Raw genomic sequence first — 57,455 nt, 5'->3', positions numbered from 1 at the left:
CGCCGGGTTTGCGGTGCTCCCCCGGCCAGGAGCCGGTCGCGGCGCCCGCCGCGAGGACCGTCACGAAGATCAATGTCAGGGTCGCCCCGCGGCCGATGCGACGGGGCCTGGAGTACAGCTCCGGACCTGACATGTCGGTGAGTCTAGGACAACAAGGGGCGTCGTACGGGCCGTTGACCCGCACGACGCCCCATGGCGCGAAGGACTCTCGTCACACCTTCAGGTACTTGCGCAACGCGACGAACGCGGCAAGCGCGGGCATCAGCACGCTCACGGCGAGGATCAGCGGCAGCTTCGTCAACACCGAGTCCCAGCCGATGAAGTTGATGAGCTGGAGTTTGTCGGAGAGGGCCACGCCGTTGTCGATCACGAAGTACTGGCCGGCCGCGAGGAACACACAGGCGATGCCGCCGCCGATGAGCCCGGCGACCGCGGCCTCCATGATGAACGGCGCCTGGATGTAGAAGCCGGACGCGCCGACGAGCCGCATGATCCCGGTCTCGCGCCGTCGGCTGAACGCGGACACCCGCACCGTGTTCACGATGAGCAGCAGCGCCACGACGAGCATCACCGCCATCACCGCGCTCGCCGCGTAGTTCAGGTAGCCGAGCAGCCGGAAGAGGTTGTCGAGCACGCCCTTTTGGTCCTGTACGGACTGGACACCGGGCCGCCCGTTGAACGCCGTCGCGATGACGTTGTACTTCTCCGGGTCCTTCAGCTTGATCCGGTACGACTCCTGGAGCTGGTCGGGCGTCAGCGAGCTGGCCAGCGGGGACTCGCCGAACTGCTCCTTGTAGTGCTTGTACGCCTGGTCCTGCGACTCGTGCGCCACGTTGTCGACGACGGGCAGCTTCTTGAGGTCGCCGAGGATGTCCTTCTTCTGCTCGGTCGTGACCGGGCCCTTGGCGCAGTTCGGGTCGGAGTCGGCGTCCCCCTTGTTGCACAGGAAGATCGAGACGTTGACCTTGTCGTACCAGTAGCCCTTCATCTGGTTGACCTGGTCGCTCATGAGCAGCGAGCCGCCGAACAGGGCGAGCGAGAGGGCAACCGAGATGATCACGGCGAAGGTCATCGTGAGATTGCGGCGGAGTCCTACGCCGATCTCCGACAGAACGAATTGGGCACGCATAGCGTCACTAACGCCTTTCGCAGCTTTCTTTGCTCGGTACTTCTCGCGGTTCCGTGGTTCTCAGTGCTGGTAGCCGTACACGCCGCGCGACTGGTCGCGCACGAGGCGGCCGTGCTCCAGCTCGATGACGCGCTTGCGCATCTGGTCCACGATGTTCTGGTCGTGGGTGGCCATGATCACGGTGGTGCCCGTCCGGTTGATCCGGTCGAGCAGCTTCATGATGCCGACGGAGGTCTGCGGGTCGAGGTTGCCGGTCGGCTCGTCCGCGATCAGCAGCTTCGGCCTGTTGACGAAGGCCCGCGCGATGGCCACACGCTGCTGCTCACCACCGGAGAGCTCGCCGGGCATGCGGTCGTCCTTGCCGCCGAGGCCGACGAGGTCGAGGACCTGCGGCACGGACTTGCGGATCTCGCCGCGGGACTTGCCGATGACCTCCTGCGCGAAGGCGACGTTTTCGCCGACCGTCTTGTTGGGCAGGAGCCGGAAGTCCTGGAAGACCGTGCCGAGCTGGCGGCGGATCTGCGGGACCTTCCAGTTGGATACGCGGCCGAGGTCCTTGCCCAGGACGTGCACCTGGCCGTGGCTGGCCCGCTCCTCGCGCAGCACGAGGCGCAGGAACGTCGACTTTCCGGAGCCGGACGAGCCGACCAGGAAGACGAATTCACCACGCTCGACCTCCAGGGAGACATCCCTGAGGGCGGGCCGGGTCTGCTTGGGATAGACCTTGGAGACGTTGTCGAATCGGATCACTGGTGCGCCTCGGAGCATCGGGGGGCGACGGAGGTAGGTGTGCGTGACCATACGCGAAGCCGCGCACGGAGCGCAGGCGCCGCCCCTCGTTGAGCGTTTTGTCCCGCTGTGATGCCGGATACGGCGCCGGAATTGTCCGCCCCTTACCTGGTCAGGGGCGGCACTTCCGCCGGGACGCGCCGAATTTTCGGGAAGCTGGCACAGTGGTAGGGGGAACGGTTGCGTTTCCCGGAGCGTTGAGCGGAGAGAACCCAGGGGTACCCGGTGGCAGGCTCCGCCGCGCGGGAGGAGGAGAAGCGCATGGCCTACGACCGATTGGTGTGCGCGAACTGCGCGGCCCCCGTGAATGAGGGCCGCTGCCCGGTGTGCCGGGCGAATCGCGAGCGGCTTCAGCAGCAGAACCCGCTGTCCGCGCTGAGCCCCATGGCGCTGGTCGCCCTGGTGGCGGTGCTCGTGGCGGCGATGGCGCTCCTCGCCCATCAGACGGTGTAGCCGCCCGTACACAGACATGCGAAAGGGCCCGGAGCCGATCGGCTCCGGGCCCTTTCGCGTGTGCGTGGTGTTACGCGGCGGCGCTGCCGCCGCGGTTGCCCGCGAGGCGCGGCAGGAGTCGGAAGCCGACACCGCCCGCGATCATCGTGGCCGCACCGATCACCAGGAACGTGGTGCCGGAGGAACCGGTCTCGGCGAGCTCACCGGTGGCCTTGGCGTTGCCGGAGCCCGTGCCGGTCTGCTCGGCGGGAGCGGAGCCGGTGTCCTGGAGGCTGTCCTTGCCCTGACCCTGCTCGACGGGGTTGTTGTTGCCGTCGGGGTTGGTGTTGTCGCCACCACCGGTGGACGAACCGCCGGTCGAGGAGCCGCCACCCGTGGAGTCGTCGCCGCCGGTCGAGGAACCGCCGGTGGAGGAGCCACCGGTGGAGTCGTCTCCGCCGTTGCCGTTGCCACCGGAGTTGCCGTTGCCGCCGGTGGAGTCGTCACCGCCGATGGTGCCGCCGGTGGAGTCGTCGCCGCCGTTGCCGCCACCGGTGGAGTCGTCGCCACCGTTACCGCCGGAGGAGTCGTCACCACCGATGGTGCCGCCGATCGAGATGGCGCCACCGTCTACACCGGCGTCGGTGTTACCAGTCGCGCCGCCATCGGCACCGCCGTCGGTCCCACCGTCGGTGCCGCCGTCAGTCCCACCGTCGGTGCCGCCGTTGTCTCCCTCGCCGTCCCCAGTGGGGAAGCAAATGAAGCCGAGCGGACCACACTTCTGGTTGGGCTCATCGCTCACGCCCGCGGCGGATGCCGCACCCGCGGCGGTCAGCGAGGCGCCGGCCGCGATCACCGCACCGGCCGCTATCCGCGCAACGCGGATCCGCGTCTTCTTGGTCATCTGTCTGCTACCCCCAGTAGCCAATCGTCAATGGAGCAGCGCCAGGGACCGCGTTCAACCGGAGGCAGCAGAGGCCTCGTGCACCCCTCCCCCGTTCACACGCGTCCCACTAATACGCATGCCGCGCGCCAGCCTTTCCACTTTTGGGATCAACGTCAAGGGCGTTGCGCACGCTATGTCCACACTTAGGCGAGTTGACCGCCTTACGAACATGTGACTGTGACGTAAATGGCTGGCCAGTCTTCACAAGTGCGCCACATCTGAAAGGGGGGTCGGGGCAAAACTAAAGGCAACTGCCGCTCGGTCAACGGCAGTTGCCTTCAATTCGTTGAATCCTGGAGTTACTTCTCCTGCTGCTTGCGCCAGCGAATTCCGGCCTCGATGAAGCCGTCGATCTCGCCGTCGAGCACGGCCTGCGGGTTGCCGACCTCGAACTCGGTGCGCAGGTCCTTGACCATCTGGTACGGGTGCAGGACGTACGAACGCATCTGGTTGCCCCAGGAGCTGCCGCCGTCGCCCTTGAGGGCGTCCATCTTGGCGCGCTCCTCCTGGCGCTGGCGCTCGAGGAGCTTGGCCTGCAGCACGTTCATGGCCGTGGCCTTGTTCTGGATCTGCGAGCGCTCGTTCTGGCAGGAGACCACGATGCCGGTGGGGATGTGCGTCAGACGGACCGCGGAGTCCGTCGTGTTCACGCCCTGGCCGCCGGGGCCCGAGGAGCGGTAGACGTCCACGCGCAGGTCCGACTCGTCGATCTCGACGTGGTCGGTCTGCTCGACCACCGGGAGCACCTCGACGCCCGCGAAGGAGGTCTGGCGGCGGCCCTGGTTGTCGAACGGCGAGATGCGCACCAGGCGGTGCGTGCCCTGCTCGACGGAGAGCGTCCCGTACGCGTACGGCACCTGGACGGAGAAGGACGTCGACTTGATGCCGGCCTCTTCCGCGTACGAGGTCTCGTAGACCTCGGTCTTGTAGCCGTGGCGCTCGGCCCAGCGCAGGTACATGCGCTGCAACTGCTCGGCGAAGTCCGCCGCGTCGACGCCGCCGGCCTCCGCGCGGATGTTGACGATCGCCTCGCGGGAGTCGTACTCGCCGGACAGGAGGGTGCGGACCTCCATCTCGTCCAGCGCCTTCTTCACGGCCGTGAGCTCGGACTCGGCCTCGGCACGGGTGTCCGGGTCGTCCTCCTCCTCGGCCATCTCGAACAGCACGCCGAGGTCGTCGAGACGGCCGCGCAGCGCCTCGGCCTTGCGGACCTCCGCCTGGAGGTGGCTCAGCTTGCTGGTGATCTTCTGCGCCGCCTCCGGGTCGTCCCACAGGGACGGCGCGGCCGCCTGCTCCTCGAGCACGGCGATATCTGCCCTCATCTTGTCGAGGTCCAGGACGGCCTCGATCGACTCCATGGTCGAGGAGAGGGACTTCAGCTCTTCGGATACATCGACGACTGCCACAGGACCAGCCTAACGGCTGGTGCAAGTGATCCGCCCCGGCCGCCCCCGGGGCCCGCTCTACGGCTGTTCGGGCGCGGAATTGTTGCTGTCCGCGGGGGGTGTCTCGTTCGAGCCGGAGGAGCCGGCGGCCCAGACGCCACCGCCGACCGCGGCCACCAGGACGAGCCCGGCCACGCCGAGCGTGATGCGTCTGCGGCGCGCGGAGTGCCGGTTGCGGGCCGATCCGGGGCGCGGCGAGCCGTGGGCGCGGGGCGCGCGCGCCGTGCCGCGGGCGCCGCCCGCCAGTTCGTCCGGTGCCGGGACCCGCATCGACGTATGGGTGTCGCGGTTGGAGTCCTTGGGCGCGGAGCCGGGGATCAGGGAGACGGCGCCGCGGCGGGGCCGCTCCGGGGGGTCCTCCGGCGTCTCGTTCCGCGGCTCCGGTTCGTCGGGGGCGGGCTCGGTCTCCGGCTCGTCCACATCGAGCGGGGGCAGGCCGGTGAGCATCGGCTGGAGTTCGCGCAGGCGCGCGGCCAGCTCGGAGGCGCGCAGGCGGGAGGCCGGGGCCTTGGCGAGGCACTGGATGAGCAGCTGCCACAGCTCGTCGGGGATGCCGGGGAGCGGGACCACCGTCTCCGTGACGTGCCGGCGCAGGATGGCCCCGGGGTGGCCGCCGCCGAACGGCGTGAAACCGGCGAGGAGTTCGTACAGGACCGTCGCGAGCGCGTAGATGTCGACGGCCGCGCGCGCGGGCAGGCCCTCGATGACCTCGGGGGCGAGGTAGTCGGGCGTACCGATGATCTTCGTCGCGCGCGAGCGGCGCGGGGTGTCGATCAGCTTGGCGATGCCGAAGTCGGTGAGCAGCGCGGGGTGCGAGCCGCCGGGGCCGAGCTCGCCCTGCATGTCAAGGAGCACGTTCTCCGGCTTGACGTCGCGGTGCACGATGCCCGCGGCGTGCGCGGCGGCGAGGCCCTCGGCGATGTCCGCGACGACGGCGACGGCGGCCTCGGGGGGCATCCGGCGCTCGCGGTCGAGCCGGGTGCGCAGGTCGGTGCCGCGGACGAGGTCCATGACGAGCGCCAGGTCGTTGCCGTCCACCACCAGGTCGCGCACGCCCACCACGCGCGCGTGGTCGAGGCTCAGCAGGGCGGTGCGCTCCTGGACGAAGCGGCCGACCAGCTCCTGGTCCGCGGCGAGGTCCTCGCGCAGCAGTTTGATGGCGACCGGACCCTCGGGTCCCTCGCCCAGCCACACCGTGCCCGCACTGCCGCGCCCCAGGATCTGGTGTGCGGTGTACCGGCTGCCGATCTTCCGTGCCAAGGCTGCTCCTACAGACGCGTGTTGGCGCCCAAGCTACGCGGCTCGGGCGCCAACCTACGCATCAGAGGGGGAATTCACCCGCTGGATGTCGACAAATCTCCAACGTCACGCACCAGTTCGGCCCGCGGCGCGTCCGGTTCCCGGTCACGTTGCCGCTCTAGTTGCCGGTTTTGCTTCCCAAGTCGCCGATCCAGTCGGAGACCGTGGAGAACCAGTCGGAGAGCTGGGCCCAGTAGCCCTTGCCGGTGCCGATCCAGTCCTGGAGCGGCGTGAACTCCCAGACCAGCCAGCTGACCACGAAGAGCATCACGATCATGAACAGGCAGCCCTTGAGGCAGCCGAGGCCCGGGATCCGCATCCGGTTGGGGCTGCGGCGGCGCGGCTCGCGGGGCTCAGGCGCCGGGCGCGGGGCCTGGCGGGGCGGCGGCTGCTGCGGCGGCGCGTACTGCTGGGGCTGGTGCTGCGGGGGCCGCTGCGCGTACTGCTGCGGCTGCTGCTGCGGCTGCTGCGGGCGCGCGACCTGGCGCTGCGGGCGGCGGCGCAGCGGGTCCTCGTTCGGGTCGAGGTACTGCACCTGCGTCTGCTCGTTGCGGTCGCGGGCCGCGCGCAGCTGGTCGCCCCAGGCGTCCGGCATCTGCTCCGGCGGGCCCTGCGGCATCGGCGGCATGACGGCGGTCGGGTCGGCCGCGTCGCCGCCCTGGTTGTTGCCCTGCTGCTGCATGACGCTCGTGGCCGCGTTCGGGTCGTACGCCCCCGCGGCCGCGGCACCGGCCGCCGCGCCCGCCGCCCCCGCGAGGCCGGCGGCCGCCGCGTTGTTCGGCAGCACCTGCGTCGGGTCCGCGTCCGAGGCGCCGGGGGTGTCCGGGACCTGGGCCGGGGTGGGGTCCGGCATCAGGAGCGCGCCGACGCCCTCGGCGGCGGCGATCCGCGCGCTGCTCGCGTGCACGCCGATGCCCTCGGCGACGGTGCGCAGGCCGCGCGCGAGGTTCTCCGCGCTCGGCCGTTCGTCCGGGTTCTTGCGCAGGCAGCGCTCGATGACCGTCCACAGCGGGTCCGGGACCGTCGAGGGGCGGCGCGGTTCGGCGCTGAGGTGCTGGTGCAGGACTTCGAGCGCCGAGCCGCCGGAGAACGGCGGCCGGCCCGTGACCAGCTCGTACAGCAGGATGCCCGCGCCGTAGACGTCGACGGCGCTGGTCTGCGGACGGCCCTCGGCGGACTCGGGAGCCACGTACGCGGGCGTGCCGACGAACTCGTGGGTGCGGGTCAGGCCCGGGGAGTCGGCGAGACGGGCGATGCCGAAGTCGGTGAGCATCGGGTACATCTCGCCGGTGTCCTGCTTGAGCAGGACGTTCGCCGGCTTGAGGTCGCGGTGCACGACCCCGTCCGCGTGCGAGGCGGCGAGGGCGTCGGCGACCTGGGCCGTCAGGAGTGCGGCGCCGACCGGCGAGAACGGTCCGTTCTCGCGCAGGTAGCGGTGCAGGTCCGGGCCCTCGACGAGGTCCATGACGAGGGCGAGCAGATCGCCCTCCACCACCAGGTCGCGCACCCGCACGATGTTCGGGTGGGTGAGCCGCAGCAGGACGGAGCGCTCCCTGAGGAAGCGCATCACCACGTCCGCGTCGTTGGCGAGCTCTTCCTTGAGGACCTTGATCGCGACGGTCTCGCCGGGCTGGCCGGCGACGGCCGCCTCCGCGCCCGCCGTCTCGCGCTGGCGGGCTCGCCAGACGGTGCCCGTGGCGCCGCGTCCGAGCGGCTCCTCGAGCAGGTACTTGCTGCCTACCGGCCGCACGTCATGCGCTCCCTGCATCGGTACTTGCTTGGGTCACCTGGTTCCGGGTGTTCCGACCCACTCTAGTGGCGGATTACCCGGTACCGACTGTCGATCTTCTGTGGCTTTCGGCTCGGGCCATTACCCGTCCGTACCCACCGGTGTACGGCCCCGGGCCTACCCGTGTTCGACGGAAAGACGCACGGCTGGGGCCATTGGTTGCCGAGGGGTGACGTGACCGATCTCAACCGGGCAACGAGCAGGCACTTTTACGGGCAGAGCCGACCAATCAAGATCACTTACGGGTGGCTGGCGGGCGTGTTGTCAGCGGCAAGTGCAAGGATGCCTTCAGCACTGGCTGACGTGCCCGTGGCGGTGGGGGGAATCTGCGGTGGGGGACCGCGGGGCAGCCCCTCTGTTTCCGGGCGCCCGCGCAGAAGGGACCGCAGGCGGCGATGCAGATCCGGCTTACCGTCGTAGACCCCCTGGGCACGCGCCCCGACATGCTCGCACGTGGTGACGACGCACTCGCGCGCGGTGTCGACGTACTGGTCACGGCCCCCGCGGGCACGGCACTCGCCGCGGTCGCCTCCGGCCTGGCCACCGCCGTCGCGGGCGGCGAGGCGGGCTCGACGACCCTGTACGCGGGCACGCAGCGGCTCGACGCACAGCGCTGCGTCATAGGTGAGCCCCCGCTGATCGACGGCGCGGTGATCGCGCTCGGCGCCCCCGTGGCCCCGGGCCCCGAGCCGGACGACGCGGCGGCCCAGCTCCATGTGGTGGCGGGCCCCGACGCGGGCGGCGTCCATCTGCTGCACGGCGGGCAGATCCGCGTCGGCCGCTCCGCCGACGCGGACGTCTCCCTCGACGACCCGGACGTGTCACGCCTGCACTGCGCGGTGACGCTCGGCGCCGACGGCCGGATCTCGGTGGAGGACCTGGAGTCCACGAACGGGACGTCGGTGGACGGCCGCCCCCTCGACGCCCGCCCCGTCCGCCTGTCCCCCGGTTCGCTGGTGCGCGTCGGCGAATCGGCGCTGCGGGTCTCCGTCGCCGGTGACGCCGCCCGCCCCAGGCCGCTGCGGACGGCGCCGGACGGTGAGGGGCACGTCCGGGTGCTGTTCGCCGAGCAGCCGGTGGACGCGCCCGCGCAGGCCCCCGCCACCGACCCCGACCAGGAGACGCGGCACGCGTACGGGGACTCCGCCTGGGGCGCGGCGAGCGACGCCGCGCAAGGCGGCGCGCGCCCCCTCGTGTCCGAGCCCGAGCCGGCCGAGGAGACGGAGGGCACGCGCGTGAGCACCCCCGCGCGCGGCACCACGCTGCCGCGCGCCCCGCGCAAGCGCGGCGGGCTCTCCCGGCTGCTGCGCCGCGGCAAACGCGACGAGCACGACGGCTTCGCCATGGACGACGACCAGCAGCACGAGATCCACGAGCCGCACGTGCTGCGCACCCCGCAGCACTCGGAACCCGTCGCCGATCCCGAGACGCCGCCCGAGGCCCCCTCGTACGAGGAGGAGCCCAGGCCCGTCACCGCCGAGACCTGGCCCGACGCGGCCGCCCTGCTGCTCACCGCGCTCGGCCCGGGGCCGCGGCTGTGGGAGCGCGGTCCCGGCCACGCGGAGGCGCTCGCGGTGCGGCTCGGCAGCGTCGACCGGCCGGGCCCCGGTGGCGTGGGGCTGCTGCCCGCGGTGCCGGTGACCGTGGGGCTCGCCGAGGCCGGGGCCCTGGGGCTCGCGGGGCCGCGCGCGCGGCTCGCGGGCCTGGCGCGCTGCGCCGTCGCCCAGCTCACGACGCTGCACGCGCCGGAGCACCTGGAACTCGTCCTGATCTCGGCCGACCGGGCGCGCTCCCTGGAGGAGCGGGTCGCCGACTGGTCCTGGCTCGGCTGGCTGCCCCAGGTGCGGCCCGCCCACGGCCAGGACTGCCGGCTGCTTCTCGCGTACGACCGGGAGCAGGCGGCGGCCCGTACGAACGAGCTGTTGCGCCGGCTCGACGACCACGCGGCGGGGTTCAGGCCCTCCGCGCAGGCGCCCGACGAGCCCGTCGCCGCCACGGTCGTCGTGATCGACGGCGACCCCGGGAGCGCATCGCTGCGTGAGGCCACGGTGCGGCTCGCCGCCGAAGGGGCCGCGGCTGGGATCCACGTGGTGTGCCTGGCCGAGGCGCCCGCCGCCTCGCCCGCCTCTCCGGCCACGCAGAGCTACGAGGCCGCCTGCGCCGAGAGCCCGGCGTTCCGCGCGTGCGGGGCGGTGGCGCTGCTCAGTGGCGATGTGGCGACGACGCTGCGGCTGCACCGGGCGGCGCAGGGACAGCTCGTCGGGCACGGGACGGTCGGTACGGCCGACGCGGTGTCGCTCGCCTGGGCGGAGCGGTTCGCGCGGGCGCTCGCGCCGTTGCGCCCGGACGCGGTGGGCGGTTCCGGCGACCGGCCGGTCTCGCGCGTGTCGGCGCCGCTGCCGCAAACCTCCAGGCTTCTCGACGAGTTGGGGCTCGCCCGTGCCACACCGGCGTCCCTCATGGCGCGCTGGGCGGCGGCCGGGGACGATCCGGACTCGCTCGGTGGGCGCGTCTGGGCGGTGCTCGGGGCGGGGCCGCGCGGCCCGCTGACCGTGGACCTGGCCGCCGAGGGCCCACACCTGTTGATCGAGGGGCCCGCGGGCAGTGGCCGCACGGAGCTGTTGCGCTCGGTCGCCGCTTCGCTCGCCGCGGCGGAGCGTCCCGACCGGCTCGGCATGGTGCTGGTCGACGGTACGTCGGGCGGTGAGCGCGCGGAAGGACTACGTGTCTGCACGGACCTGCCCCACGTCACGACGCACCTGGCCGCCAACGACCCGGTACGGATGCGGGAGTTCGCCCAGGCGCTGAGCACCGAGCTGAAGCGCCGTGCCGAGCTCATAGGGCGTACGCACTTCTCGGAGTGGCACACGCAGCGGGCCGTTTCGGGCCGGGTCGTGGCCCAGCGCGGGGCGCCGTCCTCCGAGAGTTCCGGGGACGTGGACGTGCCGCCCAGTTCGACGATGCGGCTGCGGCCCGGGGCCACGCGGGAGCGGGCGGATGCCGGTCCGCCGTTGCCGCGGCTCGTGGTCGTCGTGGACGACCTGGACGCGTTGCTCTCGCCGCCGCTCGGTTCGATGGGGCGGCCGGCCGCGGGTTCGGTGGTCCGGGCCCTGGAGGCCGTCGTACGGGACGGGGAGCGGCTCGGGGTGCATCTCGTCGCGGCGTTCGCCTCCGGCGGGGCCGGGGGGTGGACGGCCCGGCCACGGGTCGTGCTGGACCCGCCGGGGACCGGGAGCGAGGATCCGGCGCCGGGGCGCGGGGTGCTGCACGGGGCGGACGGGCGTGACGTCGAGGTGCAGGCGGGCCGGGTGACCGGGCGCATTCCCCGGACGGCCACGCAGCGGCCCACGGTCGTGGCGCTCGAATGGGCCCGCATGGGCGACCCGCCGGACCGCCGCCCGGTCCGCGAACTGGGCAACGGTCCCACGGACCTGGCCCTCCTCGCCAGCGCCCTCGAACGGGCCGCCCGCTCCGTCTCGGCAACCGAGGTCCCGTCCCTCCTGTAGCCGCACGTCGCGGCGGCCAGGACCCGGGTGGCCCCGCGGCACCGCGGCCGGGGCCGGGTGGCCCGCGACACCGTGGCCGGGTCCCGTGGTCCTGTTGCGCGGCACCGGGCGCCGCCTTGCCCACCCGCCGCCCAAGGCGGCGATTGCCCAAGTCGGTGCGGCCGACCGCATGCGAGGCGGCACCCCCGTGGGGCCGAAGCCCCCCCGGAGGGGGCGGGTGGTGGGAGAGGGGCGGCGGCACGGACCCGTAACGCCGGTGCCGGTACATCAAGCCCCTGCGGCGCTTGAGCAGCGGGGCACGGGGCAGAGCCCCGAATCTTTTCCAGCCCCGCCGGCGCTTGAGGCGCGGGGGCCGGGGCGGAGCCCCGAGGCGTAGGACCGGTCGAGTGCGACATATGGCGCGGCAGGACCAACTCCCCCCGCCCCGCACCCCCTTGACGCATCACGACCCCGTCACGATCACCCGGTTTACAGCCCTGGCACCCTTGCCCGTCCTCCCTGGCCGGGCGTAGACCAGTGCGCACGGGACAGCGCTCAGTACGTACGTTCAGCGTTCAGGACGAGAACGGGGCAGTGATGGGCAGCACTCGCAGCACTCTTCGTACACGCACACCCAGCACCCGCAGGAGCACCTTCCGCACGGCCCTCGCGGGCCTCGCCATCGGTTCCCTCGCGCTCACGCTCACCGCCTGCGGAGGCGATGACGACAACGGCAAGGACGGCGGGGACGGCGGCAAGACACCCGCGTCCTCGGTCAAGCTGCCGAAGCTGAACGGCAAGTCGCTGGAGATCGCCGCCGTATGGACCGGCGACGAGCAGAAGAACTTCAAGCAGGTGCTCTCGGAGTTCGAGAAGCGGACGGGCGCGAAGGTCACCTTCGTCCCCGCCCAGGACCCGATCATCAACTTCCTCGGCTCGAAGGTGGCCGGCGGCGCCCCGCCGGACGTCGCGATGCTGCCGCAGCCCGGCGCCATCAAGCAGGCCGTCGACAAGAAGTGGGCCAAGCCGCTGGGCGCGGAGGCCCAGGCGCAGCTCACGAAGAACTACGCCCAGGGCTGGCAGGACCTCGGCAAGGTCGGCGACAAGCAGTACGGCGCGTACTACAAGGCCGCCAACAAGTCCCTGATCTGGTACAACACCAAGGTTTTCGAGAACGCCGCGGCCAAGGAGCCGAACACCTGGAAGGACCTGCTGAGCACCTCGCAGGCGATCTACGACTCGGGTGTCACGCCGTTCTCCGTCGGCGGCGCCGACGGCTGGCCGCTCACCGACTGGTTCGAGAACATCTACCTCTCCCAGGCGGGCCCTGAGAAGTACGACCAGCTCGCCAAGCACAACATCAAGTGGACCGACCCGTCCGTGAAGGACGCGCTCACCACGCTCGCCGAGCTGTGGGGCAAGAAGGACTTCCTCGCGGGCGGCAACAAGGGCGCCGTGCAGACCGAGTTCACGAAGTCGGTCGAGCAGACCTTCACCGGCGGCGAGCAGCCCAAGGGCGCCATGGTCTACGAGGGCGACTTCGTGCAGGTCAACATCCAGCAGACGAAGGCGAAGGTGGGGACGGACGCGAAGGTGTTCCCGTTCCCGGCCGTCGGCTCCGGGGACCGGCCGGTGGTCAGTGGCGGTGACGCCGCGGTGATCCTGAAGGACTCGAAGGCGGCGCAGGCGCTGGTGACGTGGCTGGCCTCGCCGGAAGCGGCCACGATCCAGGCCAAGTTGGGCGGCTACCTCTCCCCCAACAAGAACGTGGACCTCGCCTCGTACCCGAACGCCGTGCAGCGCGAGATCGCCAAGCAGCTCGTGGGCGTCGGCAACGACTTCCGCTTCGACATGTCGGACCAGATGCCGCAGGCCTTCGGCGGTACGCCCGGCAAGGGCGAGTGGAAGGCGCTCCAGGACTTCCTGATGAACCCCAAGGACGTCGCGGGCACCCAGAAGACCCTGGAGGCCGAGGCGACCAAGGCGTTCAAGGACTGACGCGGCGATGACCTCCGCCGAAAGCGGCGGCGCCCCCGATCCCGGGGCTGCCGCCGCACCGTCGCCACGCACCCGTAAGAGCGTCACCGGCACCCGCAGGTCCGTCGCCGCGCTCTTCCTGCTGCCCGCGCTGATCCTGCTCGGCGCCCTGGTCGTGTACCCGATCGGGTACTCGGTCGTCCGCAGCTTCTTCAACGCCTCGGGCGGCTCGTTCATCGGGTTCGACAACTACGAGACGCTGTTCACGCGCGAGGACACCAAGGCCGCGATCAACAACAACATCTGGTGGGTGGTGCTCGCCCCGACGGTCGCCACCGCACTCGGCCTGATCTTCGCCGTGCTCACCGAGCGGATCCGCTGGGCCACCGCGTTCAAGCTGGTGGTCTTCATGCCGATGGCCATCTCGATGCTCGCCGCCGGCATCATCTTCCGGCTCGTCTACGACCAGGACCCGGAGAAGGGCGCGGTGAACGCCGTCATGGTGGGGGTGCACGACACGTTCGCCGAGTCCTCCGCGTTCCCGAAGGCGCATCCCCGGGGGCCCGACACGCTCACCGGGAAGAGCGGCGGCCCGTTCCTCACCAAGGAGCCGGTGCGGGCCGCAACTCCCGTGCTGCTGCCGCTCGTCGGCGTCGCCGCCGATCAGATGCCGAAGGACGCCAAGCCCGCGAAGCAGCCCGCCACCGGGAAGGCCGGGGTCACCGGCACGGTCTGGCAGGACTTCACCCTCGGCAAGGGCGCGGGCGCCCGGGACAAGATCGACGCGACCGAGCGCGGCTACCCCGGCATGCGCGTCGAGGCCGTCAAGAACGGCCAGGTCGTGGCCTCCACGACGGCCGCGGCCGACGGCACCTTCGCCCTCCCGGCCAAGGCCGACGGGTCCAAACTCCGGCTCCCCGCCGCGAACTTCAAGGAGCCGTACAACGGCGCCGACTGGCTCGGCGACAGGAAGTTCTTCACGGTCCACCTCGGCGGATTCGACCTGTACCTCAACATCGTGACGACCTCGATCATGGTCGCGTACGTATGGATGTGGGCCGGATTCGCGATGGTGCTCATCGGGGCCGGGCTTGCCGGCATCCCGCGCGAACTCCTGGAGGCGGCACGGGTGGACGGCGCCTCCGAGTGGCAGGTCTTCCGCCGGGTCACGGTGCCGCTGCTTGCACCCGTGCTCGCGGTCGTCCTCGTCACGCTGATGATCAACGTACTGAAGATCTTCGACCTGATCTTCATCATCGCGCCGGGGGCCTCGCAGGACGACGCCAACGTACTGGCCCTGCAGCTGTACCGATCGGCGTTCAGCGAGGACAACGAGGGGCTGGCCAGCGCGATCGCAGTGCTGCTCCTGCTGCTCGTGATCCCGGTGATGTGGTTCAACATGAGGCGGCTGCGGCGGGAGACGAGGCGATGAGCACTCTCGACGACACCGTGAAGGCCCCGCGCTCGTTCGCGCGCCGGGTCGGCGACCTGCTCAGCGGCGGGTTCGTCCAGTTCGTGCTGCTCCTTGTCGGCGCGCTGTGGCTGGTGCCGACGATCGGCCTGCTGTTCTCCTCCCTCCGCTCGCCGGAGGACATGGCGGACAGCGGCTGGTGGACGGTCTTCAGCAAGCCGGCGCAGCTGACCTTCGAGAGCTACAGCAGCCTGCTCGAGAACTCGGACATCACGCGGTCCCTGGTCAACACGGCCCTGATCACGGTGCCCGCGACCCTGCTCGTGATCGTGATCGGCTCGCTGGCCGGCTACGCGTTCGCGTGGATGGAGTTCCCGGGCCGCGACTGGTGGTTCCTGATCGTGGTCGGGCTGCTCGTGGTTCCCGTGCAGGTGGCGCTCGTGCCGATCGCCCGCCTCTTCGGCGACATCGGCATCTTCGGCTCGATCCTCGGCGTGATCCTCTTCCATGTCGGGTTCGGGCTGCCGTTCGCGGTGTTCCTGCTGCGGAACTTCTTCGCGGAGATCCCGCGCGAGCTGTTGGAGGCGGCCCGCCTGGACGGCTCGGGCGAACTGCGCCTGTTCCTGCGGGTGGTGATGCCGCTCGGCGCGCCCGCCATCGCCTCGCTCGGCATCTTCCAGTTCCTGTGGGTGTGGAACGACATGCTGGTCGCGCTGATCTTCACGGACACCGACAGCCAGCCGATCACGGTCGCGCTCCAGACCCAGGTGCGGCAGTTCGGCAACAACGTCGATGTGCTCGGCCCCGGCGCGTTCATCTCGATGGTGATCCCGCTGGCCGTGTTCTTCGCGTTCCAGCGCCAGTTCGTGTCCGGAGTGATGGCTGGTGCCGTGAAGTAACGGGTCATATGCCCTGAAAGGACGGGAACAAGAGGCACAACCGGGATTTATCGAGCGAGAGGGCCTCTCGTTCCCTCCCGTCCACCACCAGGACACCCCGGGCACCTACCCAGAGCGGATGGCCTCCCGGGCCCCGCGGGCCGAGCGCGTCGCCCGCGGGGACCGCACCCACGTCATCCGTACTGGAGCTGACATGCAGCACGAGTCCCACACCGCGCCCGCCGAGCCGCCGCGCCCGGCCGCGCTCGACGACGTCAAAGGCTGGTTCCACAACATCGACCAGGTGCTCTTCGACTGGTTCCTGAGCCGGCAGCGCGCGCTCGGCCAGGACGGGGACCTCCTCGAACTCGGCGTCTACCTGGGCAAGAGCGCCATCTTCATGGGGCAGTACCTGGAGGAGAAGGAGACCTTCACGGTCTGCGACCTGTTCGACTCGCCCGCCGACGACTCGGCGAACGACAAGGAGATGAACAAGTCCTACAGCACCCTCACGCGCACCGCCTTCGAGGCCAACTACCGGGCGTTCCACGACGAGTTGCCCGAGGTGGTCCAGGGCCCCTCGAACGTCATCACGTCCCTGGTCGCCCCCGACAGCTGCCGCTTCGTGCACGTCGACGCCTCGCATCTGTACGAGCACGTGCACGGCGACATCGAGGCGTCCCGCGAACTCCTCGGCGAGGACGGCATCGTGGTGCTCGACGACTTCCGCGCCGAGCACTGTCCGGGCGTCGCGGCCGCGACCTGGGGTGCCGTCGCCACGACCGGGCTGAAGCCGCTGTGCATCACGGCGACCAAGTTCTACGGGACGTGGGGCGCGTTCGAGCCGGTGCGCACCGAGCTGGGTGCGATGCTCGCCGGCCGCAAGGACTTCTGGCACGGCGCGGAGGAGGTCGCCGGGCACTCGATGATCCGCATCGACGGCCGGAAGGCGAAGCGTCCGGCCCAGCCGGCCTCGCGCTACGAGTCGACGGCCTCGGCCGTGCCCACGCAGACGTCGCCGCGCCCGAAGAGCCTGCTGCGCTCGCTGCTGGGCCGCTGAACTCCGGCCTTTCGTGGGCCGTCACCCGCACGGCCCACGAAAGGCGGGGCGGAGCGCGCCGGCGGGGCACGCATGCCCCATGCCGTACATGACGACCACCGCACTCGTGCGCGGAGCGGCGCGCGGCGCGACGGCGCTGCGCGGCGGGCAGTTCTGGCGCCCGACCCCGTTCTTCGTCTTCGGCGGCCTGTGCTGGCTGCTGCTGACGCTCGCGTACTGGTGGGTGCCGATGGCCTACGAGTACGGGCTGCACGCGGCGGTGATCGAACGCCTGAAGGTGAGCCTGCCGCACCCGCGCCATCCGCTGGTCGACCTGCCGGGCGCGGGCAGCCCGTACCTCGTCTCCCCGTACGCGATGGCGGAGGGCGCCTTCGCGCGGGCGACGGGCCTGACGGGCTGGGAGGTCATGAAGCTCGCGGGCCCGGTCAACCTGCTGGTCCTGCTGACGGGCCTGAACCGCCTCGTCCGCACACTCACATCACGTCAATGGGCGCCGGTCCTGGCCCTGTTGACGCTGACGCTGCTGTGGGGAACCAGCACGGACTGGCGGACCGAGCCGCTCGCGCTGCGCTCGCTGACGATCGACCTCGGCTATCCGTCGACGTTCGCGATCGGGCTCGCGTTCTGGGTGTGGGCGGGGGCGTGGCGGCTGCGGCGCGAGGAGGCACGGTGGGCCGTGGCGGGGCTCGTGGCGGTGGGCCTGGTGTGGCTGTGGCCGGACACGGGCCCCGCGACGCCGCACGTCCCGTGGCTCGCGCTGACCGGTCTCCCGCCGCTGTGGCTGCGCCTGCGCCGCGACCGCCGGGACCCGCTGGTCCTCCTGTGCGCGGCGGGCCTCGTGGCCCTCGGATACGCCGCGCTGCTCCACCCCTCCGCGTACGGCGCGGCGATGGTCCTCACGGCGGTGCCGCTCCAGCTCGCCCTGGCCGTCGCCCTGGCGGCGCCGCGCCCCTGGACGCGGCAGCGCCGGGTGCTCGGCGCGCTGGCGGCGACGGGCGCGGCGCTCGGCTGCCTGGCCACGACCCTCGACCCGCCGCCTGACTGGCCCGACTACACGTGGGCGGCGCGGCACATCCCGCCCGGCGACGTCGTCCTGACGGACGGCCACCGCGCGGTCCGCTCCCTGCCGGGCCACGGTCCCGCGCTGGTCGCGCCCGCCCGCCCCGACCCGGTCGTCGACAAGGCTGACTGGGACCGGCGCCGGGCGGCGGTGCGCGCCTACCTCTCCCCCGGCTCCACCCGCGCCGAGCGGCAGCACATCGCCGACCGCTACCGGGTGCGCTGGCTGCTGCTCGACCGGGGCGAGCGGCTGCCGCCCGAGGCGGTGCTGGTGGCCTGGGGCCCGCGCACGGGCGAGGCGCTGGCGCGGGTCAACGGGGGTTCACCGAGGGTCCGTTGAGACCACCGGCGGGACCGTCCTACTCGACGACGAGCCGCACGTCGATGTTGCCGCGGGTCGCGTTCGAGTACGGGCACACCTGGTGTGCCTGCTCGACCAGCTTGCGGCCGGTCTCGGCGTCGACCGAGTCGGGCAGCTCGACGCGGAGCACGACGGCGAGCCCGAAGCCCTCGCCCTGCTTGCCGATGGAGACCTCGGCGGTGACGGCGGCGTCGGAGACGTCCACCTTCGCGCCCCGGCCGACGAGCCCGAGCGCGCTGCCGAAGCAGGCCGCGTAGCCGGCGGCGAAGAGCTGCTCGGGGTTGGAGCCCTGCCCGTTGCCGCCCATCGCGGTGGGCACGCCGAGCTGGAGGTCGATGACGCCGTCCGAGGAGACGGCGCGCCCGTCGCGGCCGTGGGTGGCGGTGGCGACGGCGGTGTAGATGGCGTCCATGGAGGACCTGCCTCTCGATTCGTTGACCCTCTGCCTGCCCCTTAAATAGAGCACACAATTCAATTGTGCACAACTCAATCGCGCTGCCGGGTACCCTGTTCCCATGGCCAGCACCGACGAGTTCCTCCGGCTCGACCGCCAGATCTGCTTCGCGCTCAACGCGGCGTCGCGCGCCTTCGGCGGCGTCTACCGGGAGCTGCTCAAGGACCTGGGCCTCACCTACCCCCAGTACCTGGCCATGCTGGTGCTCTGGGAGACCGCCCCCGAGGAGGGCCCGCTCCCGGTCAAGCGCCTGGGCGAACGCCTCCGCCTCGACTCCGGCACCCTCTCCCCGCTCCTCAAGCGCCTGGAGACGAACGGCCTGGTCCGCCGCGAACGCAGCACGGCGGACGAACGCTCGGTAACGGTCACCCTCACGGACGCCGGCGCGACCTTGAAGGACCGCGCGGCGGAGGTCCCGCGGCAGATCGCCGCGGCGACAGGCTTCGACCTGGAGGAGATCGAAACCCTGCGGGCCCGCCTCGAGCAGCTGACGAGGGCACTGGACGGGTGGGCAAAATCAAGCCCCGCCGGCGATTGAGGCGCGGGGTCCGGGGCGGAGCCCCGTGACGTCCACCCCGCCGCGGCGAAACATTTCCGGCCCCCCGAACCCTCCGCACAAGCTGAGCCGCCTCCCCCGCCAACCCCACCCCCACGGCGATCGCCAACGTCACCGCCGCCGCATGCACCAGCCCCCCGACCCCCGCCGTGGTCCGCCCGGAGGCAAGCGCGGCGAGCGCCACGTACAGCGCGCTGCCCGGCAGCAACGGGGCGATCCCGGGAACGACGAGCGGCAGCGCCGACTCCCGCCGCCTCCTGGCCAGCGCATGCGCCGCACACCCGACACCGGCCGCCACCACCGCCGTACCGACGAGCGAGGGAAGCCCGAGGACGGCGAACTCGGCCGCCACCACGAACCCGCCGAGCCCGAGCAGCGCGGCCGGCAGCCAGTCGCGCCGCGGCGTCCGCGCCCGCGCCGCCACGGCCACCGAGAACACCGCGGCCCCCACCGCGGGCGCCCCCAGATACTCGGCCCGCTCGGCCGTCGGCACGACCGGCGCCTCGAACCCGAAGAGCCGCCCCACGCCGAGCACCGCGACCACGCCCGCGACCACCGCGGCGAACACCAGCATCGCGTCGAAGAGCCGCCCCAGCGCGGTCAGATAGTGCCCGGTGAGCGCGTCCTGCACCGCGCTGACGAAGGTGACGGTCGGCAGCAGCCCGAGCACCCCGGCGACCACGACGGACTGCACGGTCGCGGGCGGCGCGCTGTGACTGATCGCGACGGCGAGCACGGCGGCCGGCATCGCCGCGACGGCCGACCGGTAGAACGCGGGCACGCCGTGCCGCCCCAGCCAGCCGCTCAACAGCGCCCCGAGCAGCCCCGCGACGAACGCGCACACCGAGGTCAGCGCGCCACCACCGAACGCGATGCCACCACCGGCGGCCACGAACCCGGTCTGTACGGGCACCCGCCACCGGACCCACCGCCCCCGGTCCGGGGGCGCGTCGAGTATCCGCGCGGTCGCGGCCCGCGCTTCGTCCAGACCCAGTTGCCGCGCGCTGATCCGCTCCACGAGCGCGTGGATGTGCCCCAACGTCCGGAAGTCGGTGGCGTGCTTGCGGATCACCCGGTTCGCGTGCAGCGGCGTGAGCTCACCGGGCGCGTGCGCGGACAGCGACACGGAGGCGAGCGTGACGCTCGGCTCGCAATAGCTGAGCCCGTACGTCTCGGCGACGACCAGCATCCCGGCGACCGCCTCCTCGGCGGAGGCCCCGTACGACAGGAGCGCCTCCCCGAGCCTTGTGGCGAGCTCGGCGACGCGCGCGCCGTAGGCCTCCATGTCGGCCCGCCCGTCGTCGTGCAGCAGCTCGCCTCCGTAGCCGTAACTTCTGATCGGCTCGATGCCGCGCAGCCGGGGCAGCGCTTTGGTCAGCCAGGGGTCGGTGCGGTCGAAGGCGGGGGCGGGGCGGGTCCTCGAAGGCATACAAATGGATCGTAACGGACATCACACTTGAATGACTTAAGAGTTTCGCGCCAGGACCGGGGCTGCCAGGATCGAAGCGATGGACACGGCCGCCGACGGACACCTCGCCCACCTGCGCCGGCTGCGCGCCGCCAAGGACGCGATGGACCGGGACTGGGCCGACGAGGCACTGAACCTGGACGCGGTGGCGGCCCGCGCCGGCTACTCGCGCTCGCACTTCGTGCGGGCGTTCAAGGCGGCGTACGGGAGGACCCCCGGCCAGTACCTCTCGCGGCGCCGCATCGAGCGCGCGGCGGAGATGCTGCGCACCTGCGACCTGAGCATCACCGAGATCTGCCACCTCGTCGGTTTCACCGGCCTCGGCACGTTCACGACGCGCTTCAAGCAGCACACGGGCCGGACCCCGGGCGAGTACCGCCGCGAGAAGCTGCGCGACGGCGCCGCACTCATCCCCGGCTGCTACGCCCTGCTGTGGGCGGGCGGTCTCCAGCCGCGACGGCAGAGCAATTCCGGAGAAGCCGGCTGAGCACCCGGCTGCCTACGGTGGAGCGACCAGGACAAGCACACCGTGGGAGCCACCATGATCAAAGGCGTCGGCATCACGACGATCTGGACCCTCGACCAGGAACGCACGAAGACGTTCTTCACCGAGAAGCTCGGCATGGAGCTCCGCACCGACATGTCCATGGGCGACTCGCGCTGGGTCACCGTCGGCGCCAAGGACCAGCCCGAGTTCGAGCTGGCCCTGATGCGCCCCGACGGCCACGGCGTCGACCCCGAGTCCGCCAGGGCCCTCACCGAACTGGTCACCAAGGGCGTCATCGGCGGCGGCGCGCTGCGCACGGACGACTGCCGCGGCGACTACGAGACGTTCAGGGCGCGCGGCGTCGAGTTCCTCCAGGAGCCCAAGGAACGCCCGTACGGCATCGAGGCCGTGTTCCGCGACGACAACGGCAACTGGTACTCGCTGACCGAGCGCAACGAGGAGCTCGACCTCTCCAAGGAGTGGGCGTGACCGCACCAGCCGCCCCCGCCCCCGACAACACCGCCGAGCGCTGCGCCCTGTGGCGGGCGATGCACGTCCAGGTCGACGACGCGCCGCACGTCCTGGAGGACGAGGTGGGCCTGCGCCTGCTCGACCCCGCGCCCGACTGGCGCGAGCGCCCCGACATGGAGCCGACGGCGACCCGCGGCTTCCGGGCCGCGATGGTCTCGCGGGCCCGCTTCGTCGAGGACCTCGTGGAGCGCGCGTCGGAGCGCGGCGTCGACCAGTACGTGATCCTCGGCGCGGGCCTGGACACGCTGGCCCAGCGCCGCCCCGACCTCGCCGCCCGCCTCGACATCTACGAGGTCGACCAGCCCGGACCGCAGTCCTGGAAGCGCGCCCGCCTGGAGGCGCTGGACTACGGGGTCCCGCCCCGCCTGCACCTCGTCCCCGTCGACTTCGAGGCGAAGGAGTCCTGGTGGGACGGGCTGACGGCGGCCGGTTTCGACCCGCGCCGCCCGGCGGTCGTCGTCTCGACGGGCGTCGCCATGTACCTCACCCGCGAGGCCACGGCCGCGACCCTGGAACAGACCGCGGAGCTGGCCCCCGGCTCGACCCTCGCGCTCTCCTTCATCCTCCCGCCTGAGCTGATCGACGCGGCGGACCGCTCGGGCATGGAGACCAGCAAGAAGGGCGCGAGCGCCGCCGGCACGCCCTTTCGCAGCTTCTACGCCCCCGAGGACATGCTCGCGCTCGCCCGCGGGGCCGGATTCGGCACAGCCGAACACGTACCCGGCACCGAGCTGGCAACCCGCTACTTCTCGGCCCGCGCGGACGCCCTGCGCCCGTCGAGCGGCGAGGACTTCCTGGTGGCGACCACCTGAGCCGTAAGCGCTTTGGGACTGTGACGCGGGACGACGAACCGGCCGTCATCCCACGTCACAGTCCCACATAAGCACCCCACCACAGCGCCCCTCAGAGCGCCTTGAGGGCCGCCGCCGTCGCCGCCGACAAGCGCTTCAGGTGGTCCTTCGGGAGCTTCGGGGCGCGGACCACCACCGTGCGCCAGTACAGCGGGCCCGAGATCAGGTCCAGCGCGAGCTCCTCGTCCAGGCCCTCGCGCAGCTCGCCCCGCTCCACCGCCGCCCGTACGATCCCGCTCGCCACCCCGTGCTGCCCCTCGCGCAGCGCCTTCTGCAGGGCCTCGGCGATCTCGGGGTTGCGGGCCGCCTCCGCCTGGAGGTCCGGGATGATCTGGCCGGCCACGGGGTGGCGCAGCGCGCGTGCCGTGACCTCGTACAGGAGGCGGAGGTCGGCCTCCAGGGAGCCGGTGTCCGGGGCGGGCAGGCCCTGCACGGCGATGGCCGAGACGAGGTCGAGGACCAGGTGGAGCTTGGACTTCCAGCGGCGGTAGACCGCCGTCTTGCCGACGCCCGCGCGGCGCGCGATGCCCTCGATGGACATGCGCGCGTAGCCGGCCGAGGCCAGCTCCTCGAAGACCGCCGCGCGGATGGCTTCCGTCACGTCCTCGCGCAGGACGGCCGCCCCGGCGGGGACCCTGCGACGCGTCGGCTTGGAGGAGTCGGCGTTGGTCGTCATATGGCAAAGCATAGGCGCGCGACGACGAAACGGTTGCGTTCCGACGTCGATCCGCCCTACTCTCACGTCACGACGATACGGACCCGTCCCGACGTGAACGGCGGGTGAACACCGGCCGTCGCCCCCCCCCGACCGAAAGCAGCGGATGTGAGCCAGGTCCTGGACGCGCCTCCCCCGCAGGAGGCACCGCGGTCCACCCCCGAGGATCCGGCGGCCCTCGCCGCCCGGTACGGGCTGAGCGTCAGCGGCGCGCGGCCCTCGCTGCCCGCGTACGTGCGCCAGCTGTGGCAGCGCAGGCACTTCATCTCGTCCTTCTCGACCGCCAAGCTCACCGCGCAGTACAGCCAGGCGAAGCTCGGGCAGGTCTGGCAGGTGCTGACGCCGCTGCTGAACGCGGCGGTGTACTACCTCATCTTCGGCAAGCTCATGGGCACCAGCCGGGGCGTGCCGGACTACATCCCGTTCCTGGTCACGGGCGTGTTCGTATGGACGTTCACGCAGTCGTCGGTGATGGCGGGGACCAAGGCGATCTCCGGGAACCTCGGGCTCGTGCGGGCCCTGCACTTCCCGCGGGCCTCGCTGCCGGTCTCGTTCTGCCTCCAGCAGCTCCAGCAGCTGCTGTTCTCCATGTGCGCGCTGGTGGTCATCCTGCTGGCGACGGGCGTGCCGCCGGCGCCGTCCTGGGTGCTCGTGGTGCCAGCCCTCACGCTTCAGTTCGTCTTCAACACCGGGCTCGCGCTGATCATGGCGCGGCTGGGTTCGAAGACCCCGGACCTCGCGCAGCTGATGCCGTTCCTGCTGCGTACGTGGATGTACACGTCCGGCGTGATGTGGAGCCTGACCCGGCTGACGGAGGGGCAGGACATCCCGTCGTTCGTGCGCACGCTGCTCCAGGCGAACCCCGCCGCCGTCTACATCGACCTGATGCGCTTCGCGCTCATCGACAGCTTCACCGCGGACCAACTCCCGCCGCACATCTGGGCGCTGGCGGCCGGCTGGGCGCTGCTCGCCGGGGTCGGCGGGTTCATCTACTTCTGGAAGGCCGAGGAGACGTACGGTCGTGGCTGACATTCTTTCCGATACGAACGACGAGCGGATCCCCACCGTCATCGCCGACGGCGTCGACATCGTCTACCGCGTCAACGGCACCGGCGCGGGCCGTGGCGCCGCGACCGCCGCCCTCAGCCGCATCCTCGGCGGCCGGAAGAAGGCCGAGAAGCGGGCGGGCGTACGCAAGGTGCACGCGGTGAAGAACGTGTCCTTCACCGCCCACCGCGGCGAGGCCATCGGGCTCATCGGCACCAACGGGTCGGGGAAGTCAACCCTGTTGAAGGCCGTCGCCGGGCTGCTGCCCACCGAGAACGGGGCGATCTACACCGACGGCCAGCCCTCCCTGCTCGGCGTGAACGCTGCCCTCATGAACGACCTGACGGGCGAGCGCAATGTGCGGCTCGGCGGGCTCGCGATGGGCATGTCTCCCGAGCAGGTGCGGGAGCGCTACGACGAGATCGTCGACTTCTCCGGGATCAACGAGAAGGGCGATTTCGTGACGCTGCCGATGCGGACCTATTCGTCCGGCATGGCGGCCCGGCTGCGGTTCTCGATCGCCGTCGCGAAGGAGCACGACGTGCTGCTGATCGACGAGGCGCTCGCCACCGGCGACCGGTCCTTCCAGAAGCGGTCCGAGCAGCGGATCAAGGAGCTGCGCAAGCGGGCCGGCACGGTCTTCCTCGTCAGCCACAGCAACAAGTCCATCCGCGACACCTGCGACCGGGTGCTGTGGCTGGAGCGCGGCGAGCTGCGGATGGACGGGCCGACCGAGGACGTCCTCAAGGAGTACGAGGCGTTCACCAACGCCGCGGGCCCGGCCAAGCCCAGGGCGAAGGCCAAGCCGAAGGCGCCCGTCGCGGCGTAGCCCCTGCTCCCTACGGGAAAAAGGGGGCGCCCCGAGCCGGTGATCCGGCTCGGGGCGCCCCCTTCGCGCGTACTGCTACGAGTGCGTACGCAGCAGCGTGCGCATCGTGCGCATGGCGACCGAGAGGTTCGCCAGGTCGAACGAGTCCGAGCCCTGGATCTCCTCCAGGGTCGAGCGCGCCCGGCCCAGGATCGCCGCGTTCTTCTCCTCCCACGCCTTGAACCGCTGCTCCGGCGTCGAGGTCCCGTTGCCCGCCGCCAGTACGTCGGCGGTGAGCGCGGCGTGCGCCGCGTACAGGTCCTCACGGATGGAGGCGCGGGCCATCGACTGCCAGCGGTCGGCCCGCGGCAGCTCGATGATGCGGTCCATCAGTTGCGTGATGGCGAGGCGGTCGGCGAGGTCGTAGTAGACCTCGGCGACGGACAGCGCGTCCTTGCCCGTGCGGTCGGCGATCTGGACGATGTCGAGCGTCGGGAAGGCCGAGGAGAATCCGGCGACGCGCTCCGCCAGCTCCTCCGGGACCCCGGCGCCCGTCAGCTCGTCGAGGATGCCCTGGTACCACTCGGCGTCGGCGCCGCGCAGCATCTTCGGCATCTCCGACCAGACCTTGGTGACGTCCTCCTTGAAGAAGTCGATCGTCTCGGCCAGCTGGAGCGGCTGCGGGCGGTTGTTGAGCAGCCACCGCGTGCCGCGCTCGACGAGGCGCCGCGAGTGCAGGCGGATCCGGGTCTGGACGTCGGCGGCGACGACATTGTCGAGCGCCTCGACCGCGTCCCAGACCTCGCTGAGGCCGAAGATCTCGCGCGCGGCGAGCTGCGCCCGCACGATCTCCTCCAGGGACGCGCCCGTCTCCTCACGGAGACGGTGCAGGAACGTCGAACCGCCCGTGTTCACCGTGTCGTTGACGAGGACCGTCGTGATGATCTCGCGGCGCAGCGCGTGCCCGTCGATCGCCTCGGCGTACTTCTCGCGCAGCGGCTGCGGGAAGTAGGCATGCAGCAGACGGCGCAGGTACGCGTCGTCCGGCAGCGACGTCTGGATCAGCTCGTCGGCAGCCGTGATCTTCGTGTACGCGAAGAGGACGGCCAGCTCCGGCTGGCTCAGGCCGCGCCCGGAGTTGAGGAGTTCGCGGATCTGCCGGTCGTTCGGCAGGAACTCCAGGCCCCGGTCGAGGTGGCCCTGCTTGCCCAGGCGGCGCATGAACCGCTGGTGGGCGTGGAGCAGGGACGGCGCCTGGGCGCAGGAGTTGGCCAGCGCCGTGTTCTGCGCGTAGTTGTTGCGCAGCACCAGGTGGCCGACCTCGTCCGTCATGGCGGCGAGCAGCTTGTTGCGCTGCTTGACCGTCATGTCGCCGTCGGAGACGAGCCCGTTGAGCAGGATCTTGATGTTCACCTCGACGTCCGAGGTGTTGACGCCGGCGCTGTTGTCGATGGCGTCGGTGTTGACGCGGCCGCCGCTGCGGGCGAACTCGATGCGGCCCAGCTGGGTCGCGCCGAGGTTGCCGCCCTCGCCGATGACCTTGGCGCGGACGTCCTGGCCGTCGACGCGGATCGGGTCGTTGGCCTTGTCGCCGACGTCCGCGTTGGACTCGACCGACGACTTGACGTACGTGCCGATGCCGCCGTTCCACAGCAGGTCGACCGGCGCCTGGAGGATCGCCTTCATCAGCTCGGCCGGGGTCATCTTCGCCTGGCCGGACTCGATGCCGAGGGCCTCGCGGATGTGGGCGTTGAGCTGGATCGACTTGGCGGAGCGCGGGAAGATGCCGCCGCCCGCCGAGATCAGCTCCTTGTTGTAGTCGGCCCACGAGGAGCGCGGCAGCTCGAACATGCGGCGGCGCTCGGCGTAGCCGGTGGCCGCGTCCGGCTTCGGGTCGATGAAGATGTGCCGGTGGTCGAAGGCGGCGACCAGGCGGATGTGCTCGGAGAGCAGCATGCCGTTGCCGAACACGTCACCGGACATGTCGCCGACGCCGACGACCGTGAAGTCCTCGGACTGGCTGTCGACGCCCAGCTCCCGGAAGTGCCGCTTGACGGACTCCCAGGCGCCGCGGGCGGTGATGCCCATGCCCTTGTGGTCGTAGCCGGCCGAGCCGCCGGAGGCGAAGGCGTCACCGAGCCAGAAGTTGTACGACTCGGCGACCTGGTTGGCGATGTCCGAGAAGGACGCCGTGCCCTTGTCGGCCGCGACCACGAGGTACGTGTCGTCCTCGTCGTGCCGCACGACGTCGGCGGGCGGGACGACTTCACCGGCGACGAGGTTGTCGGTGATGTCGAGCAGCGCCGAAATGAACGTCTTGTAACTCGCGATGCCCTCGGCCATCCAGGCGTCGCGGTCCACCGACGGGTCGGGCAGCTGCTTGGCGACGAAGCCGCCCTTGGCGCCGACCGGCACGATGACGGTGTTCTTCACCATCTGCGCCTTCACCAGGCCGAGGATCTCCGTACGGAAGTCCTCGCGCCGGTCCGACCAGCGCAGGCCACCGCGGGCGACCTTGCCGAAGCGCAGATGCACGCCCTCGACGCGCGGCGAGTACACCCAGATCTCGTAGGCGGGCCGCGGCTCGGGCAGGTCGGGGATGGCCTGCGGGTCGAGCTTCATGGAGACGTACGTGTGCGGCTTGCCGCCCTGCGCCTCCTGGAAGAAGTTCGTGCGCAGCGTCGCCTTGATGACGGTGAGGAAGGACCGCAGGATCCGGTCCTCGTCGAGCGAGGCGACCTGGTCGAGGGCGCCGTCGACCTCTTCGAGCAGCCCGTCGATCAGCTCGGTCCCGGCGCGCTGCCGGTCCGGCGACATCCGCGCCTCGAACAGCGACACCAGCAGGCGCGTGGTGTGCACGTTCGTCCGGAGGGTGTCCTCCATGTAGTCCTGCGAGAACGTGGAGCCCGCCTGGCGCAGGTACTTGGCGTACGCGCGAAGCACCATCGCCTGACGCCAGTTCAGGCCGGCGCCGAGGACCAGGGAGTTGAAGCCGTCGTTCTCGGCGAGCCCGGTCCAGGTGGCGGCGAAGGCCTCCTGGAAGCGCTCGCGGCCGTCGGCCCCGAGGTCGTCGCCGTTGCCGTTGGCCGGCTTCGGCATGCGCAGGCCGAAGTCGTAGATCCACGCGGTCTTGCGGTCGCTGCACCGCAGCTCGTACGGGCGCTCGTCGGTGACCTCGACGCCCAGGCGCTGGAGCACCGGCAGGACGGCGGACAGGGAGACGGGCGCGCCGATCCGGTAGATCTTGAAGCGGCGCTCGCCGGGGGCCGCGCCCACCGGCTCGTACAGGGAGAGCTCGAAGTCCTTGTTCTCCTGCGTAAGCTGTTCGAGGTGGACCAGGTCGGCCACGGCGGCGCGCGGCGAGTGGTCGGCCTTGAAGCCCTCGGGGAACGCCTGGCCGTAGCGGCGCAGCAGTTCGGCGGCGCGCTCCTCGCCGCACTCGGCGTTCAGCGCCTCCCCGAAGCCGTCGGCCCAGGAGCGGGCGGCCTCGACGAGGCGGGCCTCGATGCGGTCCTTGTCGGCGTCGGAGAGCTCCGGCAGCTCGGTACCCTGCGGGACGCGGACGACGAAGTGCAGCCGGGAGAGGATCGACTCGGTGTTCCAGGCGGTGAAGTCGACGCTGGTGCCGTCGAGCTCCTCCTTGAGGATGTCGATGATCCGCAGCCGGACGCCCGTGGTGTAGCGGTCGCGCGGCAGGTAGACGAGGGCCGAGTAGTAGCGGCCGTACTCGTCCTGGCGCAGGTAGAGGCGCAGCCGGCGCCGCTCCTGGAGGTACAGGACGGAGGTCACGATGGAGCGCAGCTCGTCCGCCGGCGTCTGGAAGAGCTCGTCGCGCGGGTACGTCTCCAGGATCTGGAGCAGGTCGCGGCCGTCGTGGCTGTTGGGCGAGAAGCCCGCGCCCTTGAGGACCTCCTGGACCTTGCGGCGGATGACCGGGACGCGGCGCACGGACTCGGTGTACGCGGCGGAGGAGAACAGGCCGAGGAAGCGGCGCTCGCCGATGACGTTGCCCTCGGCGTCGAACTTCTTCACGCCGACGTAGTCGAGGTAGCTGGGCCGGTGCACGGTGGCGCGACTGTTGGCCTTGGTGAGGACCAGCAGGCGGTGCTCGCGGGCCTTGGCGCGGGCGTCGGCCGGCAGCCGGTTGAAGGACGGCGAGACCGGGTGGTGCTCGTCGCGCTCGTGGTGCGGGTCGGAGCGCAGGATGCCGAGCCCGGTGCCGGGCACGGCGGCCAGCGAGTCGTCCTCGGAGAGGTCGTACTCGCGGTACCCGAGGAACGTGAAGTGGTCGGCGGCCAGCCAGCGCAGCAGCTCGCGGGCCTCCTCGACCTCCTGGTCGGGCAGGTCGCCCGCGGTCGGCTCGCTCGGCAGCTCCTCGGCGATGCGCAGCGCCGAGTCCCGCATCTTCTCCCAGTCCTCGACGCACTCGCGTACGTCGGACAGGACGCGCAGCAGGTCGGAGGTGATCTGCTTGAGGTCGGAGCGGTCGGTCTCGCGGTCCATCTCGACGTGGATCCACGACTCGGTGAGCACGTCGTGGCCCTCGGCGGACGTGCCGGCCGGCAGCACCTCGAGGAGCTTGCCGGTGACATCGCGACGCACGGTGATCTGCGGGTGGATGACGACGTGGATGCCGCGGCCCTGACGGGACAGCTCGTTGGTGACGGAGTCCACCAGGAACGGCATGTCGTCCGTGACGACCTCGACGACCGAGTGGCTGCAGGTCCAGCCGTTCTCCTCGACGGTCGGCGTGTGCACCTTCACGTTCGCCGTGCCCTGCGGGCGGTTCTCCGCGAGGCGGTAGTGCGAGTGTGCGGCCCCGAAGACGTCGACCGGATCACGGTCGCTCAGGTCCTCCGGTGCGGTGTGCAGGTAGTAGCGCTGGAGGAACGCGAGCACGCTGTCGGTGTTGGTGGCGGTCCCGGCGGCCTGCGTGCCCTCGCCCGTCGCCCCGGTCGGTAGGTTCCCCCCTACCGGGCTGTTCTCAGCTACCCGTGCGGCCCTGGTGAGCAGCTCGGCTTTGGCTTCGTCCAGCTTGGTCTGCATTGTCCTCTGGCTCCTGTCGCGCGCCGTTGCGAGACGTAGACGTGGCGTAGATGTATCGCTCGGCACAACGTCCCGACGCGGGGTGTCCGGTCTGAGACGACGTTATGCCCGGATGAGAGATGGGTGGACGACAATGCGCCGTTTTCAACGAAGAGGCCATCCGCCCGAAATGATCAGCGGCTGAGCGCCGGGCACGACCGCTGTGGCAGGTCGTGATCTCCCGGCGCAGGCAGGGGGCGACGATGCCCCCGCGAGATATCGCGCTGATCACGGGACCAGGCTATCGCTCCCCGAGGGGGCAACGTCATGAGCCGCTTGTGTACAAATCAGGGGGGCGAACTTTGACAGTCTGCACAGAACGCCTGAAGCCCTTGCGTAGTACGGGCTCTTGCCAGCCGGGCGGCGCGGCGACACGTTGGGCGCACGACACGGCGGATCCCTCCGAGGGGAGCGTGTGACCAATGGCACCCAAAATCCTGATCGTCACCGGCGACGCGGCGGAGTCGCTGGAAGTCCTCTACCCGTACCAGCGGCTGCGCGAGGAGGGGTACGAGGTCGACATCGCGGCCCCGACCCGTAAGAAGCTGCAGTTCGTCGTCCACGACTTCGAGCCCGGCTTCGACACGTACACGGAGAAGCCCGGCTACACCTGGCCCGCCGACCTGGCCTTCTCCGAAGTCGATCCGGCCCAGTACGCCGCATTGGTGATTCCCGGCGGCCGGGCGCCCGAGTACCTGCGCGGCGACGCCGAACTCCGCAAGATCGTCAAGTCCTTCTTCGACACCGACAGGCCCGTCGCCCAGATCTGCCACGGGCCGCTCCTGACGGCGGCGGTGGACGCGCTGCGGGGCCGGCGGGTCACGGCGTACTCGGCGCTCGAAACGGACATGCAGGCGGCGGGCGCCACGTTCCAGGACGCGGAGGCGGTCGTCGACGGCACCCTGGTCTCCTCCCGCGCCTGGCCGGACCACTCGCAGTGGATGCGGGAGTTCCTGACGGTGCTGCGGGCGAAGGCGCCCACGTCCTGAGAGAGAAGTGCGGTGGCTGCCCCGCCGACGAGGGCAGCCACCGAAACGCGCGGTGCCCCGGACGCAGCGACGGGGGGCCGATGCCACGACAGCCGTGGGGAGTTGACCATTGCCGTCCGGCGCCCCGCCGCGCCGTTCCTCCAGAGCACGCGACACCTGTACATCCTGTCCGTCCCCGAAGGCCCCCGGCATCGGTATCGAGGGGGAGCCGTATACGCATCTACGCAGCGGCGGACGGGATCCGTATACCTAGCGTGTGGGCTCGCTCCTCGCGCCTCGGGCAATCTGCCGCCTTGGGCGGCAGGGTGGGCAAGGCGGCCCCCGGTGCCGCGCACCGATCGCTTCGGCCCCAGCCCCGGACACTCACCCGCCCGCTCCGGTGACCCCCGCCTCCGTCACCGCCGCAATTTCCGTCCGGGACCCCACCCCGAGCTTCGCCAAGATGTGCTCCACATGCGCATCGGCCGTCCGCTTCGAGATGACCAGCCGCTCCGCGATCTCCCGGTTCGACATCCCCTCCGCCACCAGCGCCGCGACCTCCCGCTCCCGCCGGGTGAGCGCATCGACGCCCGCCCCGCGCGCCGCAGGCACCGGCGCCACCGGCGGCGCATCGGCCCCGGCCCGTACGGCGTCGAGCACCTGCGCCCCCACGCCCCACCAGCGCCCGAACTCCTCCTCGCCCAGGGCCCGCAGCACGGCACCGCGCACGGCCTCCTGCTCCTCGAAGAGGGAGGGCAGCGTCGACGAGATGCTCGCAGGTGTCGAGCACGATGAGCAGCCGCCGCCCCTGAAGGTGCGCGACGACCGCGTCGAGCGGTTCCATTCCCGCCTGTTCCGGCAGTTCGAGCACGGCGGCCGACGTGGCGGGGATCAGCTCGGGATCGCGCAGCGCGCTCAGCTCGACGAGCCACACCCCGTCGGGGAACCGCCCGGCGAGCCCGGCCGCGGCCCGCATCGCCGTCCGGCTCTTGCCGACGCCGCCGGGCCCCACCAGGGTGACCAGGCGGGCGCGCTCGAACCCGGCCCGCACCTCCGCGAGTTCGGCCGCTCTGCCGACGAACGTGGTTACTTCCACGGGGAGTTGTCCGCCCCGCCGCTGACCGAACCCGAAACCCATGACTCTCGTCCCCCGTCGTGTCGCCGCGCCACCAGGGGCCCTTCTGACGGATCTTGCTGGAGTCGCGGGCCCTGGCACCCGCCCGGATCCAGCCCGATCCGTCAGAAGGACCCTGACTCCAGCACAGCGTACGCAGCCGACAGCGGAGGGTGAACTGAGTCGATGCAAAATGCTGCGGATACGGGGCGGTTCACGGGTTCCGGTTGACGGCCACGGGCACGGGTCCGGGTGCGGGCGCAGGTGCGGGCGCCGCTCAGGCCGCCGCGGCCATCCGCTCGGCCTCGCGCACCGCCTCCGCGAGCGTGTCGACGACGGGTGCGCCGACCCCTTCGAGGCTGGCCCTGCTGTGCGAGCCGCCGGTGTAGAGGACGGCCTGCGCGCCCGCGGCGAGCGCGGCCACCGCGTCGTCGGCCGCATCCCCGATGACCACGGTCCGCTCCGGGGCCACGCCGTCGAGGACTCCCAGGTGACGCACCATGTACTCGGTCTTGCTGCCGCCGGAGGGACCCGTCCGCCCGTCGACGCGCACGAACCGCTCGGCGATCCCCAACCGGCGCACCAGCGGCACGAGATCGTCGTGTCCGGCCATGCTGAGGATGGACTGGCTGCGCCCGGAGTCCTGCCAGCCGGCGAGCAGCAGCTCGACGCCCTCGGTGAGCCCGCAGTCCACCGCGTACCGCGCGTAGTGCTGGTGGAACGCGCCGTCCATCGCCGCCCACTCCGCCTCGGTGGGCAGCCGGCCCATCATCCGCTCGTAGAACTTGGGGATGGGTATGCAGTAGAGCTCGCGGTACTTCTCCAGCGTGATCGGTGCGAGCCCGACCGCGGCGAAGGCCGCGTTGCTGGCGCGGATGACGGCGTCGTTGTCGTGGAACAGCGTGCCGTTCCAGTCCCAGACGATGTGTGTGCCCGAGTGCGTGACTGTGTGCGTCCCGAAGTGCTTCCCCATGAAAGGAAACTACCCACCTCGCGGCGGTCCGTCAGTGGCCGCCCTCACCCAGGAGGCCCGGGATCTCCTGCGTGGCGAACCACAGCAGGTCGTGGTCCTCCGCGCCGTCCACGACGAACTGCGCGTCGTCGTCGCCCCGGTCGGCCGCGGCGAGCGCCTCGGCGGCGGCCGTGACATCGGCGTCCGCGTCGCCCGAGTCGACGTGCACGGCGGCGGCCTTCGCCAGCGGCACGGACTCGGACACCGTCAGCTCGCCGAGCGCGGCCGGGTCGAGCCCGCGGTCCGGGTCCGCGACGGCGGCCCGGTCCGGTACGTCCACGGCGACGACCACCCGGCGGCGCGCGGCGCCCGGGTCGGCGGCGACGAGCCGCAGCGAGGCGAGCGCGGCGCGGTTGAGGGCCGCGTACTCCAGCTCCTCGATGTCCTCGGACAGGTACCACTCGCGCAGCGCGGGCGTCACGGCGAAGGCGGTGACGGGCGCGGGCCCGATCTCGCCGGCCTTGTACGCCTCTGCGAGTCGAGGCAGGGACAGAGGTACATACACGCGCATGGTCCGGCTGCTTTCTGCTCTGCGTCGGGGGCTTCAGGATACGTGCGGGCGTCCCCCTTCGAGCCGCCGCCCGGGCCCGCCCGCACGTCAACGCGCACCCGCCGCCGACCCCCGGGCACTCCCGGGGATCCGGCCCGCGCGCCGGCCCGGTCACACTGATGGGTGAACCCTGCCCCGTACCCCGGCGCCGCCCGCCGGCCCTTGCCGCCGCGCCCCCGACCTCGTACAAGATCCCCACGAGGAGTTACCGGTCGGTATCGGGGAGGCGTCATGCAGAAGGTCATGAACAGGCGGGGGCCGCGCGGGAACACCCGGCCGCCCGGCCGGCGCGACAGCCGGCGCCCCGGCGCGGGAACACGGCGCGTACCGCCCCGGGTCCCGCCGCACCCCACCGAGCTGTTCACCCAGCGCCTGCTCCTGGTGCTCAGCGGCGACCGGCCCCTGCACTGGTTCGCCCGGCACGCCGCGCACCAGGCCTTCGACGACCTGCTGTGGCTGGTGGAACGCCGCGCCCTGCTGCCCGGCGCGGGCCCCCGCCCGACCGTCCACGGCATCGGCCACTTCGAGCCCGCCCCCGGCAGCTTCGAGGTGTTCGCCCGCATCGCGGTCGGCCCCCGTCTGCACGCCCTGGCCTTCCGGCTCGCCCTGGGCGAGGACCGGCGGTGGCGCTGCACGGCGGTGGAACTGGGCGGCCGACCGCCGCGCGAGGAGCAGGAACTCAGCGGGTGAGCCGCGCGTCGAGCCAGGTGTTGACCTCGTTCAGCGCGGTCACGGGCAGCGAGCGGTGGTCGACACCCTTGTACGGCGTGTACGTGACCTGCGCGCCGGCCGCCCGCAGCTCGGCCGCCGCCTTGCGGGACGTGACCTCCGGGACCGTCGTGTCGGCGGTGCCCTGCACGATCAGGAGCGGGTCGCGGTAGGGGGTCTTCGCCGCCCGGGCGGAGCCGTGGGCCCGGGGGAGGGTGACGGGCGGCTCCGCGTACTCGCGCAGCAGGCTCGCCATCTCCGGCGCCCCGTTGCGGGGACTCGCGTACTTGAAATCGGAGTTCTTCAGCCCCTCACCGGCCTTGAGGATGTCCGCGAGACAGGCGTCCGCCCGGGCCTTGCGGAGGATCTCCATCCCCTTCGGCCGGAGGTAGTCGGCCGGGTCGACACCGGGCGACACGGTCGCCATGCCGGAGACGATGATCGCGTAGTACGGGTTGGCGTCGGCGGCCTGGTCGTTCATGCCGCCCATGTCGAGCATCTGCGACCAGTGGGTCGGCGGGGCCGCGGCGGCTGCCCCGCGCAGATCGAGTTCGGGCGCGTACCGGGGCGCGTAGGCCGCCGTGAACAGGGCCGCGCCGCCGCCCTGCGAGTGCCCGTAGACCGCCCAGTCGCGGCCCACGCGCCGGTCGACGTGGCGGGCCGCGCGCACGATGTCGGCGGTGGCGTGCGCGGCGGACCGCCCGGCCAGATAGGCGTGTTCGCCGTCCGTGCCGAGGCTCTGGTAGTCGGTGGCGACCACGGCGTAGCCGCGCGCGAGCCAGCTCTCGAACATGGTGTGGGCGCGCTCGTCGGGGCCTGTGGCCGACGGGGCGCAGCCGTCCGCGACGCCCACGGTGCCGTGGTCCCAGGCGACCACCGGCCAACCGCCGTGCGGGGCCCTGCCCTTGGGCAGGTAGACCATGCCGGAGACGGTGTCGGGCGAGCCGTCCTGCGCGGTCGACCGGTAGCGCACGCGCAGCGCCTCCCCGGTGGCCGGCGTCCGGAACGAGGCGGGCAGCGCCTCCTGACCGAGCAGCGCGCCGGCCCGCGCGACACCCTGCGGCCGATGGGCGTCGGCGGTGGCGGGTGCCGCGCCGCCGGCCCCCACCACCGCGGCCACCAAGACAGTCGCGGCCATCGCGGCACCCCGCCCGGATTTGTGCGTCATACGATCCATCCCCTTCTCGCCGACCCTTCTCCTGTGCGGACCCGCCCATGGATGCGTCCGCGGATGCGTCCGCGGACCCGCCCGCGGATGCGTCTGCAGAGAAAGATCACTTACGGGCTCCGGGGCCGGTCAAGACCCGTACACGCCCACCGCGACGGCCGGGGCCGCTGACTGTGACCCCGTCACCGCGGACCGTCGGGCGGAGGTGAGACGGTCACAGCGAGGGCCGCGGAGAGCAGCACGATCCCGCTGGTGGAGTGCGGGTCGACACCGGTCAGCGCGGCGGCCCTCGTGACCCTTTTGTCGACCGTGTTGGGGTGCACGCCGAGGTCCGCGGCGGCGCGGCGCCGGTCGCGGTCGGCGGCGAGATACGCGGCGAGGGTGGCCCGCAGTTCGGGGTGCACGCGGAGCGGGTCGAGCAGGGCCGCCACGTCCGTGTCGCCGTCCCGCGGCTGCGCCAGGTGATAGTCGACCAGCACGTCGTTCAGCCCGTACACGCCGGGCGGCCGCCCGGTCTCCCGCACGGTGCGCGCCACGGCTTCCGCCCGCCGCACGGCCGCCGGAACGGCGTCCCGGCCCTCCGCGGCGGCATGCCCGACGAGCACGGGCGCCTGCGCGGCCCGCCCGAGCACGGGCCCGAGCCCCCGCAGCGCGTCGGCCTCGTACGCCCCCGGCAGCAGCACAAGGCCCCCGTTGTCCCGCGACGACATCAACGCCAGCAGCGTCCCCTGGGCAAACCTCCCCAGCGCGGCCCGCACCCTCCGGTTCCGCCGTCTGCGGACCATCCCCTCGCCGGCCCCGCCGCCCGCGCCCGCCTCGATGCGCAGACACAGCACCACGTACCGGTCGGCCAGCTCGATGCCCAGCTCATCGGCGAGCGTGCCGATCGAACGGCCGTCGACCAGCGCCCTGGCAAGGGCCTGCTGCGCCGCCCGACCGTCCGCCCGCAGCTCCTCGTACTCGGCCAGATACCCGCGGATCACGCCCTCCGTCAGGTCGTCGATCACGGTGAGGAGCCGCTCGGTGAGCAGCGCGACGCCAGGGAGTTCCGTCGGCTCCGCCCGCCCCCACAGCTCTCGCGCAAGACGCCGGGCCCCGCCGAGGTACGTGCGCACGACGGCGTCCAGCGGCACCCCTTCCTCCGCCCGCTGCGCGGCCCGCTCCGCGAACGGCGCCCGGTCCACCGGCAGGGCGGGCTCGCCCCGCGCCGCACGTTCGAGGAAGCCGACGAGCGCGAGCCGCGTGGTCCACGCGATCTCCACCTCCCGTACGTCGTCGGGCAGCTCGCCGAACGGTGCCGTCGCGCGGAACTCCTCGTCGACCAGCTCACGTACGAGATCGGGGACCCCCGCGAGAACGCGCGCGGCGACCCGGCGTGCCGCCGTCTCGGCATCTTCATCGTGAGGCTCTGTCATCGACGTACTCCTGAGGATCCGGACCAGGACGAGAGGAAGGATCAGGACGAGACGAAGGGGCTGGGCACCCTGTGCCCAGCCCCTTCACACACACGGCGTCATGCGCGCCGCGTCACGTCACTTCTTGCGACGGCGGCCCTTCTGCTGCTTGCGCCGCTCGGCACGGGTCAGCCCGTCCGCCGAGGAGCGCGTGGGCCCGCCCTCGGTCACGAAGTCGCCCTCGTCGACACCGCCCTCGGCGTTCGGCGCCTGGAAGTGCAGGCGGTCGGGGCGCTGCGGGGAGTCCAGGCCCTTGGCCCGGATCTCCGGACGGCCACCGGCCTGCGCGGGCACCGCGTCCTGCTTCTCCAGGTTCGCGGCCGGCGCCGCGTCCGCCACCGGGACCTCCTCGACCTGCTGCTCGACCTGGACCTCCAGGTTGAACAGGTAGCCGACGGACTCCTCCTTGATGCCCTCCATCATGGCGGTGAACATGTCGAAGCCCTCGCGCTGGTACTCGACCAGCGGGTCCTTCTGCGCCATGGCGCGCAGACCGATGCCCTCCTGGAGGTAGTCCATCTCGTAGAGGTGCTCACGCCACTTGCGGTCGAGCACGCTCAGCACGACCCGGCGCTCCAGCTCACGCATGATCTCGGACCCGAGCTGCTCCTCGCGCGACTCGTACTGCGCGTGGATGTCGTCCTTGACGGCCTCACCGATGAACTCGGCGGTGAGACCGGCCCGGTCCCCGACCTCGTCCTCGAGCTCCTCCACCGTGACCTTGATCGGGTAGAGCTGCTTGAAGGCGCCCCACAGCCGGTCGAGGTCCCACTCCTCGGCGAAGCCCTCGGCGGTCTCGGCACCGATGTAGGCGTCGATCGTGTCGTTCATGAAGTGCTGCACCTGCTCGTGCAGGTCCTCGCCCTCCAGGACGCGGCGGCGCTCGCCGTAGATGACCTCGCGCTGCCGGTTGAGCACCTCGTCGTACTTCAGGACGTTCTTGCGCGTCTCGAAGTTCTGCTGCTCGACCTGCGACTGGGCGGAGGCGATGGCGCGGGTCACCATCTTGTTCTCGATCGGGACGTCGTCCGGCACGTTGGCCATCGACATCACGCGCTCGACCATCTGCGCCTTGAAGAGCCGCATCAGGTCGTCGCCGAGCGACAGGTAGAAACGGGACTCGCCGGGGTCGCCCTGACGGCCACTACGACCGCGCAGCTGGTTGTCGATACGCCGCGACTCGTGCCGCTCCGTACCGAGGACGTAGAGCCCGCCGAGGTCCTTGACCTCCTCGAACTCGTCCTTGACGGCCTGCTCGGCCTTCTCCAGGGCGGCGGGCAGCGCGGCCGCCCACTCCTCGACGTGCTCGACGGGGTCGAGGCCCATCTGGCGCAGCTCGGCCTCGGCGAGGTCGTCGGGGTTGCCGCCGAGCTTGATGTCGGTGCCACGACCGGCCATGTTCGTGGCGACGGTGACGGCGCCCTTGCGGCCGGCCTGGGCGACGATCGTCGCCTCACGGTCGTGCTGCTTCGCGTTCAGCACTTCGTGCTGAACCCCGCGCTTGGACAGCTGCTGCGACAGGTACTCGGACTTCTCGACGGAGGTCGTACCGACGAGGATCGGCTGGCCCTTGCCGTGCTTCTCGGCGATGTCGTCGACCACCGCGTCGAACTTGGCGACCTCGGTGCGGTAGATCAGGTCGGCCTGGTCGGCACGGATCATCGGCTTGTTGGTCGGGATCGGGACGACGCCGAGCTTGTAGATCTGGTGGAACTCGGCGGCCTCGGTCATCGCCGTACCGGTCATGCCGGAGAGCTTGTCGTAGAGCCGGAAGAAGTTCTGCAGGGTGATCGTGGCGAGGGTCTGGTTCTCATCCTTGATGTCGACCCCTTCCTTCGCCTCGATCGCCTGGTGCATGCCCTCGTTGTAGCGGCGGCCGGCGAGGATACGGCCGGTGTGCTCGTCGACGATCATGACTTCGCCGTCGATGACGACGTAGTCCTTGTCCTTCTTGAAGAGTTCCTTGGCCTTGATGGCGTTGTTCAGGTAACCCACGAGCGGCGTGTTGACCGACTCGTAGAGGTTGTCGATCCCGAGCCAGTCCTCGACCTTGGCGACACCCGGCTCGTGGATCGCCACGGTGCGCTTCTTCTCGTCGACCTCGTAGTCGCCGGTCTCCTCGATGCCCTTCAGCGTGTTGCCCGCCTCGCCCTTCTTGAGGCGGGTGACGAGCTTGGCGAAGTCGCCGTACCACTTCGTGGCCTGGTCGGCGGGGCCGGAGATGATCAGCGGCGTACGGGCCTCGTCGACGAGGATGGAGTCGACCTCGTCGACCACCGCGAAGTTGTGGCCGCGCTGGACGAGCTCGTCCTGGGACCACGCCATGTTGTCGCGGAGGTAGTCGAAGCCGAACTCGTTGTTCGTGCCGTACGTGATGTCGCAGTTGTACATCTCACGGCGCTGCGCCGGGTTCATGTTCGCGAGGATGCAGCCGACGGACAGGCCGAGGAACTTGTGGACGCGGCCCATCATCTCGGAGTCGCGCTCGGCCAGGTAGTCGTTCACCGTGATCAGGTGGACGCCCTTGCCGGACAGCGCGTTCAGATACGTCGGCAGCGTGCCGACCAGGGTCTTGCCCTCACCGGTCTTCATCTCCGCCACGTAGCCGAGGTGGAGCGCGGCGCCACCCATCAGCTGCACGTCGTAGGGGCGCTGGCCCAGCACGCGGCGGGCGGCCTCACGGACGGTGGCGAACGCCTCGGGCAGCAGGTCGTCGAGCGTCTCGCCGTCCTCCAACCGCTGCTTGTACTCGTCCGTGAGTGCGCGCAGCTCGGCGTCGGAGAGACTCTCGAAGTCCTCTTCGATGGAGTTGACCTGGTCCGCGATGCGGTGCAGCTTGCGCAGGATCTTGCCTTCGCCTGCACGCATGATCTTCTGGAGGACGGACACGGGGGTTGGTCTCCTTGCCGGTCGGGCCTGGCACGGTCGGTTTTCTCTGAAAACTTCTAGGTATTACTGGGTACTACCAAGGACTACTAGAGCAACGGCCATCGTATGCGAGGACCCCACCGTGCCGGGAGGTCTGCCATCAGGTCCAACGCGCGGGCCGCCGCGAAGGTGCCGGTACTGGCCATGAAAAGTCATGGCGCCCCTGCCGCGTGCCGAGCAGAATCGGGCGATGGACCCCGTGACGCTGACCACCGACCGCCTGCAGCTGCGCACGTTCGTGCCCGCCGACATCGACGAGGTGTACGCCGCGGTCCAGGATCCCGAGATCCAGCGCTGGACCACGATCCCCTCGCCGTACGCGCGCGTGGACGCCGAGTACTTCATCAACCGTGTCGTGGTTGACGGCTGGCGCGGTGACACCGAGTACACGTTCGCGATCCGGACGGAGACCGCCGGCCCGGTGGTGGGCGCGGTCGCCCTGCACCACCCGCGCGCGGGTGGCTGGGAAGTCGGCTTCTGGACGGCAAAACGGTTCCGCGGCCGCGGCTACATGACGGAGGCCGTCCTCGGCGTGGCCCGCTGGGCCTTCACCGACCTCTCCTGTACGCGCCTGGAGTGGCGCGCGGAGGTCGGCAACGTGGGCTCCCTCACGGTGGCCGAACGCGCGGGCTTCACCCTGGAGGCCACCCTCCGCGCCGCCATGCCCAACAGAGGCACCCTCCGCGACTGCTGGCTGGCCTCCCTCCTCCCTCCAGACCTGAACCTCCCCACACCCCTCCCCTACCTCCCGGCCCCCAACTGAGCACCCCACTTCCCCCACGCTCCGGAACCGACCGCTCAGCCCTCTCCCGCACACCAACACCAGCGGCGCCCCTGCCGCACGCGCACCCACACCCGCTGCGTCCCCCGCCCATCTCCCACCCTCCCGCCACCTCCGGGGGCTACGCCCCGAAGCGGCGCCGCCACGCCCGCCTCGGGCAATCCGCCATCAACCCCGGCTCCCACCCGCGTCGCACAACGCCGCCCCCGCCTTGGGCTCACAACCACACGCACGACTCCCCCCCCCCGTAGCGGTCGGCCGCCCCCGCCTTGGGCAATCTGCCGCCTAGGGCGGCAGGGTGGGCAAGGCGGCCCCCGGTGCCGCGCACCCATGACCACGGGCCCCAGCCCCGCCGCAGCCGCACCACACCGACCCCGTTGTCAGACCCGACCTCTATCGTTCCGGCCATGACGACCTCGCCGCGTCCCACCGCCACCTTGTCCGCCGCAGAAGCCCGCCGCATCGCCCTCCGCGCCCAGGGCTTCCTCGGCGCCCCCGACCGCAAGGCCGGCGTCCGTGGCGTCCTCCGCCACCTCGGCGCGGTCCAGCTCGACACGATCTCCGTACTCGCCCGCTCGCACGAGCTGATCCCCTACGCCCGCCTGGGCACGGTCCCCCGGACCAAGGTCGAATCGGCGTACTGGACCCCGGGCAACGCCCCGACCCCCACCCCCCACGCCTTCGAATACTGGTCGCACGCCGCCTGCGTCCTGCCCATCGAGGAGTGGCCGCACTTCGCCTTCCGCCGCCGCGCCTACCGCGCCCGCCCCCACTGGCACCACCACCTCCCCGACGGCGCGTACGAGCAGGTGATCAAGCAGCTCCGCGCGGAGGGCCCCCTGACCGCCACGGAACTGGGCGGCGCGAAGAACAAGGGCGAGTGGTGGGACTGGTCCGAGTCGAAGATCGCCGTCGAGCGCGCGCTGATGTACGGCGAGGTGGTCTGCGTGGAGCGCCGCGGCTGGAAGCGGATCTACGACCTGGCGGAGCGCGCGATCCCGTCGGCCCTCCTGCACGACGACCTCGACGACACCGAGTGCGTACGCCGCCTGGTCCGCCAGGCCGGCGAGGCCCTCGGCGTCGGCACGCGCGCGGACATCGCGGACTACCACCGCCTGAAGAGCGAGCAGTTCGACGCGGTGATCGAGGACACCGGCCTCGTCCCGGTCACGGTGGAGGGCTGGGGCGGCAAGCCGGCCTGGGCCGACCCCGCGGCCCTGGAATCAACGCCCCGCGGCCGCCACCGCATCACGCTCCTGTCCCCGTTCGACTCCCTGATCTGGGAGCGCGCCCGTACGGAGCGGATCTTCGGCTTCACGCACCGCCTGGAGGCATACGTCCCCAAACCGAAGCGGATCCACGGCTACTTCGCGATGCCAGTGCTGGCCGGCGGCCGCCTGGTGGGCCGCGTCGACCCCGCGCGCGCGGGCAGCACGCTGGTCGCCAAGCAGGTCTCCCTGGACGGCCCCAAGGCCGTACCGGCGGTGGCCGAGGCGCTCCACGAAGCGGCGAGCTGGGTCGGCTGCAACAGCGTACGAGTGGAGCACATGGAGTCGGCGCCCCTGAAGAAGTCCCTGACCGAAGCCCTGCTCTAACGACCCTGCCCGGGAGAGACCCACCCAGGCCGAAGCAGACCAGCCCCCAGCCGGTCCGGCAGCGGACCAGGCCCCAGCCGGTCCGGCAGCGGACCAGGCCCCAGCCGGCCGAGCCCTACCGGATCTCCAGGATCTTCTCCCGCATCGCGTACACCACGGCCTCCATCCTGGAGTGCAGCTGCAACTTCTCCAGGATGTTGCGCACATGGTTCTTCACGGTGTTCTCGGAGATGAACAACTCCTTGGCGATGTCCCGGTTGTTCATGCCCGTGGCCACCAGCTTGAGCACCTCGAGCTCCCGGTCGGTCAGCCGGGGCGCGGGCACGAGCCGGCGCTCGTCCGTGCGCTGGATCATCGACTTGAACTCGGTGAGCAGCTTCGACGCCATGGACGGGCTGATCTGCGACTGCCCGTCGGCCACGGCGCGAATGGCCGTGGCCACCTCGTCGGTCGAGATCTCCTTCAGCAGATATCCCGTCGCGCCCGCCTTGATCGCGTCGTAGAGATCGGCTTCCTCATCGCTGATGGTCAGCATGATGATCTTGGCGCTGGGCGCCACCTCCTTGATGGAGGTACACGCCTCGATGCCGCCTCTCTTGGGCATCCGTACGTCCATGAGGACGATGTCCGGCAGCAGATCGGCCGCCTTGTCCACGGCCTCCGCCCCGTCGCCCGCCTCACCGACGACCTCGATGTCCTCCTCGGCCTTGAGGACGATCTCCAGGCCGCGCCGGAACAGGGCATGGTCGTCCACCACGAGTACCCGGATGGGCTCCTCGCGCGAGGATCCGGCATCCGGCCCCATGCCGACGCCGTCCTCACCGGCACCGGCGTCCTCGCCCCGAACGGTTCCGAAGCTGTCCGCCATCGTTCCTCCCCCTGAAGGCCGCGGCCCGTCTTCCTGTGCCGCGCCAACCCGAGGCACCAGCACGCCGGTTGACCCGGCACGGCCATGATTTCATGCCGCGGCCTCGGCGCGACGGCCGTGCGGTGCACAAGGGGGTCGCACAAGGGTGCCCCTGGGGGCGCACACGCACCCCAGGGGCACCCGATGAGTGGGTGTCAGTTGTGGTCAGCCGCCGATGGCGTCGCCCCCGTCGGCTCCCCTGACCTGGGAGACCATGGGGTCGGTGCTGAGGTGGATGACGCCGTAGTCGTAGGCGTGCCGCCGGTAGACGACGCTGGGTTCCTTGGTCTCGGAGTCGACGAACAGATAGAAGTCGTGCCCGACCAGCTCCATCTCGTAGAGCGCCTGGTCGAGCGTCATGGGTGCCGCCACGTGGGTCTTCTCACGGACGACGAGCGGGCCCTCGCCCTTGACCTCGAGCGAGCCCATCTTGGTGGTCGGTACGCCGTCGGGCTCGGCCTCCTCGGCCTTGGCGATCGTGCCGTCCCCGTTGAGCATGGCCGCGTCCGGGACGTGCTCGGCGACCTCCGCCGCCGAGATCCGCTTCCCGCGCCGCGACGACCGCTTGTCGTGCTGCTTGCGCAGACGCGCGTCGAGCTTGTCCGTGGCCAGGTCCAGCGCCGCGTAGGGGTCGCTGGCGGCGGCCTCCGCCCTGATCACCGGACCGCGCGTACGCAGCGTGATCTCCACGCGCTCGCACCGGTCGGCCTGCCGGGGGTTCGGCTCCTTGGACACCTCGACATCGAGACTGATCACCTTGCCGTCGAGCTTCTGGATCTTGTCCAGCTTCAGCTTCTCGGCCACGTGCTTACGGAACCGCTCTGGTACCTCGGTCTTGCGGCCCTTGACGACGATGTCCACGCAGAACTCCGTTCCCGGATAGCTCCGCTCCTTGGGCGGAGCATCTCCCTCTTGCACCAGACTCCGGCCACTTCCGGAGTCTCGGACTCGGTGACTTCCACCTCCTCCTCCCCCGTGGACAAGATCTACACCCCACCATCCCGGGTGATTGCAAAAAAGCCTGTGCAATGTCCTGACAGGGCAATCCAATGGTGAGGGGTGGCGGCCGCCTTTCCTGCCGAGTTCCTCACAACCGAACATATCTCGCCTGGACGGTTGTCGGCACCCTCTACTGACACGTACCTCCAACCGAGCTAATGAACCCTGTCTCTACCTGCAACGATGCAGATTCCCCGCTAGTTCCGGTTTATTTCGAAGGATTCCGGAGACGCGGCCACGACGGCCGCTCGGAACGTGATCTCACCGCTCCCGTTCCCCTTTCCGGGACCTGTCCCGGAGCGGTCCCGCTCCGGCCTGTCTTCCCTCTCGATCTTCCCGGAACCGGTCACGGCCGCTATTGCGCGCGCCGCCTCCGCCAAGGAAGCGCCCGTCGTAATCAGGTCGTCGACCAGCACGATCCGGCCATTTCCGGTGAGCAGCCCGCGGCCACCGCCCACCACCTCCAACGCGCCCGTCACATTGACCAGCCGCTGCCGGGCGTCCAGGCCCGACTGATCGGCCACCGCGCGCCGCTGGCGCAGCACGGCGAGCACCCGCGCCGCGACACCCGCACGACGCAGCTCGGCCGCCGCCGCGTACGCGATCCGCCGCGTCGGATCGTGCCCGCGCGCCCGCACGGCGCGCGGCGCGGAGGGCACAGGGACGAGCGTCACGGGGCCCACAACGCCGCCAGGGGCCCGACCGCCCGCTCCGCCACCTCCGGCCCCGCCGTCCACGAGTCCGGCCCGCACCGCCCCGGCCAGCGCCTCGCCCAACGGCCGGGCGAGGCCCAGCGCGCCGCGCTCCTTGTGGGCGAGGAGCACCGCCCGCACCGCGTTCCGGTACGGGACGGCGCCGAACACGACCGGCAGCCCCGACGGAGCCGGTCGCGGCCGCACCCGGCGCGGCTCGGCGCCGCGCAACACCGCCGAGCACCGCGCGCACAGCGCCGTACGAGATCTGCCACAACCGGCGCACTCGGCCGGTAGCACCAGATCGGAGAGGTCCTGCCACCACCCCCGCATACCCACCACTGTGCCGATCCGCGGGCCGCCCCACCAGCCCTGTGGACAACGCCCTGTGGACAACTCGACGGTTGTGACCAGCGGTTGAGCTCGTACGGGTGACACCCAGGGGCGCGAGGCCGCGGCGCCGCCGGGCCGCGCCGTCTACCCCGGATAGACCGGAGCCGTCCCGTCCTTCAGCACCGACTGCCATGCCGCCCCGGAGGGCAACCGCACGATCCCGTCGTCGGAGTGCGCGAGCAGCGGCAACTCGTCGTTGTCCGACGCCGCGATCTCGCTGACCCGCGTCAGACCCGGCAGCGCCTGCCCGGTCGGCGTCGACCCATCACTCAGCACGTACTGCATCTGCTGCAGCCCACCGGGCTCCCGGCCGACGACCACGAGCCGGCTGTCGCCCGCCCACGACACGGCCGTGACCTCCTCCATCCGCGGCGCGGCGCGGCGCAGTTCGGTCACCGAGACCTCCGTGTCGCCGTTCGCGTCGGCGTGCCGCTCGACGCGCCCGATCCACAGCGACGTGGTGTCCTTCTCCGCCACCAGCAGCCCGATGCGCGCTCCGTCGGCGGACGCCTTCACCGTCTGGATGGTGGCGTCGTCGTCGAGCCCCTCGACCCGGACCTTCTGGACCTTGTCCGCCTGCCCCTGCCCGAACATCAGCAGCCGCCGGTGCTTCGGGTCGCGGTCGGCCACCCACAGGTCGCCGTTCCCGTCCCAACTGGGCGTCGTGAAGCCGTTCTTCTCCGCCTTCGCGTGGCTGCGCGCGACCGGGTCCCCCAGCGAGGCGCCGGAGATCATCGACGCCACGTACAGCGAGCGCCCGTCGTTCGAGACCCCCGCAGCGCGCTCCTGGTCGCGCGAGACGGCCACAGAACGCAACACCTGCTCGCCCTCGCCCAGCGGCCCCGGAACCCGCTCGGGGTTCGTGTCGGACCTGCTCTTGCCCGGCATCCGCACCAGGCGGCCCTTGGCGTCGAGGAAGTACTGGTCCGGGACGCGCCCCGTGGAGCGCGGCGCCGCGAGGGCGTCGGCCCCGTCCTCGGTCATCGCGCACATGAACCGGCCGTCGGAACGCTTCAGTTCCACCTCGTTCACGCTCGACGACGACAGGTCCCGCAGCGAGAACAGCAGTTGGGCCGCCATCTCCTTGCACTTGGCCTGACCCGCCCTGCTGCCCGCCTCGTTCAGCGGCACGGTCAGCTTGTTCGCGTCGTCCGGCGCCAGCGAGTCGGTGCCCTTCTTCAGCGCCGCGTGCGAGGGAAACGCCGTCCGCACCACCGGATTCAGCCAGCGCGTCGGCCCCTCCAGCAGCTCCTTGACGGTCTCCGTCAACGGGTCGGTCCACTGCCGTACGAAGACGGGGTCCGCGACCAGCCGCCGCTGCCCGGCCTCACCGCCCGACGTCGAATCCACCGCGTAGTAGTACTTGTTGACGGAGCTGTAGATCCGCTGGAAGTCGGACTCGCCGAGCACGACCCCCTTCGGCAGGGAGTCGATCCGCCACTGCTTGCCCTTGGCCGTGTTCACCTGCGTCAGGTGCAGATTCCCCTGGTACGACGTGTCGCCCGGCTGATAGGCCTCCCGCTGGTCGACCGTGGCGATCTGATGACCTGTCAGCTGGTAGGAGCGGCCCTCGTTCCCCGAGTTCGGCCGGTCCGTCTGACTCCTGCTGGGCCCCTCGTCGAGCACGACGGTCCGCTGCTCGGGCGACCAGGTCTTCGCGGCCTTCGGCGTCAGGTACTTGCGCGCCATCCTGTACGAGGGGTCGTCGCTGGTCAGCGCCTCGATGAAGCCGTCGACGATGGCGGAGGGCCCGACGTCGTCCTTCGGCGGCAGGGCGAAGACGCGCACCTGCGAGTCCGGCCGCTGCGAGGCCTCGACCGATTCGAGGCCCCCGTTGTCCGGCATCGACGCGCATCCCGCGAGCACGAGCGCGCCGCATCCGGCCAGCACTCCGCTCCGTATCCCGCGCCGCTGCCGCGGCACCCGCTGCTCATCCACGACTGCCGTCGCTCCCCTCACCACGCGACGTCGCCGCCGTCCGTCCCGAACGCGCCTGCGCGGGCTCCGCCGGCACGTCGTCCGTCTCGCCCGCGGAGTCCGGCCGCTCGTCCCGCTGCCCGTGGTCCTCCCGGTCGCCGCGCTCCGCGGCGTCCTCAGCCTGCCGGGGCCCGCTCGCCACCTCGCCACGTGCCACCACGCGCGCGCCGCTGCCGGGCAGCGCCGTGGGGTCCGCGGACACCGCCGCCTGCGCGTGGCGCGGGGCGATCGGCGTCTGGGCCGCCACGGGCGGCGCCTGGGCCGGCACCGTGGCGAGCTTCTTGCCGTCGGCACCCGGCAGCCCGGCGTCAGCGAGCCCCCGGTTGCGCCGCGAGTCCTCCGGCTCCAGCGGTATGGGTGAACCGCGCAGCGCCTCGTCCACGGTCCTCGGCAGCGTCAGCCGGAACTGCGAACCGCCGCCCGGCTCGCCCCACGCCTGCAGCCAGCCTCCGTGCAGCCGCGCGTCCTCCAGGGCGATCGACAGGCCGAGCCCCGTTCCCCCCGTGGTACGCGCGCGTGCCGGGTCGGCCCGCCAGAAGCGGCTGAACACGCGGGTCGCCTCGCCGGGCTTGAGCCCCACTCCGTAGTCGCGCACCGCGACGGCGACCGCGCCGCCCGCGGCCGCGAGCCGCACCACGACGTCCCGGCCGTCGCCGTGCTCCACGGCGTTCACCACCAGATTGCGCAGCACGCGCTCCACACGCCGCGCGTCCGCCTCGGCGACCACCGGCTGGTCGTCGCCGACGACCAGGATGTGCGTGCCCTTGCGCTCCGCGAGCGGCTCGGCGCCGCCCACCACACGTCGTACGACCTCGCGCAGGTCTATCGGCTCGGCCTCCAGGGCCGCGGCCCCGGCGTCGAACCGGCTGATCTCCAGCAGATCGGCCAGCAGCGACTCGAACCGGTCCAGCTGGTCGGCCAGCAGTTCGGCGGACCGCGCCGTCACCGGATCGAAGTCGACGCGCGCCTCATGGATGACATCGGCGGCCATCCGTACCGTCGTCAGCGGCGTACGCAGCTCATGGCTCACGTCCGAGACGAACCGCCGCTGCATCCGCGACAGGTCCTCGAGCTGCTGGATCTTCAGATAGAGGTTCTGCGCCATCTTGTTGAAGGCCTCGCCCAGGCGCGCGATGTCGTCCTCACCGGTGACCTTCATCCGTTCCTGGAGGCGGCCCGCGGAGAGCCGCTCGGCGACCCCTGCCGCCATCCGCACCGGCGTGACGACCTGCCGCACGACGAGCCAGGCGATGGCCCCCAGCAGCACCACCACGAAGAGCCCCGCCGTGGCGAGCGTCCCCTTGACCAGGCCGAGGGACTTCTCCTCCTGCGTCAGCGGGAAGAGGTAATAGAGCTGGTAGGCGTGCCCCTGCGGGTCGTTGAGCCGCTTGCCGACGACGAGGCCCGGCTGCGGGTCCTCGCCACCGTCGTAGACGATCTTCGTGTACTGCTGCGAGGCGCCGGCGATCCGGTCGACCTGCCCACGCAGGTCGTTGGGCACGCTGCGGGTCGGGTCCACCAGGCCGGAGCCGCGCGGCGCCAGCCCGTTGCCGCTGTCGGTGTCGCTCGACCCCAGGATCACCACGTCGAACGCGCCCTTGCCGCCACTGGCGAGCTGCGTGACGAGTTCGCTCATCCAGTTGTTGGGCGTCAGCGTCGTACGGCTGTCGCCGGACGCGCCGTCCCGCACCCCCGCCGCCGCGGAGTCCGCCTTGTCCTTGGCCGCGCGGAAACCGCCCTCGGCCTGGCTCTGCGAGGCCTTCACCTTGGCGTCAAGGAGTCCGTTGCGCACCGAGCCGATGACGACGACGCCGAGCAGCAGCACGACACCGAGCGACATCAGCAGCGTCGTGACGACGACCTTGAGCTGGATGTTCCGCCGCCACAGCCGCATCGCGGGCAGCAGCGGACGCCGCACCCAGCGCGCGAACAGGCGCAGCACGGGGCTGCCCTGCATCCCGCCCTGGAGCAGCAGGCCCCGGTCGACGGCCCGGCGCAGCCGTGAGCCACGGGCGGCGGCAGGCCCTGCCGCGGGTCCCACAGGCCGCTCCGGGCGGGACCCCGGGGCCCCGGGCGCCGAAGCGGCACTGTTTCGGGACACGTCAGCTCGGTCCTGCCTTGTAACCGACGCCTCGGACGGTCACCACGATCTCCGGCCGCTCCGGGTCCTTCTCGACCTTGGAGCGCAGCCGCTGGACGTGCACATTGACCAGGCGCGTGTCCGCCGCGTGCCGGTAGCCCCACACCTGCTCGAGGAGCACCTCACGCGTGAACACCTGCCAGGGCTTGCGCGCGAGCGCGACCAGCAGATCGAACTCCAGCGGCGTCAGCGCGATCGGCTGGCCCTCCCGCTTCACCGAGTGCCCAGCCACATCGATGACCAGGTCACCGATGGCGAGCTGCTCCGGCGCGGGCTCCTCCGACCTCCGCAGCCGCGCCCGGATCCGGGCGACCAGCTCCTTCGGCTTGAACGGCTTCACGATGTAGTCGTCGGCCCCGGACTCGAGACCCACCACCACATCCACCGTGTCGCTCTTCGCCGTGAGCATCACGATCGGCACCCCGGACTCCGCCCTGATCAGGCGGCACACCTCGATACCGTCCCGGCCCGGCAGCATCAGATCGAGCAGCACCAGATCGGGCTTGGTCTCACGGAAAGCGGCCAGCGCCTTGTCGCCGTCAGCCACGAACGACGGCTCAAAACCTTCACCACGCAGCACAATGCCGAGCATCTCGGCCAGTGCGGTGTCGTCGTCGACGACAAGGACTCGTCCCTTCATGGACCACATCATCCCATTAGCTCATCGTTGCCTGGAGTGAACTGGCACACAGTTCACCCAAGCCATCATGTGTCACAGGCGACACAACGCCCCACTCCGTGACGATCGCCGTCACCAAGTCCGGAGGCGTCACATCGAACGCGGGGTTGTACGCCTGCGTCCCCAGTGGTGCCACCGGAATCCCGCCACCTGCCTCCACTCCGGCCAGCGGCGCCCGCGGCGCCGTGACCTCCGTCACCTCGTGCCCGGCCCGCTGCTCCACCTCGATGGAAGCCCCGTCCGCGGTCTCCGGGTCGATCGTCGTCACCGGCGCGACCACGATGAACGGCACATGGTGATACCGCGCCAGCACCGCGAGCGGATAGCTCCCCACCTTGTTGGCCACCGAACCGTCGGCCGCGATCCGGTCCGCACCGATCAGCACGGCATCCACCTCACCCGCGGCGAACAGCGACCCCGCCGCACTGTCCGTGAGCAGCGTGTACGCCATCCCGTTGCGCGCGGCCTCGTAGGCGGTCAGCCGGGCGCCCTGCAGCAGCGGACGCGTCTCGTCCACCCACAGCCGGCGCAGCCGCCCCGCCCGATGCGCGGCAAGCGCGACCGCGAAGGCCGTGCCCTCGCCGCCGGAGACCAGCGCCCCGGTGTTGCAGTGCGTCAGGATGCGGTGGTTGCCGCCGGGCATCAGCTCGTCCAGGAGCCGCAGACCGTGCCCGGCCATCCTGGTGCTGGCCTCGGCGTCCTCCGCGTGCAGTGCCCGCGCCGAGGCGAGCACCGCCGCGGCGGCCCGCTCCCGCGCCTGCTCCCCGTCACCCGCCGCGCTCCCGAGCGCGGTCAGGTACGCCTCCTGTGCCCTGCGCACCCCGGACGCCAGATTGACCGCGGTGGGCCGCGCGTCGGCCAGCGCCCCCGCCGCCTCCTCGACGTCGAAACCGCGGGCGGCCGCGAGCGCCACCCCGTACGCCCCCGCGATCCCGAGCAGCGGCGCACCGCGCACGGCCAGGGAACGGATCGCCTGCACGAGGGCCTGCGGATCCGTGCACACCAGCTCGACCTCTTCCGCGGGCAGCCGCGTCTGGTCGAGCAGCACCAGAACGGGCCCCTCAGCCGGCTCCTCCCACCGGATCGCCGGGATGTCGACGGCCTCGGGCTGTGTGCCGCCGATGGGCCGTATGTCCTCGCCGGATTGCGCGTACTGATCAGCCATCCGCCCAGTCTGCCCCGTACCGACCCGACAATTGAAGGCATGCAGCCCTCCCGGGGCCAGGTCATCCGGGCCCCACCCCATGGCACGATGGCAGCCAACCTGCTGCCGCGACCGCGGACGGGCACTTTGAAGGAGCGACGATGAACGACACTCCGGGCTGGGCATCGCCCGGATCTGCCCCCTCCGACGGCCCGGACGGCAACCGTAAGGACGGCCCCGAGCAGAACGGCGACGCACAGGGCAGCGGTCCGCAGGACGCGCCCCCGCAGGACGCCGCGGGCCAGGGCCCGAAGTGGTCCAAGGAGCAGCCACCGCCCGCTCAGTGGTCCGCCCCCTCCGGCTCCGCCCAGACCCCTCCCCTGCCCCCGCCGGCTCCCGGCCAGGGCTGGGGCGGTCAGGCCTGGGGCGGCCAGGGAGGCCAGGGCGGCGGTGGCTACGGCCAGGGACCGGGCGGCCCCGGCCCCGGCGGCTACCCCGGCTGGGGCGGCGGCTGGCAGGGCAAGCCCCCGGCGGCCAAGCCCGGCGTCATCCCGCTGCGCCCGCTCGGCGTCGGCGAGATCCTCGACGGCGCGGTGTCGACGATGCGGACCTACTGGCGCACCGTCCTCGGCATCTCGCTGACGGTCGCCGTGGTCACCCAGCTCCTGGCGGTCCTCCTCCAGGGCTTCGTCCTCAACGACGCGGCGACCACCAGCGCCCTCGACAACCCCGACGCCACCCCGCGCGAGATCTTCAGCGCCCTGGGCTCGCTCCTGGTCGGCTCCGCGCTCGTCACCGTCGTCACGCTGCTCGGCACGATCGTCGCGACGGCCCTGCTGACGACGGTCACCAGCCGCGCCGTGCTCGGCCGGCCCGTCACCATAGGAGAGGCCTGGCGCGACGCCCGGCCGCAGATCCTCAGGCTGCTCGGCCTGACGCTGCTGCTCCCGCTGATCGCCGCGGCCATCATGCTCGTGAGCGTGGCGCCCGGCATCCTGGTCGCCGCGCTCGGCTCCTCCGAGGGCGGCATCGCGCTCGGGGTCGTCGGCGGCCTCGCCGGTCTCGTCGTGACGATCTGGCTGATGGTCCGCCTGTCGCTGGCCTCGCCCGCGCTGATGCTGGAGAAGCAGACGGTCCGCAAGGCCATGGGCCGCTCCACCAAGCTCGTCCGCGGCTCCTGGTGGCGGGTCTTCGGCATCACGATCCTGGCGTCCCTGATCGCCGCGATCGTCTCGGAGATCATCCTCTTCCCGTTCACCGCCATCGCCGGCACGGTCAGCGGAGACGGCTTCTCCGGCCTCATGGACGGCGGCGGGAACTTCGGCTGGGCCTTCCTCATCATCACCGGCATCGGCTCGGTCGTCGGCTCCACCATCACCTTCCCGATCACGGCCGGCGTCGCCGTGCTCCTCTACATCGACCAGCGCATCCGCCGCGAGGCCCTCGACCTCGAACTCGCCCGCGCCGCGGGCCTGCACGACTACGGGTCCGCCTCCGGCGCCACTCCGGGGAGTTGATGGGGTGAGCGCACTTGGGGGAGTGCTCCGCACGACGATCTCGTCGGTCCTCACCGGCGGCGACGAGCCGCCGGTGAGGATCCCGCGCGACCCCGCGCGCGAAGCGGCGAAACGCGAGCTGTCCAAGCCCGCGTACCACCAGGACGACCCGAACTGGTTCATGCGCGCCCTGAACAAGTTCTGGGACTGGATCGACGAACTCTTCTCCGCCGCATCCGGCGCCGCCCCCGGAGGCACCGTCGGCCTGCTCGTGATCCTGCTGGCCGTCGTCGCCGTCGCGGCCGCCCTGTGGTGGCGCCTCGGCACTCCGTGCCGCTCCCCCGGCTCCGCACCTCCGCTCTTCGACGACCGCCCGCGCAGCGCCGCCGAACACCGCGCGGCCGCCGCGGCGCACGCCGCCCAGGGCCACTGGAACCAGGCCGTCCAGGAACGGATGCGCGCCCTGGTCCGCTCCCTGGAGGAACGCGCCCTCCTCGACCCTCGCCCCGGCCGCACGGCCGACGAGGCCGCCGCCGAAGCGGCCCGCCCGCTGCCCCAGCACGCGGACCGCCTCCGCGCGGCAGCCCGCGACTTCGACGACATCGCGTACGGCGGCCGCACCGCGACCCCGGAGACGTACGAGCGCCTGTCCACCCTGGACACCGAGGCGGACCGCACCACCCCCACCCTGCCCCCCACCGCGGGAGCCCCCCGGTGACCGAACCGACCGGGCAAATCAAGCCCCTGCGGCGATTGAGCAGCGGGGTCCGGGGCGGAGCCCCGAGGCCTGAGGACGGCCCACGCACACCAAAGCCCCCCGCCTCCGACGGCACCACCTCCATCACCCCCACCGCCCGCCAAATCTGGACCCGCACCCGCGGCATCGCCCTGGCCCTGACCTTCCTCCTGATCGCCGGCACGGCCATCGCGGTGGTCCGCTCCGGCGACCAGCACGGCACCCTCGACCCCCGCTCCGCCGACGAACGCGGCAGCCGCGCCGTCGCCGAACTCCTCGCCGACCGCGGCGTCGACACGCGCGTGGTCACCACCACCGCCGAGGCCCGCGCAGCGGTGGGCCCCGACACGACCATCCTGGTCGCCGCGCCCGACCGGCTCACGGCCCGCCAGCAGTCCCGGCTCCAGGACGCGACCGTCGACTCCGGCGGCCGCACGGTCCTCGTCGCCCCCGGCGCCGCCGCGGTCGAAACACTGACCCCGGGCGTCACCGCCGACCCCGAGCCCGCCGCCGACAAGCCCCTCGCACCCGGCTGCGCGCTCCCCGAGGCCCGCCGCGCCGGCCCCGCGAACACCGGCGGCGGCCACCGTTACGGCACGACCCTCACCGGCGCCGACTCCTGCTACCCGAGCCACGGCTCGCCCACGCTCCTGCGCCTGCCATCCCCTACAGGCGAAGGCGACACGATCGTCCTCGGCGCCCCCGACGTCCTTCTCAACGACCGCCTCGACGAACAGGGCAACGCCTCGCTCGCCCTTCAACTCCTCGGTTCGCGCCCTCATGTGACCTGGTACCTCCCCTCCCCCTCCGACGACTCGGCGGCCGACGGCGCACAGAACGACCGCAGCTTCGTCGACCTGATCCCCAAGGGCTGGCTCTGGGGCACCCTTCAGCTCTTCATCGCGGCAGCACTGGCCGCGCTGTGGCGCGCACGCCGCCTCGGCCCCCTGGTGCAGGAGCGCCTGCCCGTCGCGATCCGCGCCTCGGAAACCGTCGAAGGCCGCGCCCGCCTCTACCGCAAGGCGAACGCCCGCGACCGCGCCGCCACAGCCCTGCGTATCTCCACCCGCACCCGCCTGGCCCCCCTCATCGGCGTCCCCGTCTCCCAGGCCCACTCGCCCGAGACCTTCCTCCCGGCCCTGGCACGCCAACTCCCCACGCCCGCCCGGGACCCGCACGCCCTCCTCTTCGGCCCGCCACCCGCGACCGACGCAGCACTCATCGCGCTCGCCGACCACCTCGACGCCCTCGAAAGTGAGGTACGGAATCCATGATGGACCCGACCACTGACAACGCCGGGTCCACGACGGATCCCCGCAGCTCAAGGGCGTCCTTGGAGGCCCTGCGCACGGAGATCGCCAAGGCCGTGGTCGGCCAGGACTCCACCGTCACGGGCCTGGTCGTCGCCCTGCTCTGCCGCGGCCACGTCCTGCTCGAAGGCGTGCCCGGCGTCGCCAAGACCCTCCTCGTACGCGCCCTCGCCTCGTCCCTCGAACTCGACACGAAACGCGTCCAGTTCACGCCCGACCTGATGCCCAGCGACGTCACAGGCTCACTCGTTTACGACACGAACACCGCCCGCTTCTCCTTCCAGCCGGGCCCGGTCTTCACCAACCTCGTCCTCGCCGACGAGATCAACCGCACGCCGCCCAAGACCCAGTCCTCCCTCCTCGAAGCGATGGAGGAGCGCCAGGTGACGGTCGACGGCACGCCCCGCCAACTCCCCGACCCGTTCATGGTGGTCGCTACCCAGAACCCGGTCGAGTACGAGGGCACTTACCCTCTCCCCGAGGCCCAACTGGACCGCTTCCTGCTCAAGTTGAACGTCCCGCTGCCCACCCGCCAGGACGAGATCGACGTCCTGACCCGGCACGCCTCCGGCTTCAACCCCCGCGACCTGCAAGCGGCGGGCATCCACCCGGTGGCCACGGCAGCCGACCTCGAAACGGCCCGCACAGCGGTCGCCAAAACAACGATCTCCCCCGAGATCACCGCCTACGTGGTCGACATCTGCCGCGCCACCCGCGAGTCTCCGTCCCTCACCCTCGGCGTCTCACCGCGAGGCGCCACGGCCCTCCTCGCCACGGCCCGCGCCTGGGCCTGGCTGACCGGCCGCGACTACGTCACCCCCGACGACGTCAAAGCCCTGGCCCTGCCCACCCTCCGCCACCGCATCCAACTGCGCCCGGAGGCCGAGATGGAGGGTGTGACCGCGGACTCGGTCATCAACGCGATCCTGACCCACGTCCCCGTCCCCCGCTAACCCGACGCACAACGGAGGACGACACGACAATGGCTTTGACCGGACGTACGGCCCTTCTCGCGGCCCTGGGCTCCCTCCCCGTAGGCATCTGGGAGCCCAGCTGGACCGGCATCCTGGCCGTCAACACCCCCCTGGCCCTGGCCTGCGCCTGCGACTTCGCCCTGGCCGCCCCCGTACGCCGTCTGCGCCTGACCCGCTCCGGCGACACCTCCGTACGCCTCGGAGACCCGGCCGACGTCACGCTCACGATCACCAATCCCTCGCGCCGCCCCCTGCGCGGGCGAATCCGTGACGCCTGGCCCCCGAGCAGCTGGCAGCCCGGCATGGAGTACGACTCGTCCCGCCACCGCGTGAACATCCCCGCGGGCGAACGCCGCCGCATCACCACACGCCTTCAGCCCACCCGCCGCGGCGACCGCACGGCGGACCGCGTCACGGTCAGCTCCTTCGGCCCCCTCGGCCTCTTCACGCGTCAAGGCACCCACAGGGTCCCCTGGACGGTCCGTGTCCTGCCGCCCTTCCACAGCCGCAAGCACCTCCCCTCCAAGCTGGCCCGCCTCCGCGAACTCGACGGCCGCACCAGCGTGTTGACCCGCGGCGAGGGCACAGAGTTCGACAGCCTCCGCGAGTACGTTCCCGGCGACGACACCCGCTCCATCGACTGGCGCGCAACGGCCCGCCACTCCTCGGTGGCCGTCCGCACCTGGCGCCCGGAACGCGACCGCCACATCCTCTTGGTCCTCGACACCGGCCGCACCTCCGCCGGCCGCGTCGGCGACGCCCCGCGCCTCGACGCCTCCATGGACGCCGCACTCCTCCTGGGCGCACTGGCATCCCGAGCCGGCGACCGCGTGGACCTGCTGGCCTACGACCGCCGAACCCGCGCCCTCGTCCAGGGCCGCACCGCAGGCGACGTCCTCCCGGCCCTGGTCAACGCCATGGCCCCACTGGAACCCGAACTCATCGAAACGAACGCCCGCGGCCTCACGGCAACAGCCCTGCACACCGCGCACCGCCGTTCCCTCATCGTCCTTCTTACGTCCCTGGACGCCGCCCCCATTGAAGAGGGCCTGCTCCCCGTACTCTCACGCCTCACCAAGCGACACACCGTCGTCGTGGCATCGGTGGCCGATCCGAAAATCGAATCGATGGCCTCGGCCCGGGGCACCACAGAAGCCATCTACGACGCCGCATCAGCGGCCCAGGCCAAGGCCGAGCGCCTGCGCGCAGCCGAACAACTCACCCGCCACGGCGTCACCGTCGTGGACGCGACCCCCTCCGAATTGGCGCCGGCCCTCGCGGACGCCTACCTGTCCCTGAAGTCCGCCGGCCGCCTTTGACCGGAACCGGGCATCACCCTTGAAACGCAGAAAAGCCCCGTGCCAATGGCACGGGGCTTTTCTTAAAATTAGTTCGGCGGCGTCCTACTCTCCCACAGGGTCCCCCCTGCAGTACCATCGGCGCTGTGAGGCTTAGCTTCCGGGTTCGGAATGTAACCGGGCGTTTCCCTCACGCTATGACCACCGAAACACTATGAAACTGTCAACCGGAGCCGTAGCCAATCGGCTTCGACGGTTGTTCGTGGTTTCAGAACCAACACAGTGGACGCGAGCAACTGAGGACAAGCCCTCGGCCTATTAGTACCGGTCACCTCCACACCTTGCGGTGCTTCCAGATCCGGCCTATCAA

The 57,455-nt window shown here is 71.4% G+C and carries 45 protein-coding genes, 1 rRNA gene and 2 pseudogenes (1 of these 48 running past the window's edge); 22 read left to right on the top strand and 26 right to left on the bottom strand.

All coding sequences use genetic code 11. From position 1 onward, the window contains the following. The 3 genes from ACIA8D_RS18450 to ftsE form a co-directional block, all read right to left on the bottom strand. On the bottom strand, positions 1-133 hold the 5' portion of the coding sequence (locus ACIA8D_RS18450) for a S41 family peptidase (protein ID WP_399233324.1). It extends 1,040 nt beyond the left edge of the window; the window shows 133 of its 1,173 coding nt (coding positions 1-133); the start codon lies at positions 131-133; its stop codon lies off the left edge, out of view. A gap of 78 nt (positions 134-211) precedes the next feature. Beyond that, positions 212-1,129, bottom strand: a complete 918-nt coding sequence (ftsX, locus tag ACIA8D_RS18445; RefSeq protein ID WP_399233322.1) for a permease-like cell division protein FtsX — start codon at positions 1,127-1,129, stop codon at positions 212-214. A 60-nt stretch (positions 1,130-1,189) separates the two neighbouring features. Beyond that, complete coding sequence (ftsE, locus tag ACIA8D_RS18440; RefSeq protein ID WP_266710884.1) at positions 1,190-1,879, bottom strand: cell division ATP-binding protein FtsE; 690 nt, start codon at positions 1,877-1,879, stop codon at positions 1,190-1,192. 300 nt (positions 1,880-2,179) lie between these two features. Here ftsE and ACIA8D_RS18435 point away from each other — a divergent pair, with 300 nt between their 5' ends. Continuing rightward, on the top strand, positions 2,180-2,371 hold the full coding sequence (locus tag ACIA8D_RS18435) for a hypothetical protein (protein ID WP_399233571.1): 192 nt from the start codon (positions 2,180-2,182) through the stop codon (positions 2,369-2,371). A gap of 70 nt (positions 2,372-2,441) precedes the next feature. Here ACIA8D_RS18435 and ACIA8D_RS18430 read toward each other — a convergent pair whose 3' ends face one another. From ACIA8D_RS18430 to ACIA8D_RS18415, 4 genes are all read right to left on the bottom strand, one after another. Further along, the gene (locus ACIA8D_RS18430) at positions 2,442-3,254 is read right to left on the bottom strand and encodes a hypothetical protein (RefSeq protein ID WP_399233319.1); all 813 of its coding nucleotides are present in this window, start codon (positions 3,252-3,254) and stop codon (positions 2,442-2,444) included. A gap of 341 nt (positions 3,255-3,595) precedes the next feature. Further along, entirely contained in the window at positions 3,596-4,702 is a 1,107-nt protein-coding gene (gene prfB / locus ACIA8D_RS18425; protein ID WP_399233317.1) for a peptide chain release factor 2, read from the bottom strand. 57 nt (positions 4,703-4,759) lie between these two features. Further along, positions 4,760-6,001 (bottom strand): protein kinase, encoded by a 1,242-nt coding sequence (locus tag ACIA8D_RS18420; RefSeq protein ID WP_399233315.1) that lies wholly within the window; start codon positions 5,999-6,001, stop codon positions 4,760-4,762. A 157-nt stretch (positions 6,002-6,158) separates the two neighbouring features. Continuing rightward, a complete protein-coding gene (locus ACIA8D_RS18415; protein WP_399233312.1) occupies positions 6,159-7,790 on the bottom strand; it encodes a serine/threonine-protein kinase in 1,632 nt (543 codons plus the stop codon). Between the two features lie 434 nt (positions 7,791-8,224). Between ACIA8D_RS18415 and ACIA8D_RS18410 the strand changes: the two genes are divergently transcribed. The 6 genes from ACIA8D_RS18410 to ACIA8D_RS18385 all read left to right on the top strand — a co-directional run bounded on the left by ACIA8D_RS18410 (position 8,225) and on the right by ACIA8D_RS18385 (position 18,039). Further along, complete coding sequence (locus tag ACIA8D_RS18410; protein ID WP_399233310.1) at positions 8,225-11,335, top strand: FHA domain-containing protein; 3,111 nt, start codon at positions 8,225-8,227, stop codon at positions 11,333-11,335. A 576-nt stretch (positions 11,336-11,911) separates the two neighbouring features. Then, positions 11,912-13,312 carry an ABC transporter substrate-binding protein gene (locus ACIA8D_RS18405; protein WP_399233309.1) on the top strand — a complete coding sequence of 467 codons (1,401 nt, stop codon included), beginning with the start codon at positions 11,912-11,914 and terminating at the stop codon, positions 13,310-13,312. Between the two features lie 7 nt (positions 13,313-13,319). Next, positions 13,320-14,723 carry a carbohydrate ABC transporter permease gene (locus ACIA8D_RS18400; protein ID WP_399233307.1) on the top strand — a complete coding sequence of 468 codons (1,404 nt, stop codon included), beginning with the start codon at positions 13,320-13,322 and terminating at the stop codon, positions 14,721-14,723. Further along, positions 14,720-15,601: a carbohydrate ABC transporter permease gene (locus ACIA8D_RS18395; protein WP_399233305.1), complete on the top strand. Its 882-nt coding sequence runs from the start codon at positions 14,720-14,722 to the stop codon at positions 15,599-15,601. Before ACIA8D_RS18400 ends, ACIA8D_RS18395 begins: the two co-directional genes overlap by 4 nt. Positions 15,602-15,794: 193 nt before the next feature. Continuing rightward, positions 15,795-16,640, top strand: a complete 846-nt coding sequence (locus tag ACIA8D_RS18390) for a class I SAM-dependent methyltransferase (protein ID WP_399233303.1) — start codon at positions 15,795-15,797, stop codon at positions 16,638-16,640. Positions 16,641-16,728: 88 nt separating this feature from the next. Continuing rightward, entirely contained in the window at positions 16,729-18,039 is a 1,311-nt protein-coding gene (locus tag ACIA8D_RS18385) for a hypothetical protein (protein WP_399233302.1), read from the top strand. Positions 18,040-18,058: 19 nt separating this feature from the next. Here ACIA8D_RS18385 and ACIA8D_RS18380 read toward each other — a convergent pair whose 3' ends face one another. Continuing rightward, on the bottom strand, positions 18,059-18,472 hold the full coding sequence (locus tag ACIA8D_RS18380) for an organic hydroperoxide resistance protein (protein WP_399233301.1): 414 nt from the start codon (positions 18,470-18,472) through the stop codon (positions 18,059-18,061). A 103-nt stretch (positions 18,473-18,575) separates the two neighbouring features. Between ACIA8D_RS18380 and ACIA8D_RS18375 the strand changes: the two genes are divergently transcribed. Next, complete coding sequence (locus tag ACIA8D_RS18375; protein WP_399233298.1) at positions 18,576-19,052, top strand: MarR family winged helix-turn-helix transcriptional regulator; 477 nt, start codon at positions 18,576-18,578, stop codon at positions 19,050-19,052. Between the two features lie 109 nt (positions 19,053-19,161). Here ACIA8D_RS18375 and ACIA8D_RS18370 read toward each other — a convergent pair. Continuing rightward, positions 19,162-20,355, bottom strand: a pseudogene (locus ACIA8D_RS18370) (threonine/serine exporter ThrE family protein); the annotation flags it as partial. Positions 20,356-20,578: 223 nt separating this feature from the next. Here ACIA8D_RS18370 and ACIA8D_RS18365 point away from each other — a divergent pair. The 3 genes from ACIA8D_RS18365 to ACIA8D_RS18355 are packed head-to-tail and all read left to right on the top strand — an operon-like array spanning position 20,579 to position 22,368. Further along, positions 20,579-21,025 carry a helix-turn-helix transcriptional regulator gene (locus ACIA8D_RS18365; protein ID WP_399233296.1) on the top strand — a complete coding sequence of 149 codons (447 nt, stop codon included), beginning with the start codon at positions 20,579-20,581 and terminating at the stop codon, positions 21,023-21,025. A gap of 54 nt (positions 21,026-21,079) precedes the next feature. Beyond that, the gene (locus ACIA8D_RS18360) at positions 21,080-21,514 is read left to right on the top strand and encodes a VOC family protein (RefSeq protein ID WP_399233293.1); all 435 of its coding nucleotides are present in this window, start codon (positions 21,080-21,082) and stop codon (positions 21,512-21,514) included. Further along, positions 21,511-22,368 carry a class I SAM-dependent methyltransferase gene (locus ACIA8D_RS18355; protein ID WP_399233292.1) on the top strand — a complete coding sequence of 286 codons (858 nt, stop codon included), beginning with the start codon at positions 21,511-21,513 and terminating at the stop codon, positions 22,366-22,368. The genes ACIA8D_RS18360 and ACIA8D_RS18355 overlap by 4 nt, the downstream gene beginning before the upstream one ends. A gap of 91 nt (positions 22,369-22,459) precedes the next feature. On the opposite strand, the gene ACIA8D_RS18350 is transcribed toward ACIA8D_RS18355, so the two are convergent. Next, positions 22,460-23,095: a TetR/AcrR family transcriptional regulator gene (locus tag ACIA8D_RS18350; protein ID WP_399233289.1), complete on the bottom strand. Its 636-nt coding sequence runs from the start codon at positions 23,093-23,095 to the stop codon at positions 22,460-22,462. A 135-nt stretch (positions 23,096-23,230) separates the two neighbouring features. Between ACIA8D_RS18350 and ACIA8D_RS18345 the strand changes: the two genes are divergently transcribed. Continuing rightward, positions 23,231-24,151 (top strand): ABC transporter permease, encoded by a 921-nt coding sequence (locus tag ACIA8D_RS18345; RefSeq protein ID WP_399233288.1) that lies wholly within the window; start codon positions 23,231-23,233, stop codon positions 24,149-24,151. Continuing rightward, complete coding sequence (locus ACIA8D_RS18340) at positions 24,144-24,998, top strand: ABC transporter ATP-binding protein (RefSeq protein ID WP_399233286.1); 855 nt, start codon at positions 24,144-24,146, stop codon at positions 24,996-24,998. Before ACIA8D_RS18345 ends, ACIA8D_RS18340 begins: the two co-directional genes overlap by 8 nt. Positions 24,999-25,073: 75 nt before the next feature. Here the strand turns inward: ACIA8D_RS18340 and ACIA8D_RS18335 are convergent, their stop codons facing one another. After that, positions 25,074-30,023, bottom strand: a complete 4,950-nt coding sequence (locus tag ACIA8D_RS18335) for an NAD-glutamate dehydrogenase (RefSeq protein WP_399233283.1) — start codon at positions 30,021-30,023, stop codon at positions 25,074-25,076. 461 nt (positions 30,024-30,484) lie between these two features. Here ACIA8D_RS18335 and ACIA8D_RS18330 point away from each other — a divergent pair, with 461 nt between their 5' ends. Then, the gene (locus ACIA8D_RS18330; protein ID WP_399233281.1) at positions 30,485-31,051 is read left to right on the top strand and encodes a DJ-1/PfpI family protein; all 567 of its coding nucleotides are present in this window, start codon (positions 30,485-30,487) and stop codon (positions 31,049-31,051) included. 363 nt (positions 31,052-31,414) lie between these two features. On the opposite strand, the gene ACIA8D_RS18325 is transcribed toward ACIA8D_RS18330, so the two are convergent. From ACIA8D_RS18325 to ACIA8D_RS18310, 4 genes and pseudogenes are all read right to left on the bottom strand, one after another. Beyond that, a complete protein-coding gene (locus ACIA8D_RS18325) occupies positions 31,415-31,759 on the bottom strand; it encodes a LuxR C-terminal-related transcriptional regulator (RefSeq protein WP_399233279.1) in 345 nt (114 codons plus the stop codon). Between the two features lie 16 nt (positions 31,760-31,775). Then, a pseudogene (locus ACIA8D_RS18320) lies at positions 31,776-32,168 on the bottom strand (LuxR family transcriptional regulator); the annotation flags it as partial. Between the two features lie 253 nt (positions 32,169-32,421). Beyond that, on the bottom strand, positions 32,422-33,117 hold the full coding sequence (locus ACIA8D_RS18315) for an HAD family hydrolase (protein WP_399233276.1): 696 nt from the start codon (positions 33,115-33,117) through the stop codon (positions 32,422-32,424). A 31-nt stretch (positions 33,118-33,148) separates the two neighbouring features. Then, positions 33,149-33,667, bottom strand: a complete 519-nt coding sequence (locus ACIA8D_RS18310) for a DUF6912 family protein (protein ID WP_399233275.1) — start codon at positions 33,665-33,667, stop codon at positions 33,149-33,151. A gap of 270 nt (positions 33,668-33,937) precedes the next feature. Here ACIA8D_RS18310 and ACIA8D_RS18305 point away from each other — a divergent pair, with 270 nt between their 5' ends. Then, a complete protein-coding gene (locus ACIA8D_RS18305) occupies positions 33,938-34,396 on the top strand; it encodes an Rv3235 family protein (protein WP_399233273.1) in 459 nt (152 codons plus the stop codon). Here ACIA8D_RS18305 and ACIA8D_RS18300 read toward each other — a convergent pair. The 3 genes from ACIA8D_RS18300 to secA all read right to left on the bottom strand — a co-directional run bounded on the left by ACIA8D_RS18300 (position 34,386) and on the right by secA (position 39,925). Next, positions 34,386-35,552 carry a lipase family protein gene (locus ACIA8D_RS18300; RefSeq protein WP_399233272.1) on the bottom strand — a complete coding sequence of 389 codons (1,167 nt, stop codon included), beginning with the start codon at positions 35,550-35,552 and terminating at the stop codon, positions 34,386-34,388. The two genes, ACIA8D_RS18305 and ACIA8D_RS18300, sit on opposite strands and share 11 nt — an antisense overlap. 212 nt (positions 35,553-35,764) lie before the next feature. After that, positions 35,765-36,997: a helix-turn-helix domain-containing protein gene (locus ACIA8D_RS18295; RefSeq protein WP_399233270.1), complete on the bottom strand. Its 1,233-nt coding sequence runs from the start codon at positions 36,995-36,997 to the stop codon at positions 35,765-35,767. Positions 36,998-37,114: 117 nt separating this feature from the next. Beyond that, a complete protein-coding gene (secA, locus tag ACIA8D_RS18290; protein ID WP_399233268.1) occupies positions 37,115-39,925 on the bottom strand; it encodes a preprotein translocase subunit SecA in 2,811 nt (936 codons plus the stop codon). A gap of 229 nt (positions 39,926-40,154) precedes the next feature. On the opposite strand from secA, the gene ACIA8D_RS18285 reads away from it, so the two are divergent. Next, positions 40,155-40,727 carry a GNAT family N-acetyltransferase gene (locus ACIA8D_RS18285; protein WP_399233266.1) on the top strand — a complete coding sequence of 191 codons (573 nt, stop codon included), beginning with the start codon at positions 40,155-40,157 and terminating at the stop codon, positions 40,725-40,727. 425 nt (positions 40,728-41,152) lie between these two features. Continuing rightward, complete coding sequence (locus ACIA8D_RS18280; protein ID WP_399233264.1) at positions 41,153-42,340, top strand: winged helix-turn-helix domain-containing protein; 1,188 nt, start codon at positions 41,153-41,155, stop codon at positions 42,338-42,340. Positions 42,341-42,455: 115 nt separating this feature from the next. Here the strand turns inward: ACIA8D_RS18280 and ACIA8D_RS18275 are convergent, their stop codons facing one another. From ACIA8D_RS18275 to mtnA, 7 genes are all read right to left on the bottom strand, one after another. Beyond that, the gene (locus tag ACIA8D_RS18275; protein ID WP_399233263.1) at positions 42,456-43,208 is read right to left on the bottom strand and encodes a response regulator; all 753 of its coding nucleotides are present in this window, start codon (positions 43,206-43,208) and stop codon (positions 42,456-42,458) included. Between the two features lie 204 nt (positions 43,209-43,412). Next, entirely contained in the window at positions 43,413-44,108 is a 696-nt protein-coding gene (hpf, locus tag ACIA8D_RS18270; RefSeq protein WP_399233261.1) for a ribosome hibernation-promoting factor, HPF/YfiA family, read from the bottom strand. 335 nt (positions 44,109-44,443) lie between these two features. Continuing rightward, complete coding sequence (locus ACIA8D_RS18265; protein WP_399233259.1) at positions 44,444-45,271, bottom strand: ComF family protein; 828 nt, start codon at positions 45,269-45,271, stop codon at positions 44,444-44,446. A 144-nt stretch (positions 45,272-45,415) separates the two neighbouring features. Continuing rightward, on the bottom strand, positions 45,416-47,176 hold the full coding sequence (locus ACIA8D_RS18260) for an LpqB family beta-propeller domain-containing protein (RefSeq protein ID WP_399233569.1): 1,761 nt from the start codon (positions 47,174-47,176) through the stop codon (positions 45,416-45,418). Positions 47,177-47,261: 85 nt separating this feature from the next. After that, entirely contained in the window at positions 47,262-49,409 is a 2,148-nt protein-coding gene (gene mtrB, locus ACIA8D_RS18255) for an MtrAB system histidine kinase MtrB (protein ID WP_399233257.1), read from the bottom strand. 1 nt (position 49,410) lies between these two features. After that, entirely contained in the window at positions 49,411-50,100 is a 690-nt protein-coding gene (mtrA, locus tag ACIA8D_RS18250; RefSeq protein ID WP_323179534.1) for a two-component system response regulator MtrA, read from the bottom strand. Positions 50,101-50,104: 4 nt separating this feature from the next. Further along, a complete protein-coding gene (gene mtnA, locus ACIA8D_RS18245; protein ID WP_399233255.1) occupies positions 50,105-51,292 on the bottom strand; it encodes an S-methyl-5-thioribose-1-phosphate isomerase in 1,188 nt (395 codons plus the stop codon). A 140-nt stretch (positions 51,293-51,432) separates the two neighbouring features. Between mtnA and ACIA8D_RS18240 the strand changes: the two genes are divergently transcribed. From ACIA8D_RS18240 to ACIA8D_RS18220, 5 genes are all read left to right on the top strand, one after another. Then, the gene (locus tag ACIA8D_RS18240) at positions 51,433-52,788 is read left to right on the top strand and encodes a glycerophosphoryl diester phosphodiesterase membrane domain-containing protein (RefSeq protein WP_399233254.1); all 1,356 of its coding nucleotides are present in this window, start codon (positions 51,433-51,435) and stop codon (positions 52,786-52,788) included. Between the two features lie 4 nt (positions 52,789-52,792). Next, complete coding sequence (locus ACIA8D_RS18235; RefSeq protein WP_399233252.1) at positions 52,793-53,485, top strand: DUF4129 domain-containing protein; 693 nt, start codon at positions 52,793-52,795, stop codon at positions 53,483-53,485. A 122-nt stretch (positions 53,486-53,607) separates the two neighbouring features. Further along, positions 53,608-54,777, top strand: a complete 1,170-nt coding sequence (locus ACIA8D_RS18230) for a DUF4350 domain-containing protein (protein ID WP_399233567.1) — start codon at positions 53,608-53,610, stop codon at positions 54,775-54,777. Beyond that, positions 54,777-55,766: an AAA family ATPase gene (locus ACIA8D_RS18225; protein ID WP_399233251.1), complete on the top strand. Its 990-nt coding sequence runs from the start codon at positions 54,777-54,779 to the stop codon at positions 55,764-55,766. Before ACIA8D_RS18230 ends, ACIA8D_RS18225 begins: the two co-directional genes overlap by 1 nt. 29 nt (positions 55,767-55,795) lie before the next feature. Next, positions 55,796-57,106 carry a DUF58 domain-containing protein gene (locus ACIA8D_RS18220; RefSeq protein WP_399233249.1) on the top strand — a complete coding sequence of 437 codons (1,311 nt, stop codon included), beginning with the start codon at positions 55,796-55,798 and terminating at the stop codon, positions 57,104-57,106. A 71-nt stretch (positions 57,107-57,177) separates the two neighbouring features. Here ACIA8D_RS18220 and rrf read toward each other — a convergent pair. Beyond that, positions 57,178-57,294, bottom strand: a 5S ribosomal RNA gene (gene rrf, locus ACIA8D_RS18215). Positions 57,295-57,455 lie beyond the last annotated feature (161 nt).

This window comes from Streptomyces sp. NPDC051684, assembly GCF_044453445.1.
GTDB lineage: Bacteria > Actinomycetota > Actinomycetes > Streptomycetales > Streptomycetaceae > Streptomyces.
The sequence above is the reverse complement of the archived record's forward strand: the minus strand, read 5'-3'. Positions and strand labels throughout refer to the sequence as shown.

Excerpts from the sequence above, each read along its gene's own strand:
- ACIA8D_RS18380 (WP_399233301.1), bottom strand. The coding sequence starts at position 18,472 with ATGGACGCCATCTACACCGCCGTCGCCACCGCCACCCACGGCCGCGAC.
- ACIA8D_RS18405 (WP_399233309.1), top strand. The coding sequence starts at position 11,912 with ATGGGCAGCACTCGCAGCACTCTTCGTACACGCACACCCAGCACCCGC.
- ftsX (WP_399233322.1), bottom strand. The coding sequence starts at position 1,129 with ATGCGTGCCCAATTCGTTCTGTCGGAGATCGGCGTAGGACTCCGCCGC.
- ACIA8D_RS18310 (WP_399233275.1), bottom strand. The coding sequence starts at position 33,667 with ATGCGCGTGTATGTACCTCTGTCCCTGCCTCGACTCGCAGAGGCGTAC.
- ACIA8D_RS18225 (WP_399233251.1), top strand. The coding sequence starts at position 54,777 with ATGGACCCGACCACTGACAACGCCGGGTCCACGACGGATCCCCGCAGC.
- ACIA8D_RS18360 (WP_399233293.1), top strand. The coding sequence starts at position 21,080 with ATGATCAAAGGCGTCGGCATCACGACGATCTGGACCCTCGACCAGGAA.
- ACIA8D_RS18220 (WP_399233249.1), top strand. The coding sequence starts at position 55,796 with ATGGCTTTGACCGGACGTACGGCCCTTCTCGCGGCCCTGGGCTCCCTC.
- ACIA8D_RS18365 (WP_399233296.1), top strand. The coding sequence starts at position 20,579 with ATGGACACGGCCGCCGACGGACACCTCGCCCACCTGCGCCGGCTGCGC.
- ACIA8D_RS18385 (WP_399233302.1), top strand. The coding sequence starts at position 16,729 with ATGACGACCACCGCACTCGTGCGCGGAGCGGCGCGCGGCGCGACGGCG.
- ACIA8D_RS18335 (WP_399233283.1), bottom strand. The coding sequence starts at position 30,023 with ATGCAGACCAAGCTGGACGAAGCCAAAGCCGAGCTGCTCACCAGGGCC.
- ACIA8D_RS18295 (WP_399233270.1), bottom strand. The coding sequence starts at position 36,997 with ATGACAGAGCCTCACGATGAAGATGCCGAGACGGCGGCACGCCGGGTC.
- ACIA8D_RS18395 (WP_399233305.1), top strand. The coding sequence starts at position 14,720 with ATGAGCACTCTCGACGACACCGTGAAGGCCCCGCGCTCGTTCGCGCGC.
- ACIA8D_RS18280 (WP_399233264.1), top strand. The coding sequence starts at position 41,153 with ATGACGACCTCGCCGCGTCCCACCGCCACCTTGTCCGCCGCAGAAGCC.
- ACIA8D_RS18240 (WP_399233254.1), top strand. The coding sequence starts at position 51,433 with ATGAACGACACTCCGGGCTGGGCATCGCCCGGATCTGCCCCCTCCGAC.
- ACIA8D_RS18300 (WP_399233272.1), bottom strand. The coding sequence starts at position 35,552 with ATGGCCGCGACTGTCTTGGTGGCCGCGGTGGTGGGGGCCGGCGGCGCG.
- ACIA8D_RS18435 (WP_399233571.1), top strand. The coding sequence starts at position 2,180 with ATGGCCTACGACCGATTGGTGTGCGCGAACTGCGCGGCCCCCGTGAAT.
- ACIA8D_RS18410 (WP_399233310.1), top strand. The coding sequence starts at position 8,225 with ATGCAGATCCGGCTTACCGTCGTAGACCCCCTGGGCACGCGCCCCGAC.
- ACIA8D_RS18400 (WP_399233307.1), top strand. The coding sequence starts at position 13,320 with ATGACCTCCGCCGAAAGCGGCGGCGCCCCCGATCCCGGGGCTGCCGCC.
- ACIA8D_RS18390 (WP_399233303.1), top strand. The coding sequence starts at position 15,795 with ATGCAGCACGAGTCCCACACCGCGCCCGCCGAGCCGCCGCGCCCGGCC.
- ACIA8D_RS18260 (WP_399233569.1), bottom strand. The coding sequence starts at position 47,176 with ATGCCGGACAACGGGGGCCTCGAATCGGTCGAGGCCTCGCAGCGGCCG.
- ACIA8D_RS18350 (WP_399233289.1), bottom strand. The coding sequence starts at position 23,095 with ATGCTTTGCCATATGACGACCAACGCCGACTCCTCCAAGCCGACGCGT.
- ACIA8D_RS18285 (WP_399233266.1), top strand. The coding sequence starts at position 40,155 with ATGGACCCCGTGACGCTGACCACCGACCGCCTGCAGCTGCGCACGTTC.
- ACIA8D_RS18305 (WP_399233273.1), top strand. The coding sequence starts at position 33,938 with ATGCAGAAGGTCATGAACAGGCGGGGGCCGCGCGGGAACACCCGGCCG.
- ACIA8D_RS18375 (WP_399233298.1), top strand. The coding sequence starts at position 18,576 with ATGGCCAGCACCGACGAGTTCCTCCGGCTCGACCGCCAGATCTGCTTC.
- mtnA (WP_399233255.1), bottom strand. The coding sequence starts at position 51,292 with ATGGCTGATCAGTACGCGCAATCCGGCGAGGACATACGGCCCATCGGC.
- ACIA8D_RS18275 (WP_399233263.1), bottom strand. The coding sequence starts at position 43,208 with ATGGCGGACAGCTTCGGAACCGTTCGGGGCGAGGACGCCGGTGCCGGT.
- ACIA8D_RS18315 (WP_399233276.1), bottom strand. The coding sequence starts at position 33,117 with ATGGGGAAGCACTTCGGGACGCACACAGTCACGCACTCGGGCACACAC.
- ACIA8D_RS18330 (WP_399233281.1), top strand. The coding sequence starts at position 30,485 with ATGGCACCCAAAATCCTGATCGTCACCGGCGACGCGGCGGAGTCGCTG.
- ACIA8D_RS18430 (WP_399233319.1), bottom strand. The coding sequence starts at position 3,254 with ATGACCAAGAAGACGCGGATCCGCGTTGCGCGGATAGCGGCCGGTGCG.
- mtrA (WP_323179534.1), bottom strand. The coding sequence starts at position 50,100 with ATGATGTGGTCCATGAAGGGACGAGTCCTTGTCGTCGACGACGACACC.
- ACIA8D_RS18265 (WP_399233259.1), bottom strand. The coding sequence starts at position 45,271 with ATGCGGGGGTGGTGGCAGGACCTCTCCGATCTGGTGCTACCGGCCGAG.